This is a genomic window from Photorhabdus sp. RM71S (assembly GCF_042879355.1).
Taxonomy (GTDB): Bacteria; Pseudomonadota; Gammaproteobacteria; order Enterobacterales; family Enterobacteriaceae; genus Photorhabdus; species Photorhabdus kayaii.
The window spans coordinates 114900-172570 of sequence record NZ_JBHFKV010000003.1 but is presented as its reverse complement, the minus strand read 5'-3'; the positions used below and the strand labels follow the sequence as shown (position 1 = coordinate 172570).

The following is a 57671-nucleotide window of genomic DNA, read 5'->3' as shown; positions in this document are numbered from 1 at the left end:
GGCGCTTGCATCAAGCCCAACAGCGCAGTTGCTGAAAGCAAGGAATGTGTTATCCCGACAGCAAGAGCAAACGTCGACAAAAAAACCTGAATCAGCTACGCCTGTTAAGATGAAGTCAGCAACTTCAGCATTGGAACGGTTTGCCGCAGTGTCAGGACAGCGACCTCAGTCATCAATAGATAAAAAACAGGAAAACAAGTCTGAGAAAAAAGAAGCTTACCGTTGGCGTGCCAAGAATATTGAGGAGAAAACAGAAACTCATGTGGCCACACCAAAGGCTTTAAGAACAGCTTTGGAACATGAGAAAACACCAGAACTGGCAGAGAAATTAACGGAAGAATCTAAACAGAGAGATGCATGGGCCGCAGAAGTTGGTAAACTTAAAATTCCTAAACTAGTGCAGCAATTGGCATTAAATGCATTCAAAGAACAGGTTAGTGAAAATAATATCCGTTTACATTTGCGTTCGAGCCAGCGTCACCTTAATTCCGCTTTCACACAAAAGTCATTAGCGGAGGCTTTAAGCGAGTTGTACGGCGTAACAGTTGAATTCAGTATTATTGAAGATGATAATCCTGCGGAGAAAACTCCGCTGGAGTGGCGACAAGCCATTTATGAAGAGAAATTGGCACAAGCTCGCCAATCAATTATTGCGGATAAAACTATTCAAACATTGCGGCAGGTATTTGATGCTGAATTGGATGAAGACAGTATCCGACCGGTTTAACCATGCTGCGATCTGTACCTTGTTGTACGATGTAGCCATAGCGAAGAGAGAAATCTATGTTTGGTAAAGGTGGTTTGGGCAATTTGATGAAACAGGCCCAGCAAATGCAGGACAAAATGCAGAAAATGCAAGAAGAGATCGCCAATCTAGAAGTGACGGGGGAATCGGGAGCAGGTCTGGTTAAAGTGACTATCAATGGTGCTCATAATTGCCGTCGTGTTGAGATCGATCCAAGCCTGATGGAAGATGACAAAGAGATGTTGGAAGACCTGATTGCTGCCGCATTCAATGACGCAGCCCGTCGTATTGAAGAAACTCAGAAAGAGAAAATGGCAGGCATTTCCAGTGGGATGCAATTGCCGCCAGGCTTTAAGATGCCATTCTGATGCAAACCAGTCCTCTCCTTGAATCCTTGATGGAAGCATTACGCTGTTTGCCAGGGGTTGGCCCTAAGTCTGCACAGCGGATGGCTTTTCATCTGCTACAGCGTGATCGCAGTGGTGGAATGCGTTTGGCTCAGGCATTGACCAGAGCAATGTCAGAAATTGGACACTGCAAATATTGCCGGACTTTTACCGAACAGGAACAGTGCGCGATTTGTGCTAATCCACGCCGTCAACAAAATGGTCAAATCTGTGTGGTTGAAAGTCCAGCGGATATTCATGCTATTGAACAAACTGGGCAGTTTGCCGGGAGTTACTTTGTATTGATGGGGCATTTATCCCCATTAGATGGCATTGGTCCAATGGATATTGGTTTAGATCGTTTTGAGGATCGTCTCTCCACTGAGGAGATTTCAGAGGTGATTCTGGCGACTAATCCAACAGTGGAGGGAGAGGCCACTGCCAATTATATCGCAGAGATATGCTTTCAGTATGGTGTAACAGCAAGCCGTATTGCTCATGGTGTGCCGGTGGGTGGTGAACTTGAGATGGTAGATGGTACAACATTGTCCCATTCACTTGCTGGACGGCAGAAGATTACTTATTAATCTTCTGTTAATGCCTTACGGTTTTGTCGAGTTGTGACCGAATAGTGTTGTAGTCTGGTTAGAGCAAGTCGTAAAGGTTTTGAGGCGCTACATTCTATGTGGCGCATGCCTTTTAATCCATTTTGCTATGAGCAAAAGTTACTTCATAATTCTTTTGGATAATCAAACTTGAAATTCAACTTATTTATCCCCATCTGCATATTATCGTCTGATTTTGTCTGTCTGAACTGGATTTAGATTGAGGTAATAAATGAGTATGAAAGGTCAGGAAACCCGTGGATTTCAGTCTGAAGTAAAACAACTTCTGCAATTAATGATCCATTCACTCTATTCCAATAAAGAGATTTTCCTTCGTGAACTAATCTCAAACGCTTCCGATGCTGCTGACAAATTACGTTTCCGCGCATTATCTGTTCCAAAACTTTATGAAAATGATGGTGAACTACGCGTTCGTCTTTCTTTTGATAAAGAAAAGAGAAGCATTACGATTAGTGATAATGGCATTGGTATGACTCGTGATGAAGTTATTGATAATCTTGGAACAATCGCTAAATCAGGAACAAAAGCTTTTCTGGAATCTATTGGTTCAGATCAGGCTAAAGACAGCCAGTTAATTGGTCAGTTTGGTGTTGGGTTTTACTCTGCATTTATTGTGTCTGATAAAGTCACTGTACGTACTCGTGCTGCCGGCGCTTCAATTGATCAGGGCGTATTCTGGGAATCTGCTGGTGAAGGCGATTACACGATTGCCGATATTGAAAAAGAAACCCGTGGTACAGAGATCACCCTTCATTTACGTGAAGGAGAAGATGAATTCCTGAATGACTGGCGTTTGCGTTCTGTTATCAGTAAATACTCTGACCATATTGCCTTGCCGGTTGAAATTGAAACCAAAAATAAGAGCGAAGAAGAGGGTGAAGAGGATACAGTAACTTGGGAGAAGATTAATAAAGCTCAAGCTTTATGGACTCGTGGTAAATCTGAAATTACAGATGATGAGTATAAAGAGTTCTACAAACATATTTCTCATGATTTTACTGATCCGCTGATCTGGAGCCATAACCGCGTAGAAGGTAAACAGGAATATACTAGCATGCTCTATATTCCATCTCAGGCTCCGTGGGATATGTGGAACCGTGAGCATAAGCACGGGCTGAAATTGTATGTCCAGCGTGTGTTTATTATGGATGATGCGGAACAGTTTATGCCGAACTATTTACGCTTTGTCCGTGGTTTGATTGACTCCAACGACTTGCCACTGAACGTTTCCCGTGAAATTTTACAAGATAATTCTATTACCCGTAATTTACGTAATGCATTGACCAAACGTGCATTACAGATGCTGGATAAACTGGCGAAAGATGATGCAGAAAAGTACCAGCAATTCTGGCAACAGTTTGGTCTGGTAATGAAAGAAGGCCCGGCAGAGGATAGTACCAACAAAGAAGCTATCGCTAAATTGCTACGTTTTGCTTCTACTCATAATGACAGCTCGGCACAAACAGTTTCTCTGGAAGAGTATGTTAGTAGGATGACGGAAGGTCAGGATAAGATTTACTACATCACCGCAGACAGTTATGCTGCGGCGAAAAACAGTCCTCATCTGGAGTTGTTCCGTAAGAAAGGTATTGAAGTTCTGTTACTGTCAGATCGCATTGATGAATGGATGATGGGATACCTCACTGATTTTGATGGTAAAAAATTCCAGTCAGTCAGTAAAGCCGATGAATCCCTGGATGAACTGGCAGATGAAAACAAAGCCGAACAGGAAGAAATTGAAAAGCAGCTGGAGCCGTTTGTTGAGCGTGTAAAAACATTGCTTGGCGATCGAGTAAAAGAGGTTAAATTGACTCACCGTCTGACTGATACTCCAGCAATTGTCACAACAAATGTGGATGAAATGAGCACGCAGATGGCGAAATTGTTTGCTGCGGCTGGTCAACAGGTGCCGGACGTTAAGTACAATTTTGAGCTGAATCCTGATCATCAGTTGGTAAAACTGGCTGCTGATATCAGTGATGAAGTTCAATTCGCGGATTGGATTGAACTGTTGCTTGATCAGGCATTGTTTGCTGAGCGTGGCACGTTGGAAGACCCAAATCAGTTTATTCGCCGTATGAATCAGCTATTGTTGTCTGAGAAAGCTTGATTTAATCATTTTTTTGTGACGATTGGAAACCACGCCTCCGATAATGAGATGGGGCGTGGTTTATTTTTACAGAAAAATATCACGAAATCGTTTACCTGTTTCCTTGAGCGAACCCCATGCTAAATGGTATGGTGGCTCGTTTTCTCAAAATATAAAAACTAACTAGCAAGGGGATTTACGCAATGCGTATCATTCTGCTGGGCGCTCCGGGCGCCGGTAAAGGGACTCAGGCGCAATTTATCGTGGAGAAATATGGGATCCCTCAAATTTCTACTGGTGATATGTTGCGTACTGCGGTTAAGGCTGGCACAGAATTGGGTTTAAAAGCAAAAGCGCTGATGGATCATGGTAAGCTGGTTACTGATGAACTGGTTATTGCTTTGGTCAAAGAGCGCATCAAACAAGATGACTGCCGCAATGGTTTCTTGCTGGATGGGTTCCCCCGTACTATCCCCCAGGCTGATGCAATGAAAGAAGCGGGTATTAATGTTGATTATGTCTTGGAATTCGATGTTCCCGATGAACTCATTATTGAACGTATCATTGGGCGCCGTATACATGCGCCATCTGGCCGTGTTTATCACATTAAATTTAATCCGCCAGCAGTGGAAAACAAGGATAATGTTACGGGTGAAGAGCTGACTGTTCGTAAAGACGATCACGAAGATATCGTGCGTAAACGTTTAGTTGAATACCATCAACAGACAGCACCTTTAGTGTCCTACTATCAAAAAGAAGCAGAGGCAGATTATACCAAATATTTTAGAATTGATGGTACTCGTAAGGTATCTGAGATTAGTGAAGAATTATCTAAAATTTTGGATTAATCAACCTGAATGATTCTTAGAGGGCGACTAATAAGTCGCCTTATCCTATATTATTTATTTACTGTATCAGGTAAATTAGTCGATTTTTCCTCATTGTTTTCGTAGATAAACATGATTTTCATCTGTATTTTATTATGCTAGGGTTTTCACTAGCGAAACAATGAAGGATCGACATAATGAACAACGGTAAATTTGGTGTTTTATTAGTTAATCTCGGCACTCCTGATAAACCGACAACTGCGGCTATAAGACGTTATTTAGCTGAGTTTCTTAGCGATAAAAGAGTCATAGATTTATCTCGATTTATCTGGAAGCCAATATTATATGGTTTTGTTTTGCCTTTCCGCTCCTCACGTGTAGCAAAGTTATACCAGAAAATTTGGACTGATGAAGGTTCTCCTCTGTTAGTATATGGCCGTCGGCAACAGAAATTACTGGCAGAAAGACTTGCTGACATACCTGTTGAACTGGGAATGAATTACGGTTCTCCATCTCTTGAACAAGCGATTGACAACTTACTTAAGCAGAATGTTGAGCAGCTGATTGTTTTACCACTTTATCCCCAATATTCTGGTTCCTCATCTGCGGCTGTATTTGATGGTGTTAGTCTGGTATTGCAAAAATACCGAACTATTCCTGGGATTCACTTTATTCGTAGTTATGCTGATCATCCGGCTTATATTTCTGCATTGAAAGAAACTATTGAGCAGAGTTTCGATAAGCATGGTCAACCAGACAGATTATTGCTTTCCTATCATGGCATTCCGCAGCGTTTTGTTGATACGGGCGATATTTATGCTGAGCAGTGTAAGTTAACAACACGATTGCTAAAGCAAGCAATTAATTATCCGGCAGAGCAGGTAATGATGGCTTATCAATCACGTTTTGGTCGTGAGCAATGGTTGACACCATACGTAGATCAAACGATGCAAACTCTACCTAATCAGGGAATAAAACATATTCAGGTACTTTGCCCTGGTTTTTCGTCTGATTGTCTGGAAACGCTGGAAGAGATAAAACAGCTAAATAAAGAGATGTTTCTTAATGCAGGTGGGGAAAAATTTGAATATATTCCGGCGCTTAACGACAACGCTAGTCATATTTTACTACTTGAAGAGTTGGTCAACAGGTTTGTCAGAAACAGGAATGAATAGTGATAGGATTAATCTATCATTAGGGTTCATTGGCTTTTTAAGGTATATTGCTACACAGATACCAGCCTAGTGGAACTGCCATACTTGTTTCAGAGTAAATGGGAATTAACCTATAGGCTTAGTGGGATGATGTTTTGTATATCAATTAGTAACAGCATATTTGGATTTGGATATAAATAATGAGTAATAAACCGATTAAAGACACTAATTTCAGTGAAGAATATTTTAATTATTACAATTCAAAACAAGATGATGAAATTGATTTGTTTGAGTTATTCTCTGTTTTATTTCAATCAAAGTTATTGATTATCACTATTACTATCCTTTTTGCTGTTATTGGCTTTGTAGCAGCATCTTTGATGCCACAAAAGTGGAGCAGTTCGGCTTCTATTGTTAAGCCTCAACTTGAAGAGATACAACCACTTAGAGATCTCCTGACTAAGTTAGAGGTTTTAAGTTTACAACCATCAGTAACTTCATCGTCACTGTATAATAATTTTTTAAATAATTTTAATTCACGGGTTTTGCGTGAAGAATATCTGGTTAATACAGAATATTTTAAAAATCTGATGGCTGAATCAGGTGATCATTCACCATTTGCAAAAAGAAAACTTATTGAAAAGATTGTGAATGATAATATTTCATCTTCTTCAAAAGCGGAAAAAGATGATGAAAATGGTGAAACTAAATTGACTTTCAGTGCCGGAACCGCAGAAGATGCATATAATCTGTTAAATGGCTATATTGACTATGCGTCGTCTGTTGTCCATGAACAGGTGAAGAGTGAATTAAGTGATATAGTAAAACAAAAGCTTAATTACTCTGAAGGTTTATATAACGTTGATTTAAACCGTGTGAATAATATACAGGAAGCTAATATTGAGCGATTGAAACATGCATTATCTATCGCTAATTCGGCAGGAATTAAAAAGCCTATTTCCAGTGAAGGAGCAATGATCAAAGACGATCCAGATTATTCCATTGCTTTGGGGGCTGATGCATTACAACGTAAGTTGCAAATTACAGAGGAGATAAAAGATCCCACCTTGATTGATGCTGACTTACGTAACCGTTTGTTCTATATAGAACAGCTGAAAGCACTTAAAGTAGATAAAGTTAACTTCCAACCATTTAGATATATGCAGGCTCCTTATGAGCCGACAGCGAAAGATTCACCGAAGCGTCTACTTATCTTAATAGGCAGTGCTTTTCTTGGGCTGATCTTGGCTGTGGTGTCTGTTCTAATTCGTCATATGGTACGTAGTCGTCAGCAAGCGGCTTAAGTTTTCCTTGGCAGTAAATGTCGTAGTGACATTTGCTGCCTGTCAGTTTTTATTGTGCTAATATGCTGCACCTTTTGGCGTTATAGCATCAATCAAAAATGAAATTCCCTGGTAAACGTAAATCAAAACACTATTTTCCCGTCAGTCTGCGTGATCCTTTACTCCAGCCAATTAAAGAGATGATGGATGGTGAGAATAACCGAGCTTATATCGTTGGTATCGATCAGACATTAGTGGATATTGAGGCGAAAGTAGATGAAGATTTTATCCAGCGCTATAACCTCAGCCAAGGGCATTCATTAGTTATTGAAGATGATGTAGCTGAAACCCTGTATAAAGAACTTACTGATAATAATCTTATTAGCCACGAATTTGCTGGTGGCACTATTGGTAATACTTTACATAATTACTCAGTTCTTGCCGATGATCGTTCCGTCTTACTGGGTACTATGTGTAGTAATATTCAGATTGGCAGTTATGCTTACCGCTACTTATGTAACACGTCTAGCCGTACTGATCTGAACTATTTACAGGGAGTGAACGGGGCAATTGGTCGCTGTTTTACGTTAGTAACGGAAAATGGTGAGCGGACTTTTGCCATCAGTCCTGGGCAAATGAATCAACTTAAACCGGAAAGTATTCCTGAGAAGATTATTGCTGAAGCTTCTGCTTTGGTATTAACTGCTTACTTGATTCGTTGTAAATCGGGAGAACTAATGCCAGAAGCAACCATGAAAGCTATCGAATATGCGAAAAAGCATAGTGTACCTGTGGTTCTGACGCTAGGGACGAAATATGTTATTGCTGATGATCCACAATGGTGGCGTGATTTTCTGGTTGAGAATATTTCTGTTCTGGCAATGAATGAAGATGAAGCTTATGAGCTTACTGGTTTCAGTGATCCACTATTGGCTTCGGATATGGCACTAGATTGGGTTGATTTAGTTTTGTGTACCGCAGGTCCGGCTGGATTATATATGGCAGGTTATACGGAAAAAGATTATATGCGTCAGACAACCCATCCATTGTTACCGGGTGCTATTGCTGAATTTAACCGTTATGAGTTCAGCCGTGCTATGCGTAAATCTGATTGCCAAATCCCGATGAAAGTTTATTCCCATATTGAACCTTATATGGGGGGGCCAGAAAAAATCATGAATACCAATGGGGCAGGTGATGGTGCTTTATCTGCTTTGCTGCATGATATAACGGCCAACAATCACCACAGAATGAATGTGCCTAATTCCAGTAAACATATCCGTACTTATCTAACATATTCATCACTTGCTCAGGTATGTAAATATGCCAACAGAGTTAGCTATCAGGTATTGAGTCAGCATTCCCCACGATTAAGCCGTGGTTTGCCCGAAAAAGAAGATAGTTTGGAAGAATCTTACTGGGAACGATAATTTTAAAATTTCGGCACCGTGTAAATTAATGAGGTGCCGAAGTTTAGCTATAAAATCATTTATTAAGATTATAAATGGTAGTTAGAGTTTATTTTATTGACAGTAATGATATTTCGTCTAATTTATAAAAGGCAAAGTATTTTATTCTTATTTATATATCTGTTTAAATAAATTCAAATAACATTTAAAAATGTCCTAGAATAGAATATTTATATCACTCAGATAGCAATAATATGAAAATAAAATTTTATATTTGTTTTTTATATTTAACTTATATTGTTGTTTTTTATATAAAAATTGCGTGTGACGGCGCATTTCTAATATAGCTAGATACTGCTAAAATCACCAATCCGGTTCATGCTGATTTGATTATGTACCTAATTTTTCTGTTTATTGTAATAGGGATTAGCTAAAGGAAGAATTTGGACTAAAATCACAATTTTTAAAAATCTTGGAACTGATTTCTCAATTGTTGATTTTACTAATTATAATCAAGATGATTAGCTAGAGAATACTCCTTTATTAGTAATATACTGAAATGATACTAGCTGTGTATTGAAATGATATTCTTTATATATTGAAATGATATCGGCCATATATAGAAATGATATTAGTTATATATGGATTGGAGCTGCTATATTTTAGGAGTATTCCCGAGGTTAATACGGAATTTCATATTTTTTGTATAGTATTGAAATGTAGATTAGTGTTTTATGATGCTAATTTAGATAGCGAAACTTTGGCGATGATTGATAACTCAGAAGGATCATTTAGTGAAATAGTTTTTGTTTTCTGTAATTATTTTATTTTGTTGCCTATATTAGGAAAGGTTTTTTGTATATTTTATTACTGAATTGGAGTTATTGAGATTACTAACATTGAGAGAAAAGACGAACCTAATAGCTATTAAGTGAAAGTAATGGTATTTAATGACCGTAACTTATTATTGTTAATTTAAAGAGATGGGGGGTGTGATGAAATTTTTTACTGAAAATTTCCTATTATATTTCAAATAATTAATTATTATGTATAACAGCCACTGAGGATACTATGAATAGTTACTACGATTATATAAGAATTGCCAGTATGGTGAGTATGGTCTTAATTATGCCGGGACCAACAAATACTCTTTTGGTATCATCTGGATATTCACATGGTTTTATTAGTACACTCAGGCTGATATTAGCTGAGGCATTGGGTTATATAACAGCAATTAGTTTGTGGGGGTTATTTTTATCTACAGTCTCTCATGCTTTCGTATGGTCACTGGTCGTCTTAAAGATGTGTGCTTCGACATACATTGCTTATCTAGCTTTTAAAGTTTGGCATTTCTCATTAGACAAGAATGTAGTAAAAATCCATTTTATCACGGTATTATTTGCCACATTGCTGAATCCTAAGGCTTTTGTGTTTGCTACATATATATTTCCTCTTACTGCATTTACTTTGTGGTCAGAATACATTCCATGCATGACGGTTTTTGTTTGTGCGTTATTACCCGTTTCCCTGATTTGGGTGGGGGTTGGGAAAATGCTATATGTAGGAAAGTTCGGAAAAGGAATTTTAAAACCCGATTTGTTTTATCGTCTTGCTTCTTTAGTGTTATGTGTTTTCTCTGTTTCAATGTTTTACACGTCAATGAAAGGTGTTTTATATCTTTGACATAATCGGATGTTTGATATTGCGCCCTCCCGACTGATTGGCTTTTTCATTAATAGTCTCATTAAGCTAATAGTGGTTGAAGGTAGCTTGGATTGTATAGAGTTTCCTTGTTGTAACTAGGTAAATACCATGATCATGTTAAGTAATGCATGGTATTTACCCTCCCTATTAATAAAAAAATATTTACCTCAATGGGTTGCTGAATCTTGTTTTGAATGGGCTAAGGATTAATTGATAATTCGATTGATTTTTGTTGTATATACCCGTCATCTTTCAAGTTGCCTCTTTGTTGGCTGCACTCACTCACCCCGGTCACATCGTTATCTATGCTCCCGGGGATTCGCTCCCTTGCCGTCGCGATGCATCTTGAAATCCATAGGGTATAGAATTGAGTAAAGCAATACTTCAACTGAAAGTTTTGTTCCCTCTGAACCGTTCTTATCACTGATACTTAAGTGATAAGAACGGTTCATGATCCCTACTCGGTAAGGAATAGGGAATGATTCCATCAGCAGTCGCTTTCCTCAAAGTAATGGCGAAAAAGGCGATGCTGGAGGTGGTTCAATCGGATAGCTTTGCTCACTGTTGGCGAATACAGTTGCCATTGTTTTAGCAATTTCATGCTCACCAATAATGACGTGGCTAGCTCCACGCTCTGTGATATAGGTAACTTCATCGTCATAGTCGGCTCGGACGATAATATTAATATCCGGGCGTGCTTCTCTTGCACAGGCGACAATCTCACCCGCTTCATAGCCATTAGGAATAGTTAGTAGGAGGGAGCAGGCGCAATCCAAGCGCGCCAGTGACATAATATCTTTGCTGGCAGCGTTGCCCATGACTGCACTAATACCTTGTTCACCGAGTTCCTCAAATTTGGCTCTGGTGTTTTCAATAACAACCAGAGGGATCTCTTTTTCCTGCAAGCGTTGGCATAACAAGCTGCCGACACGTCCGTAGCCGACAACGATAGTGTGGCCGCAGATATCGACAGGAATTTGCGTCTCTTCTTCCAACGTTTCTTCCAGTAACTGTTCCTCAATAGTTTCTGTTTTTTCTAGATAGCGATCCAACAGACTAAATAGAACTGGGTTTAGCATGATAGAAACAATCGCGCCAGCCAGAACAAGGTTACGGGCATTTCCATCAAGCAGACCGAGTGCAACCCCAAGGCCGGCTAGAATAAAGGCAAATTCACCGATTTGCGCCAGACTGACTGAAATCGTTAACGCGGTCCGGCGTGAGTGGCCGAACATCTTTACAAGTAACATTGCAGCGGCGGACTTACCAATAATAATGATTGCCAACGTTGCCAATATCGATAGGGGCTGTTGAATGAGGACCATTGGGTCGAACAGCATGCCAACAGAAACGAAAAATAATACGGCGAAAGCATCTCTGAGTGGCAGCGTATCTTGGGCTGCACGGTGGCTTAGTTCTGATTCGTTTAATACCATCCCGGCGAAGAACGCCCCCAGTGCGAATGAAGCATCAAACAGAGCAACGGCACCGTAAGCGATACCCAAGGCGATAACCAATACAGCAAGGGTAAATAGTTCCCTGGAGCCGGTACTAGCGGTTTTTGCCAGTACCCAAGGGATTAGACGGCGGCCAACAACAATCATCAGCAAGATAAAAGCGATAACTTTGCCGACTGTCATGGCGAGCTCCATAATTAACTGCCCGATATTGGCTTCCTTATTACCAAGAATACCGGCAGCTGCGGGCAGTAATACCAGAGTCAGCACCATCGCTAGATCTTCGACAATCAGCCAGCCAATAGCTATTTGACCTCGTTGGCTATCGATCAGTTGGCGCTCTTCTAGCGCTCGTAATAGAACAACGGTACTGGCGGTTGATAGACAGAGACCAAAGACGATACCGCTAAATAATTCCCAACCCAGTATTGCTGATAGCCCTACTCCGAGTAGTGTCGCGACCAATATTTGTGCAATAGCACCAGGGATAGCAATAGATTTTACTGCTAACAGATCTTTGAGTGAAAAATGCAGTCCGACACCAAACATCAATAAGATGACACCAATTTCTGCCAGTTCGGGGGCCAGTGATGCATCAGCGACAAAACCAGGAGTGAAAGGACCAGCGAGTACTCCCGCAGTAAGGTAACCAACCAGCGGTGAGATTTTCAGGCGTTGTGCCAGCATACCAAGCAGATAAGCGATAAAGAATCCGCCAACGATAGTGGTGATAAGTGGTGTCGAGTGCTCCATTAAGACTCCTTCTTGCTGAGGCTAGTAAATAGCATAGTGAAGAGGTAGGTGTAACTGTATTTTATAGATAATTCGAGGTAAATTCGCTAAAAAAATGAATAAAACATCAAAAAATATGGATTGAAAGGATTAAATTACCCGTAACAGGTATTTGTGTTGCTCTATTTGAATATTTATGAGGTAAATAAGCACTATTCCCACATAAAAATTAACTTTTATGTGGGATTGTATAGTGATTTTCCTAGTTCTTATCTTCTATATTAGGTAATAAAGCGGTAAATATGCCAAGTAACGGCAGAAAAGCACAAATCTGATAAACCAGTTCAATACTTGTTCTATCCGCAATATCACCAAGTACCGCTGCGCCAATACCTCCCATACCAAAAGCCAGCCCGAAAAACAGGCCGGATACCATCCCGGTTTTACCTGGAATAAGTTCCTGAGCGTATACCAGGATTGCAGAGAACGCAGATGCCAGAATCACACCAATAATCACTGATAGAATACTTGTCCAGTACAGAGAAGTGTAAGGCAGAACTAATGTAAAAGGTGCAACTCCAAGGATAGATATCCAGATAACATACTTTCTGCCGATCCTGTCACCAAGCGGTCCACCAATAATGGTTCCTGCTGCAACTGCGAATAAAAAAATAAACAGATGAAACTGGGCGCTTTGCACGGAAATGCCAAATTTGTGTATTAAGTAAAAAGTATAATAGCTACTGATACTGGTGAGATAAAAATATTTGGAAAAGATTAAGATTAGCAAAATAACCAAGGAACCTATCACGGTTTTTCTTGATAAAACTTTAATGGCAGGGCCAATTTTGGCTTGATTTTTCTTGAAATAATTCTGAGCGTTATACCATTTACTGATCTGTAGCAGCACGATGATACCCAGTAATGCTGCCAAAGAGAACCAGCCAACGTTGCCTCTGCCATAGGGAGCAATAAACAGAGCGGCTAGCAAAGGCCCAAGGGAGCTGCCAAAATTACCGCCGACTTGAAAAAGAGATTGAGCTAGTCCGTGGCGACCACCGGATGCCATACGTGCTACGCGCGACGATTCCGGGTGGAATATCGAAGAGCCTGTTCCAATTAATGCAGATGCTAATAGAATTAACGGGAAATTGTTGGCATAGGCCAGCAATAATAGACCGGATAAGGTGAAACTCATCCCAACAGGTAATGAATAGGGCTGTGGATGTTTATCAGTATAGAGACCTATCAGTGGTTGTAATAAAGAGGCGGTAATCTGATAAGTCAGGGTGATCATACCGATTTGCACAAAACTCAGGTTGAATTCTAATTGTAGTAAAGGATAAATTGCCAGAATCAGCGATTGGATCATATCGTTCAATAAGTGTGAAACACTGATTGCCCCAAGAATAGTAAAAACGGTATTCCTGGTTTTTTTGGGGTGAGATGGAACTATGGTGGTATTGCTTTGTTCGCTCATATTCGCAGCCAACCTGTCTTAATCAATAGTCAGTATATTGGTTATTTGTTGAATTTTAATACATATTAGGTAGAGAGTTGATTTTTTACTATCTTGGATATAGTTTTATAGTATTCTCGCAAAGACGAAACAAAACATGTGTTAATAACTGCATAACATAACCTGTCTCAAGAAATGATCAACTTATCCCGCCTTGTTAGCTTTAAAAGCTGTTTTTGCATGGCAATTCACTAAAAAAACATGGAGATATACCATGAAATTCTCGTTCAAGACCTCAGCTTGTGCTTTGGTTGTATCTATAGCACTACTTCCAGCAATCGCAAATGCATGGGAGAAGGATAAAACCTATAACATTACCATTTTGCACACCAATGACCATCATGGTCATTTTTGGCATAACGATTATGGTGAGTATGGTTTAGCTGCTCAAAAAACGGTAGTTGATGAAATCCGTCAGGAGGTCGTGAAAAAAGGTGGTAGTGTGTTACTACTTTCCGGCGGGGATATTAATACCGGTGTACCAGAATCTGATCTGCAAAATGCCGAACCTGATTTTAAAGGCATGAACTTGGTGGGCTATGATGCAATGGCGTTGGGTAACCATGAGTTTGATAATCCTCTGTCAATACTGCGTCAACAGGAAAAATGGGCAACTTTTCCATTTCTGGCTGCCAATATTTACCAAACAAGCACCGGCAAACGTTTGTTTAAACCTTATACTATTTTCGATAAACAGGGTGTGAAAATTGCGGTTATTGGCCTGACGACTGATGATACGGCGAAAATCGGTAACCCAGCTAATTTTCCTGATGTTGAATTTCGTGTTCCTGCGACAGAAGCCAAAATGGTTGTTGAAGAACTAAAAAGAGATGAAAAGCCAGATGTGATTATTGCAGCAACCCATATGGGGCACTATGACAACGGTAATCATGGTTCTAATGCGCCGGGTGATGTTGAAATGGCTCGCAGCTTGCCTGCGGGCTATCTGGATATGATTGTCGGTGGTCACTCACAAGATCCGGTCTGTATGTCTGCGGAAAATAAAAATTATAAGCAGATCGATTATGTGCCAGGAACCCCATGTTCGCCGGATCGTCAGAACGGTACCTGGATTGTTCAGGCTCATGAGTGGGGTAAATATGTTGGTCGTGCTGACTTCCAGTTCCGTAATGGTGAATTAAAGCTGACTCACTATCAGTTGATCCCTATTAACCTCAAAAAGAAAGTGCAGAAGGAAGATGGTTCTACTGAACGTGCTTACTACACTCATGAAATTGCACAAAACCCGGATATGTTAAAGTTGCTGATGCCTTATCAAGATAAAGGTGATAAACAACTTGGTGTAAAAGTGGGTTCTATTGAGGGTAAATTGGAAGGGGATCGAAGCAAAGTTCGTTTTGTTCAGACTAATATGGCCCATGTTGCGCTTTCTGCCATGATGGAACGCGCGGGTGCTGATTTTGCGATTATGAGTGGTGGTGGTATTCGCGATTCGATTGAATCAGGTGATATCACTTATAAAGATGTGTTGAAAGTGCATCCATTTGCCAACACATTGGTTTACGTTGATATGAAAGGCGATGAAGTCAAACAATATCTGGCGGCGATTGCTAATATGAAAGTTGACTCTGGTGCTTATGCACAGTTTGTGAATGTTAGCCTGATTGCTGATGGTAAAGGTATTAAAGAGGTAAAAATCGGTGGAAAGCCACTAGAGCCGAATAAAATTTACCGCATGGCAATGCTTGACTTTAATGCTATTGGTGGTGATGGCTATCCACGTGTTGATAATTATCCAACCTATGTCAACACCGGTTTTGTTGATGCAGAAGTTTTGAAAGACTATATCGAGAAGCATTCACCACTGAAAGCGGCTGATTATGAGCCAAAGGGTGAGATTATTTATCAATAATCCCTGACAGAATGGTAAATCGAAAGGGCGGCAATTTTGGCCGCTCTTTTGGGGTAATAATTTAAGTTTTTGCAATATCAGCGAAATTACCTCTCAGTAATCTACAGAGATCAGACGACGCCAATTCAATATCTAACCCTCGTTTACCACCCGAGACAAATATAGTTGGGAACTGTTGCGCTTGGTTATCAATAACTGTTGGCAAGTATTTTTTCTGTCCTAGCGGACTGATCCCGCCGACGAGATACCCTGTCACTTTCTGGGCGATTTGGGGATCAGCCATTTCTGCTTTTTTGACTTTAAAAACTTTGGCGACCTTTTTTAAATCCAGTTCACTTGAAACGGGGGTGACGGCTACCACCAAATTTTTAGCTTCACCATTAAGTGCAACCAGCAAAGTTTTAAATACCTGTCTGGCATTGAGTCTTAATTTCCTCACTGCTTCATCACCAAAGTTATGCTCATTTGTATCGTGTTCATAGGTATGAAAAGTAAAGCTAACTTTCTGTTTTTCTAATAGAATGATCGCAGGTGTCATAATTTCATTACATAGAATAATTTTGTAATTAAGGATAATGGATGAAATATAAGGATGGAATTGATATTCTAACTATGGCTCTGTTGCTTGTGTACAAACAGGTAATATCCCGAACAATAAGAATAACGAGAGTGACAGGTTATTCCTCTTTGATTGGCCAATACTACTGTATTATTGGCCTTTTTTTAATCCTGTTCTTCTGCCAGCATCTGAGGCAAATTCCCTTCACCGTACAGATGCAAAGCACCAACAGCGACAAGATATCGACCGGTAGGTAATTTCCGTAAACGCTTATTCCATCGTTTATTACGTTCAGTCATCAATAGTTGGTATATCTCTTTACTGAAAGTTGTTGGTAAAACATGTTTTTGCTGTTCAGGTTGATAGTCCATCCACCAACTGATCATTGTTTGTAAAGCGCGGGCATTTGCGTGCCAATGGGTTAATGTATCTTCCAGTAGTGGCAGGCCGTTATTGGGAATTTGATTAAGTAAATTAATTTGTGATTCAGTACCTTCTAGTTCAATAACCGTTTTCCCTTGCGCTTTGGCTGCATTCAGTAGCTGATAATCGATACCGTAGTGGGGATGCAATCCAAGGTTTTGTGCTTGTCCTGCTTGTAAAATTAAAGCGATTTGCCATGAGGGTAATAAATTGAGGAATTCTTCCTGCTGTTGGATTTCATTGCAGCAGTCTTGAAAATTCTGGTACATCTCAGAAGATAAACGTTGTTCGATGCGGTGATATGATTGAAATTCATCATGAAATGGGGAGTCTGCCTGAATAATATCTGCTTCCACGATTAATGTATCGGATAGATTAAGTTGTTCTATCAATATTTCCGAAAGTGGGAACATATTTTTCGTACCCATGTGAATACTGCCTACCAGGTGCAAATGTCTATCACCTGCCAGTATAATATCGTGAGCGGGATAGGGATAACGGTGGGAAGACTTTATTCCCAATATATTGGTAAGGTGTTTAATCAGTCGTCCCATTTGTGTTCCGGTTTAGCATTTATATTTTTAAGGTGACTATCAATATTATAGCTGTACTTCCGCTGTATCTTTATTTATTTCCATTGAATGTTTCTTTACTACTATCAGTATACAAGGAGATTTTTTTGCTCCTTCCATTTACCTTGCTAGCCTTTTAGCAACTATCACAGTCTTTTGGTATAGAGAGTCAGTAGATTGGTGTTCACCGTTAAAGTGAAATAAACCTAAACTAGATTATCTTGACGATGTAAGGATTATTCCTTACATTTTGATGAAAGTGATAATTGGAGATTTGTTATGACATCTATCTATGAACTTGCAACATTGACTTCCAAAGGTCAGATAACGATACCTAAGTCTATCCGTCAGGCATTAGGTATTGGTACAGGTAGTAAGTTGGCCTTTGAGTTGTGTAATGGTGAGATAGTCGTGACCTGTGTAGGAATTGAGCATGAAGATCCTGTCATTGGGGCATTCCTTGATCTATTGTCTGAGGATATTCAGGTTGGGCATCATGTGAGTGGTTTACCTAAAGAATTGGAAGAGGCTATGCAATACAATGCTGGTCACGCTATCGATCTGAGTGAAAATATTGACGGAGATGTTGTGATTTGATGCAAAGACATGGATGGACACTGCTATATCACTCATGTGTGATACAACAGCTTCAGAAGCTGCATGATGCAGTAAAAAGGGCCGAGAAGAGTGGCCCACACGGGTTCGAGAGCAACTCTAGTGTCAAGCTGTTTCGGGCGTTGAGCAAATTGATTCTGGATGTGGTACCAAGTGATCCTTCTCGGGACGAGTATCGGCAAGGTAACACCTTAGGAGAAGCCTATCGCCACTGGCGACGAGCTAAGATTGGTCGAAGGTTCCGCTTGTTCTTCCGTTATGATTCTAGGGCTAGGATCATTGTGTATGCTTGGGTCAACGATGAGGAGACCTTGCGTTCGGAAGGTAGTAAGTCCGATCCCTATTCGGTCTTCGAGAAGATGCTAGGAAGAGGAAATCCGCCCGATAGTTGGGCTGCGTTGATCGCAGCCAGCCGGCATAAGTGGTTATAACTGAAGTAATTTGTCCACGAATTGGCGATGGATGATGGGGTAAAAGTGTAAAGAGTACAGGGATGACAAATTTTTACAATTTACCCCAATATCGCTAAAGCTAACTCATTTTCGTGGTTTTAGACTTAAACCTCAGTAATCGATTAGCATTACTCACCACCGTAATTGAAGACAGCGCCATTGCCGCACCTGCGACTACCGGATCTAACAGGGTTCCGGTAAAGGGATAGAGCAGACCAGCGGCAATGGGAATACCTAATGTGTTATAGATAAACGCGCCTAGTAAATTTTGTTTCATATTGCGCAGAGTGCCTTTGGATAGCTCAACCGCATCAGCCACACCGTGTAGACTATGACGCATTAGTGTTATTGCGGCGGTTTCAATGGCGATATCACTACCGCCTCCCATTGCAATGCCCACATCAGCCTGCGCTAGGGCAGGGGCATCGTTAATGCCATCCCCCACCATAGCAACTTTGTGACCTGCTGCTTGCAATTTCTGAATCGCCTCAGCTTTGCCATCAGGCAATACACCCGCAATCACTTGATCAATACCCGCTTCTTTTGCAATCGCATTGGCAGTCACCGGATTATCACCGGTCAGCATCACTAAACGGTAGCCTTGGTGATGTAATCGTTGCAATGCAGTCATGGTATCTTCACGCAGTGGGTCACGAATTGACAGCACTGCCGCTACTTTACCTCCTGCTGCCAGAAGAACCGGTGTGATGCCTTGTTCTGCCTGTTGAGCAATCAGCGGTTTTAAGTCTTGCGTATCAATCTGCTTTTGTTCTAGCCATGCTTGATTACCTAGCAACAAGGTTGTGCCATTCACTTCACCGCTGATACCCTGCCCAGCCAGCGTATGGAATTGTCCAACTTGCGGTAATTCCAGCCCTTCGGCTTTAGCAAGAATGGCTTTGGCTAATGGATGGTTAGAGCCTTTTTCCAGTGCACCCGCCCAACGCAATACTTCTTGTTCACTGTACCCATTAAAGGTATGTATATCAGTCAATTGAGGCATACCTTCCGTCAGCGTACCGGTTTTATCGAAAACAATGGTATCCAATGTGCTCGCTTGTTGCAGTGCATCGGCATCCCGAACCAGTACCCCGAATTCTGCTGCTCGGCCGACACCAGAGATAATTGACATCGGGGTCGCCAGCCCAAGGGCACAGGGGCAGGCAATAATCAACACAGTGGTAATAATGACCAATGAATACATAATCTGTGGTGCTGGCCCAACGAAATACCAAATAACACCGGCAATCAGGGCAATGGCGACCACAACGGGAACAAACACGGAGGAAATTTTATCTGCTAACTGACCAATTTCTGGCTTACTACTTTGTGCCTGACGGACCAGTTTAATAATTCGTGCTAATGTTGTCTGACTACCAACCGCGGCGGCAGTAAACAGTACTGTACCGTCTTGCACCGTCGTACCGGCATGAATGTTATCGCCTTTGGTTTTTTGCTGTGGAATCGGCTCACCGGTGAGCATTGCCTCATCTATCCAAACCTCACCTTGAATGATTTCACCATCAACGGGAACACGATCACCGGTTGTCAGACGTAACGTCATGCCGGGTTTGACGTCAGTCAATCGCATCTCTTTTTCGCCATCTCCTGTCACCACATGGGCAGTCGGTGGTGTCAGATCTAGCAAATGCTCCAGTGCTTTTGAAGAACGCTGACGGGCACGTTGTTCCAGAGCATGCCCCAGGTTTATCAGACCGATAATCATCGCGCTGGCTTCATAATAGAGATGACGGGCTTGTGGTGGAAAACTATCTGGCCATAGGTTGACACTGATGGAGTAAAGCCAGGCTGCGCCAGTTCCCAATGCCACTAAGGTGTCCATTGTCGCACTGCCGTTTTTCAGGCTTTGCCACGCATTGCGATAGAAGTGACCACCGGCAAAAATCATCACGGCAAGCGTGATAACGCCGATAGTCAGCCAGATATGATGGTTTTCAGGTGTGAGCATCATATTATCGCCCATCATGCCCCATACCATCACAGGAATACCGACGACTAAGGCTAATGCTGACTGCCAACGAAAACGGCGCATATTAGCGTCAGAAACTTGTTGCTGTCGTTCACGCCGCTCAGCTTCATCCTGAATCAGTTCTGCGCCATACCCGGCTTTTTCTACTGCTTTAATCAGTGCTTCTGGTGAGGCACTACCGGTAATTAAAGCGCTGCGTTCAGCAAGATTCACTCTGGCATTTTCCACGCCATCAACGCTTTGTAATGCTTTCTGAACTTTATTCACACAGCTAGCGCAAGTCATGCCATCCAACAGCAACTGGATGCTCTCATCGCTATCACTCACAACGGATACGTCAGTTTTTTCGACCGGAAGGGAGGAGGTTGCCGCTGCCAAAGGTTCCGGTCTGTTTGAAGCAGGTAATGTCAGCGGCTCAGATTTTGGGGAGTTTTGACCAGAAGCGAGTTTTGCTTGATAACCTGCCTGCTCAACAGCGGCAATCAGGGTAGCGACATCGACTTTACCGTAAACTTTAGCTGTTTCAGTATTCACCTCTGCGGCGATAACGCCATCTACGGCTTCCAACGCTTTACGAGTCGTACCGGCACAATGCATGCAACTCAGGCCAGAGAGAGCCAGTTCAACATCGGGTTGACTGGCGATTATCGCATCGTAACCGGCTGCTTGAATTGTTTCGATTAATGATTCAGCAGAGGCTTTACCGATGATTTTGGCATAATCGATCGTAATATCCGCTTGTTCCACATCTGCATGATTTGCTAGTGCCTTTTTCACACTGTTAACACAGTGCATACAGGAGAGTCCCTGCAAGGTTAAAATGGTTGTGTGTGACATAAAAAAACTCCTAACACATAGTGATGTAATTATTCTTCACACCTGTGTGATAATTGATGATATCTACACAGTTCAAGTGAATTTCTGACTTATTGCGAAGGTTAAACCTTCCCTCAAGGGTAAGGTCAAGGGGAAAAAATGAACATTAGTGAGATTGCCCAAAAAACTGGTCTTACCAGCAAAGCGATCCGGTTTTATGAAGAAAAAGATCTGATTACACCGCCGGAAAGGGGGGATAACGGCTACCGTTATTATCAGCAGAAACATATTGATGAACTCACGCTGTTGCGTCAGGCAAAACAGGTAGGTTTTACGCTTGATGAATGCCGTGAATTTTTAGTGTTATTCCGCAATCCCAATCGACACAGTGCTGATGTAAAAGCAGCAACATTGCATAAAGTGGCTGAAATAGAAAAGGCGATTGAAGAGTTGCAGAAAATAAGAAGTAAATTGTTATCTTTGGCGGAAGAGTGCCCTGGAGATGACGGGGCTGCATGCCCCATCATAGATCATTTATCGGGTTGTTGCTCTCATCACTGAGAACTGACCGGTTTTACTTTCAGGGTAATGCCATCAACAGCGATCACTTCTACTTCGGTATGGGCTGGTAGTTCACTATCACAGTGAACTCGCCAGCTTCCATCCGCCAGTTTGACCCGGCTGTAACCATTTTCAGTATCTGTAGTCAGTTTGGCTCGGATACCGATGAGCTGGTGGTCTTTCTGGTTCAGGGTATCGCCGCCTTTTGATGGGCGGCGACGTAACCAATAGCGCCATAGCATTGCAGAAAGCAGCGTCAGAGTGGCAAACAAAATGCCTTGCCATTCCCAATCTATTCCTGGTAGCAACCAGGTGACAAACGCAACAACGATAGCGGCTATACCCGTCCATAACAGATAGCCGCCAGTTCCCAGAAGCTCTGCAATTAACAGTAAGCCGCCAAAAGAGAACCAGAGCCAAGGGGTTTGCGCCGCAATCTGTGCAATCATGGTTATTTACCTTTTTTGCTTTCGCCAATCAGTTCAGTAATACCGCCAATCGCACCCATTAGATTGCTCGCTTCCAGAGGCATCATAATGACTTTGCTGTTACTGGAAGCGCCAATACTGGTCAGTGCATCCGTATATTTCTGGGCAACAAAGTAGTTAATTGCCTGCATATTACCGTCAGTAATTGCATCGGACACCATTTTAGTTGCGCGAGCTTCCGCTTCGGCGGCACGTTCACGTGCTTCTGCCTGGAGAAATGCCGATTGACGTTCCCCTTCTGCTTTCAGAATTTGAGACTGTTTTTCTCCTTCTGCTTTCAGAATAGCCGCCTGACGGATACCTTCTGCTTCCAGAATATCAGCACGTTTTGTACGTTCTGCTTTCATCTGGGCGTTCATGGCAGAGATCAACTCTTTTGGTGGACGCACATCACGGATTTCAATACGGGTAATTTTCACTCCCCACGGGTTAGTGGCTTCATCAACAATATGTAATAGACGACTGTTGATAGAATCACGCTGCGACAGCATTTCATCCAATTCCATTGAACCCAAAACGGTACGGAAGTTGGTCATCGTCAGATTGATAATGGATAGTTCAAGGTTGCTGACTTCATAAGCAGCCCGAACAGGATCGACAACCTGAATAAAGCAGACTGCATCAATAGTAACATTGGCGTTATCGCGGGAAATCACTTCCTGTGAAGGAATATCCAACACTTGTTCCATCATGTTAATTTTACGGCCAATGCGATCGATAAAAGGGACGATAATATGCAAACCCGGTAATAAAGTTCGGGTATAACGGCCGAAACGTTCTACCGTCCATTGATAGCCTTGTGGCACTGTTTTTACGCAAGTAAAGACAATAACCACCGCAATAAATATCAGAATGGGTACGGCACCAAAAGCGAATAAATCCATAGCAATTCCTTACAATTAAATAAATCAGTAAAGCAGCGAGTAAACCTGGCGACGGTATTTCGAAGCTAAGGTATTACCGGTCCCCATTGCAGACATAATATCCATCATTGTTTTCCGTACCGCGCCGTTGGCAGCAGAAAGGTCCTTTTTCAGGAAGCTGAGTAATAATTCCAGAGCTTCATCATTACGGCAGACTTCGTGCAGTTTCAGCGCGAGCTTAACAGCCAGCTCTGCATTTTCCGGTTGAATGGCGAATTCTTGCTGCAATTGTTGGATCTCTGGTGTATCCGCCGCTTGCTTTTGTAACTCAATTTGAGCCAGTAAACTGTGATAATGAGTGTCTTGATCCTGTAATGGAATAAGACTCAGAATTTCCTGGGCTTCTTCTATATTATTGAGCATAATTTGCACTTTGGTCAACATAAGTGCAATTGCACTGTTTTTGGGCGCTAATTGCCAGGCTTCTTTCAATAACGGTAGTGCTTCCTGATGTTTTCCTTCGGCGATAAGTTCCTCAGCTTGGGCGGCTTTCAACTCTTCCGGTTTCGGTAATATACGAGCAAGCATCTCTCTAATCACGTTTTCAGGTTGTGGCCCTTGAAAACCGTCTACGGGTTGACCTTGTTGCATAATATAAACTGTAGGAATGGCGCGTAAGCCAAACTGTGCGGCGACCATTTGCTCTTTATCACAATCTACTTTTGCCAATATGAATTGATTTGCGTATTCGGCTGCCAGTTTATCCAGTGTTACGCCTAATTCTTGGCAATGTGAGCTACGTTCAGACCAAAAATAAAATAAAACAGGCACAGTCATAGACTGTTCAACGGTTTGATGTAGGTTGCTTTCGTTAACATTAATTCCAGTAGAGGTTGGTAACATATAATTAGTCTCTTAAATTTGATTATTGCAGGGTATGATTAAATAGATTGAGGTTATTTTATTAACTTTCAAGTTGTACCACTCTGTTTACTCAGTATTTTATCCATTACTCTTCCTGGCAAAATCCGGCGCATAATAGTAACTGCGTGGGTTATCCAAGTCACTGGATAACGTAATTTAGGGTTAGGACTTTCCAAAGCATGAATCAGTTTGCGCACAACAGCTTCGGGGGTTAGGGTAAAATGGCGGGCGATCCTGGGGTTTCTGACCGGCTTATCGCTTTGCGTTTGATTCACGTTTTCTGTAAAACGTGTTTTTATCGGGCCAGGGACAATTAGACAAGCTTTAATTCCTGTTCCGGCTAATTCCATTCTTAACGCATCTGACCATGCTTCCAAGGCATATTTACTGGCAGAGTAAGCACCGCGGCCTGGGGTTGAAATCAGTCCCATAACTGAACTGGTTTGGATAATACGGCCCTCACCATGAAGTTGCATTGCTGGAAGTAATAAGCAGGTAAGTTGATGTGTACCAAATAGATTGGTGGAGAATTGCCGTTCCAGTTGTTCACGACTGATAGTATTGAGCGGGCCATAAATACCAAAGCCGCCATTATTAAACAGTCCGTAAAGACGGCCATTGGTTAGCCTGATGACCTCTGCGGCGGCGCGTTCAACACTCATTTTGTCATCAAGATCCAATTCGATAGGTTCCAGTCCTAACTCGCGCATATGCTGTAAATCTGCGGGTTTCCGGCAAGCTGCTAAAACTCGATAGCCCCGCTGGTGTAGTGTTTTGGCCGCCACCAGACCAATTCCACTGGAACAGCCTGTGATAAGAACTGACTTTTGCATAACTTTAACCTGTTTATAGACATCAATTTGTTGAAACTAATAGTTTACTATTCAAGAATAATTAAGATGTGCTGATAGTGTGTCAGACATCCAGTCGGCGATAAATGGTTGAGCTGCCAGATTGGGATGTAATCCGTCTTGTTGCACCCACTCCGGTTTAGTAGCGACTTGTTCCATATAAAACGGGAGCAGAGGGATTTGATTGTGTTCTGCCAGTTTGGGGTAAATCTTGGCAAAAGATTCGGTATAACGGCGCCCATAATTTGGTGGCAGACGGATCTGCATCAATAAAGGCTGAATATTGGCTTGTTTCACTAAAGTAATGATCTGTTGCAGATCTTGTTCTGTTTGTTGTGGGGGAAAACCGCGTAGTCCATCGTTGGCACCCAGTTCTATCAGTACCCAACGAGGTTTATGTTGTTTAAGTAATTCAGGTAGCCGCTCAAGGCCCTGAGCGGCGGTATTACCGCTGATGCTGCCGTTGATGACCGTGATTTTATTGCCAGATTTCTGCCATTTTTTTTCCATTAAAGCAGGCCATGACTGTTCAATAGGCAAATGGTAACCGGCACTAAGGCTATCACCGAGAATCAGAAGGGTATCAGCCGCAGTCGCTCTGGCGCTAAATAGCACCATCAGTAAAAGGAAAAGTAAATGGTAACGGGGAATATTCTTGAAGTTCAGCATCTCAGTAAGCACGTTGGTCAGGGAGAACATAAGATCACTATATTGCAGGGAGTTGAGTTGGTTGTCGAGTCGGCACAGACTATCGCTTTGGTGGGAGAATCGGGTTCGGGTAAATCCACATTGCTTGGCATTATTGCTGGGTTAGATGATGGCAGTGACGGTGAGGTTCGGCTGCTAGGGCATAATTTAAGCCAGATGAATGAGGAGCAGCGGGCGCAACTCCGGGCTGAAAGTGTTGGTTTTGTCTTTCAGTCATTTATGTTAATTCCGACGTTAAACGCATTAGAGAACGTCCAGCTTCCTGCTTTATTACGTGGTGAGTCTGAAAATAGTAGTAGGAAACAGGCGGCTGAATTGCTTGAACAACTGGGATTGGGGAAGCGTTTGAAACATATGCCGGCACAACTTTCTGGCGGTGAACAACAGAGGGTGGCATTAGCACGGGCATTCAGCAGCCAACCCAAAATTCTGTTTGCTGATGAGCCAACAGGTAATCTGGATCGGCAAACCGGTGATCGTATTGCTGATTTACTGTTTTCTCTGAATCGTGATTATGCCACAACATTAATTTTGGTCACTCATGACAGCCAGCTTGCGGCCCGTTGTCAACGTTGCTTGCGGTTGGTTGATGGAAAATTGAGGGAAGAAAGATGATTTGGCGTTGGTTTTGGCGCGAGTGGCGCACACCTTCTTTATTGATTGTCTGGTTATCTCTTACCTTGGCGGTAGCTTGTGTACTGGCTTTGGGCAGGATCGGTGATCGCATTGATCAAAGTGTTCATTACCAGAGTCGGGATTTTCTGGCGGGTGATTTAGTCTTGCGTGCTGCTTATCCGGTAGATGAAGAATGGTTACAGCAGGCGAAAAAACTGGGATTAAAATTAAGTCGCCAGCTCTCTTTCACCACAATGACTTATGCCGGAGACATTCCTCAACTTGCGAATGTAAAAGCCGCAGACAGTCATTACCCGTTATATGGTGAACTGGAAACCCATCCACCGGGTTTGAAAGCGGAAAAAGGCACGGTGCTGGTCGCGCCTCGTTTGCTTGAACTATTGAAAATCAAAGTTGGCGATAATCTCGATGTGGGTGATACCACGCTTAAGGTGAGCGGAGAATTAATTCAGGAACCAGACAGTGGTTTCAATCCCTTTCAGATTGCACCAAGGATTTTGATCAATCTTGATGATGCGCAATCTACCGGGGCGATTCAGCCGGGTAGCCGTCTGACTTATCGTTATATGTTTTCGGGTGATAAAGAAGCGGTTTATCAGTATCAGCAGCTCATTGATCCCCAACTTAAAGCTGATCAGCGCTGGTATACCTTGAAACAAGATAGTGGAGCGCTCGCAAAATCTATTGAAAGGGCACAGCAATTCTTGTTGTTATCGGCTTTGCTAACGTTATTACTCGCTGTCGCCGCGGTAGCAGTATCAATGACTCACTATTGCCGTAGCCGCCATGATTTGATGGCTGTGCTTAAAACACTGGGGGCGGGGCGTTGGGCGTTGCGTAAATGGGTGATTGGTCAATGGCTGGTGATATTGATTGCGGCGGCGCTGGTGGGGACGCTTTTGGGATTGATGTTTGAATATCTGCTCGTACAGATTTTGGCACCCATGTTACCGAAGATGTTGCCGCAAGCCGGATTCTGGCCGTGGATATGGGCGTTAGGCGCGTTATCTGTTATCGCCTTACTGGTAGGAATACGTCCGTACAAGCCGTTAATGGCAACCCAACCATCACGGGTGCTGCGTGATGATATTATTGCGCCTATCTGGCCGTTGCGTTATTACTTGCCGTTGGCGGTATTGGTGGTCATTAGTGGGTTGAGTCTGTTAGTTGGCGCCAAGCCCATGTTATGGGCGTTACTTGCAGGCATGATGATGGTTGCGCTATTACTAGCCGTGTTTGGTTGGGGAGGATTGTGGTTATTACGTCATTTGAAACTCCGCCAACTCAGTTTTCGTCTGGCGGTTAATCGACTACTGCGGCAGCCGTTTCAAACAGTAGCTCAATTGGCGGCTTTCTCTTTATCATTTATGTTATTTGCTTTGTTGCTGGTGGTCCGAGGAGACTTGCTTGACCGTTGGCAGCACCAATTGCCACCGGACAGTCCAAACTATTTTCTGATTAATATGACTGGACAGCAAATTCCACAAGTAGAACATTTGCTGGCTCAGTATCAGGTTAAACCTACGGCATTCTATCCAGTGGTATTGGCTCGCTTGACGGAAATTAATGGTCAGTCAGCCATCGCGTGGGCAGAGGCCAAAGAATCGGATAGCAACACGGTGCAGCGGGAATTGAACCTGACATGGAAAGAGGAGTTACCCCCGTTTAATACCTTGGTTGCAGGTTACTGGCCGCCAAAGGCGGATGAGGTCTCCATTGAGCAGGGGCTTGCTGAGCGTTTGGCAATCAAAATCGGCGATAAGCTAACATTTAGTGGTGATACGCAGCAATTCAGTGCCATAGTTAGCAGTATTCGACTGGTAGATTGGGAAAGTTTGCGGCCAAATTTCTTGTTTATTTTCCCGAAACAAGCATTAGAGAATCAGCAGCAAACCTGGTTGACCAGTTTCCATTATGAGGGAGAGGGTCGCCTTCTGACGGATCTTAATCGTCAGTTTCCAACCTTGAGCCTACTTGATACCGGCGTGATGATTAAGCAAATTCAGGGTATTTTGCAGCAGGTAAGTAAGGCATTAGAGGTCATGGTTGGGTTGGTCATGGTTTGTGGCGCATTATTGCTATTGGCACAGGTTCAGGTAGGGATGCATCAACGGCAACTTGAACTAGTGGTTTACCGCACCTTGGGAGCCAGTAAACAGTTACTGCGTCGTACGCTGTGGAGTGAATTTGCTTTGCTTGGATTAATGGCGGGTTTTACTGCGGCACTTGGCGCTGAAGTTGCGCTTTGGTTATTGCAGACCAAGGTATTTGCTTTTCCGTGGCAACCAGAATGGCAGATGTGGCTGTTATTACCAATAATCAGCAGCTTGTTACTTTCATTGTGTGGGAGTTGGTTAGGGCTTCGGTTGTTACGGGGTACGGGATTATACCGGCGGGTTCAGGGATAAAAGGGCGATATTTGCAGACATTCAGGGAATGGGTAATCGCTCGTCGAGATGTGATGAACCCATTCCCTGGCTTATTGTCCTATTATCGTTGTTTAGGTAAATTCGACTCTAAGTTGTGGCAATATTTTCTCGCCGAAAGTGGTCAACCCCTTAACATAATCAGGGAAGATCAACATAACCCCGTCCAGTTCGCATTCACGGAGTAAATCTGACAATTGTTTACAACATGTTTCCGGGTTGCCGATAGCTGTGTGGGTCATAAAAGCATTTTGGGATCTTTCAACCATCGCATTGCTTTTTCCGCCAATATCGACGCCAAAACTGTGCATCATGTTTTTAACTGCGTCTATATCCAGGCCATCACGATAGAATTCAGCCAGCGTTTCAGCTTCTTCATCTGTTTCAGCGCAAATAATCGTACACATACAAAAGGTTTTGGTAGTTGTACCGTATTCGACTGCAAGACGTTTAGCCATCAGACTAATTTGTCGCGTTTCTTCTTCATCTTTACCACCGATGAAACACACATCGGTGTTACGCACACTAAAACGTAACCCACATTCTGATTGACCGGCACAGACCAAATAAGGGCGCGGAACGGAAACAGGTTTAGGTTCAGAAACACAATTCTTGAAATTAAAGTAATCTCCCTGATGATTAACCTGCTTCTCACTCCAAAGCCGTTTGATCAATTGGGTCCACTCTTCGGTCATTGCGTAACGTTGATCGTGATCTAAATTGTTATCCCATTCCCCCATTTGTTCAAATTCGTCTTTGAAGGAGCCAGAGACAATATTCAGCCCGGCGCGTCCATGACTAATTTGATCCAGTGTCGCAATCATTTTGGCTGCCACGGCGGGATTATGCAGCCCGGCATGCATGGTTGCGATAAGCCGGGCATGATGAGTCACTTCAGCAATACCTGCCATCATGGTAACGGATTCCAGAGAACAGCCCCAATGTTCCGTTTCACCACCAAAGCCATGCCATTTGCTCATTGACATAATGAAATCCAAACCAATTTGATCAGCCAGAATAGCCGCTTCACGGTTTTGCTGATAAGAAGCATCGAGTGGTGGTGTATTTTTGGAAATAATCCATCCACCTTTCGCTATGGGTAGAAATACACCGAATTCTTTCTTTGCCATGATTAATTCCTTGTTTGTCTGTGGTAAGGAATATCTTATATACCCTATGGATTTCAAGATGCATCGCGACGGCAAGGGAGTGAATCCCCGGGAGCATAGGTAACGATGTGACCGGGGTGAGCGAGTGCAGCCAACAAAGAGGCAACTTGAAAGATGACGGGTATAGGTTCATTTTATTGTTAAATTCAGTTAAGTAATGTGTTGTCATCAGAACATTTCTTCACGATTTGTGAAGGTGGTTGCATCATGAATGTGACAATCAAAATAGTTAGTACCGGTATGGCGATAATGAGAAATGCCGGTGTAAAACTACCTGAATAATCCTTAATTGCGCCCACCAGAAAAGGGGCGATACAGGCGATAGTGGAGATCAGATTCATCACCGAGAACAGTTCCAGATAAGGCGTGCGCCCAAAATAATTGAACAGCAATATACTGGATGCCAGAAAAGTCATGCCATAACCGATGCCAATACACAACGTGAACAGGATTAAAAATGTCCATGAGGTGGCGGCACTGAGTGCGATAAGACCACAGATAATTATCGACAGACTGCCGATAAGCATTTTTTTGGGATCGAACCATTCACCAACCGCGCCTCCTGCAAATCGTGAGAATGCGTTGATAAAAGCCAAAATACTGAGTGAGGAAGCAGCAACAGATTCGCTGAATCCGTTTTCAGTAATATGGGCGACCGCAAAACTATTAACGGTTATCCCACACAGTAAAAAAGCAGTATAAGCGGCTGCAATGGCATAAAATTGCCAGGTGTGCAGTGCTTGCCGGACATTCCATATTTCCTTGGTGCGATAGATATTGGAGGGGAGCTGGTCTTGTTGATTTTTGCTAATTCTTTCAGCGTGGGCGTTTTCCTTTTTACCTTCGCGCATAAATAAAATGGTTAATAAGCTGATCAAGGTGAGTGATATCCCGGAAATTGCCCAGTGCATACGCCAGTTTTCCCAAAATACTGTTGCCAGGAAATAGATCCACGGACCGACCACGCCCCCTAATCCACCGATGGTGAAATAGATACCAAAAGCCAACGACTGTTTTTTAAAAAGTCGGCTAATGACATAAGTGCCGGGAACAGTCGCCATAAGACTAAAGCCGATCCCTAATAGTGTTGTACCGGTAAAATAGGCCGCGATACTGTGGGTGTTATAGAGGATGTAAAAACTGGTGATAAAGGTGAGCGTACCAATCATCAAAGTGGCGCGGACGCCTGTACGACGAATAAACATCGCTGGAAGGTAACTGGACAGCCCACATGATAGGCCAAGTAAGGTGAACCCCAGACCGGCATCCGTCCAACTCCAGTGTAATTCCTTGATCATGCTAGGTAATACAACGCCTAGCGAAGTAAATGTGGTTGCGGTGACCAGAAAGTAAATCAAACCCAAAAGTATCAGTAGGAGCCACTGATAAGTACGTCCGAACTGGTCATGTTGAATGGGCATTTTGACTCCATCAGGATAAAGGCCATCAGAAAATTTCTGATATTTTATTCCGATATCAGAAAAAACTATATCGAATAAAGATCCCATAGTTAAATTGATCCGTTCGATAATAAGGGGTATCTCTTATTTTGTATTTATTTTTTATGGGGTTCAGAACAATGCCAGTCCATAAATGACCGGGTTGATGACCAAGGATCTTTCCCAAATCGTAATGTAACTCTGGTTTGAAATCGATAGTTTTGGGTTGTCCATGTAAGCCTAATGTATAATCGAAAGTCCCGACAACCCGGAAATCACCTAAACGGTTATTGAAGGGAATTCCGTAGTCGATATGAATTCGCTGATCATTCCAGCTTCCTTTGGCATTATTCTCAAAATAAAAAATTGTACGTAGCCAGCTAATCCAGCTAGCTTGCCAGTCAATACTGATACCGGGGAAATAGTCGTAATCTATCCCCTTAGTTTTGGCAATCCATTGAGCGAACAGAATATCTTTTACCGGCCCAAAAGAGATGTCATTACCAGTGACTTTACTCAAGCTCACTCTGGGGACAAATTTATAATAGTAGGTGCTTTTATCACCTTGGTAATCGCCTTGCAGTGAATTTTGCCAAATACTATAGACGTATATATCGCCGACACTGTAGTCGCCGAAAGCCTCTAAAATCGGTGAAATGGTTTTTTGGGGATCGACTCGATTTTCAAATTGCATATAAAGGCTGGTATCAATCGATTGAAAATTAACAAAATGACTGGCCTGAGCTTGATTGATTGCCGGTAGCAATAATAGTATTGCAGGTAATCCGCTTTTCTTTAATCTGGTGTTGATCCAATACCAAGCTGTTGTTTGATAAATAGCGCAAGAAGATGGAAACGAGGACCATAAGGCGGAAAAAAACTGTAGGCGGTTTTTAGTATCGTGGGCTTTCCAGGTAAATAACACGAGGGTTTCCCTTTTCGTATGTTGTCAGACTAATTAATGGTAATAACATTGATCTAATGGAGAGGTTTTGTCAAAGGGATATTTGGTTTTGTTGATGAATGTTGAATAGTATAGAAAAATAAGATTATTCTAATCTTAGTCATTTCTCAGTGTTAGTAATATATTGATTATTTAATTAGCGATAGGTTGTTTATTCAACTTGGTGTTGAGAGTTGGGAAAAATATTATTAATTAATGGTTTTGTGAAAATATTTTTGTAATTACATTTTAGTTAACTTAAATCTATAATTTATTTCCATTAATTAATCTGAGTTTTTAATGAGAAATAGCCATGAGAAATAAAAATAATAAATTAGGTCTGTTTTTGTATCATCAAAATAATTTGTGAATTTAAATAATTATTGCTTTGATTTTAAAACATAGATTAAAGTATTTTTCATGGAATAGAAACATAATAAATGTTTAAAATGATAACTGGTTTGATTTGTGTTTAATAAAAAAGAGATTGTAAATGAAATGTTGTAAATTATAGTTCTTTGGCTGATGGTTTTATTATGATATGCTTTTAATCAAATGATAAATATTCAAGGTAAAGTGTTTCCATAAGTTAGAAAAATAATTTTCGACTCTATTTTTACTCATGTTTGATAATTATCAATTTAATAGTAAAAAATCATCCATTCCACAAAAAGCTTGATATAATTAAAAACAATAGGGTAAAGTAGTTTATTGGTTTTTAAATGTGTTATTAAAATTTTGATTTAAATCAAGTATATAAAAGATATTTTGTAAAATATGAGGTAGGAAAATATGGTTAATAGAGCTAATGAATTTTTATTAGACATATTCGTATAAACCATAAATTATCTTAATGTAACAAGGGTGTTTCTACTTAAATATGAATAAAAGAGGGTGATTATGTATACTGGAATTGTGCAAGGAAAAGAAAACGTATTATCTCTTGAGAAAAGAGAGGGATTTAGTACATTGACCGTCAGTAATAATAACCATTTCTTTGATGATGTTCCTGTGGGGGCTAGTGTTGCGATTAATGGTACATGCCTGACTGTCACGCAATTTAAAAATGATATCGTTTATTTTGATATATCAGATTTTACGGCTGATGTGACCACATTAAAGTTTTTAAATGTGGGGGATAAAGTTAATATTGAAAGATCGCATCAAATGAATAAAGAAAATGGCGGTCATAGCTTATATGGGCATATTGAAGGTGTGGCAGAAGTTGTTGATTTTATTAAAACTGGTGAAACTTATCGATTAGTGATTAATATTCCTGGCGATAATATCAGATATTTTTTCCATAAAGGTTTTATTGGTTTACATGGTTGTAGCTTGACAATAAATGGTATAAATGAAGAAGACAAAACCATAGAATTGAATTTAATTCCAGAAACGTTAAGGGCTACCAATCTTAGTAATATTAAAGTTGGTGACTTACTTAATTATGAAATAGATCAAACAACGAGAACAATTGTAGATACTATATCTAGATCGATTAATGCTAATAGATCAATATAATAATTGAAAGAATATAAATAAGTTGGAATGAGTTGAGGTGTGAAGCGGTAAGTTACTTTACTTCCGCTTCCACATTTAATTTCAGGCCATTGGATGACAAACGTCTGATTATTTTGATGTCCATTTATCATATGTTTCATGATAAATAGTTAACTTGAGTTTTGTTCAAGATAGTGAATTCTGAGCATATTTTATTGGAAAATTTTGTCCCAAAGTTCATCTATGGTATCTACACTTGTACCTCCACCACTTTCCAGTTCATGGATAGATGTCTGCGTTGTAGCATTAGTAACATGGTGTTCTTTTGTTGCTCTAGTTAATACCAGACGAACAAAGCTAGACATGTCCAAGCTATTATCCCGAGCGGCTTGTGCTACCGCATTTTTCAGATCTTCAGAAACGCGAACTCTTAACGTGGCTATATTCATATGTGCCTCTCTATATCTTACTATTTGTATCCTTACTGTAGGGCTATTGTGTACACAAATCAGGATGATCAGTTTAATAAACAAATAATGCCAGTGTTAGACGTTAGCTAATTAATTTTTCCTGTGCCCATTCAAGGCCACTCTGATATTCAGGGGGCAGCATGGGAACAAGTTTCTGCAATGTATCTTTTAATTCATTTTTATCAAAGTGAGAAAGATTAAGATGACCGACTTTACGTGCAGGACGGACTTCTTTCTCATACCAATGCAAATGTACCAATGGCAAGTTGAGCCATTGGGTATTGATATCTGTGCCAATCAAATTGATCATAACTGACGGCGCAGTCACTGTTGGCCGAGGCATGGGCAAATCCAGAATAGCGCGAAGATGTAATTCAAACTGGCTGATAGATGCACCGTTCTGAGTCCAGTGACCGCTGTTGTGAACGCGTGGTGCGAGTTCGTTGATCAGTAAATTATCACCGACAATAAAACATTCCATCGCCATCACGCCGATATATTTCAACTCGTGCATAATAGCTGACAACATATTCTCGGCCTGTTGTTGTAAATGGCAATTTTCCTGAGGAAAGACAACACTGGCACGGAGAATGCCATCTTGATGCAAATTGTGCGTTAAGGGATAGAACACACAATCGCCATTTTTATTGCGGGCACCTACCAGTGAAACTTCGCCGGAGAAAGGAATGGCTTGTTCAGCAATACATTCACCATAAATATCGGCGGGTAATGCTGTTTCATCGCCGGGACGAATACGCCATTGCCCGCGGCCATCATAACCACCCATGCGGCGCTTAACGATAACGAAATTACCGAGTTCAGAGAATAATTGCGGCCATTGGTTGGCCTCAGAGAGTAATTGCCACGGAGCAGTTGCCAGACCAAGGCTATCCATTAACTGTTTTTGCGGCAGACGGTCGGCCAGACGGGGAAAGATATCTCGATTAGCGAAAGCCTTATGGCGGGCAAGTTCTTGGGTAAGCGCTGTTTCCGGCCAGCGCTCAATTTCAGCGGTAATAACGCTATTCTGATAAGGAACCGCTTCGGGTTCTGCATCGAGGCCAACAGGATAAACCGTGATACCTAAAGGCTCACCAGCTTGGCGTAACATGCGGCCGAGCTGACCATTGCCTAATACACAAACTGGCTTCATGCTTCCTCCCGCGGATCGGGATTATCGAGTACATCCTGAGTTTGTGTTTCACGCCAATGGCTAAGGCGTTTCAGTAAATCTTTATCATGACGCGCCAGAATCTGTGCGGCCAGTAGGGCTGCGTTTGCCGCGCCGGCTTTTCCAATCGCAAGCGTGCCGACAGGAATCCCTTTTGGCATCTGTACGATAGAGTAGAGGCTGTCTACGCCATTAAGAGCGGCGCTTTGTACGGGGACGCCGAGAACCGGGACCAGCGTTTTAGCTGCCAGCATGCCGGGTAAATGGGCGGCGCCACCGGCGCCAGCGATAATGACATCAAAACCGTTTTGTTCCGCTTGTTGGGCAAAACTAAAGAGTTTATCGGGCGTACGATGGGCAGAAACAATTTCAACGTGGAAAGGTACATTAAGAGAAGTCAGGATATCCGCTGCATGTTGCATGGTAGCCCAGTCGCTTTTAGAACCCATAACGATGGCGATTTTGGCGTTGTGTTGAGTTGTTCCTGCTGAATCAGGCCGGGCAGTCATAAATCAAATGCTCCTGTGTTTTAACGTCCACCAGAACGAAAATAGCGCTTTAAAGCCGCGAATCATATCATGCTCGCAGGCTAAGGAAAACGATTGCGTTACTTTATACTTTATACTTTATATTGTGACACCTGAATGTAGGTTGTAGGTGTTCTTGGTTGATTAGAATGGGAAAGAGATAAGATCGATTGATTTATCCGTTACTTTGAACATCGATCCCTGATGATGCCATGCGCCAAGTACACCACGGTAGACGGTTTTATCATGCAGAGAAACTTCATGTACAAAAGGGCGGTGGGTGTGTCCGTGAATCATCCAGTCAGCTTGATACCGCTCAAAAGTGTCAATAACAGCTTGCTGGTTTACATCCATAATAGCTTCGGATTTTCTGCTGTTGACCGATTGGCTGTTTGCTCGCATTTTTACGGCAATTTTTTGACGGATAGACAGAGGTAGCAGTAGAAACAGACGTTGGACCCACGGGGTATGAACCCGCTTACGATATCGTTGATAACTTTCGTCATCAGTACACAAGGTATCGCCGTGCAGAATAAGCACTCGTTTACCGTACAGTTCCAGTACTTTTTCCTGTGGGAGCAAGATAATGCCACTCTCTTTAGCAAAGCGCGAACCGAGTAGAAAGTCACGGTTGCCATGAATAAAGTAACAGGTAATACCTTGTTGTTGCACAGTTTTTAGTGCGCTAGCGATTTCACGGTGGAGAGGGTTGTTATCATCATCGCCGATCCAGTAATCGAACAGATCGCCGAGAATATAGAGGCTATCTGCCTGAATGGCATCCTCACGCAAGAAACGCAGAAAACCGGCAGTGATTGCCGGTTCATGTTCGCTGAGATGTAAATCCGCAATAAAAAGTGTGCACATATTCAGTGAGTTATTCGCTGATAGTCACTTTTTCGATGATAACATCTTCGAGTGGTACATCTTGGTGCATACCGCTGCGACCGGTAGAAACGCTTTTGATTTTATCAACAACATCCATACCTTCGACCACTTCGGCAAAGACGCAGTAACCCCAGCCATCAGGGCGCTCAGATCGGAAGTTCAGGAAATCATTATCAACAACGTTAATGAAGAACTGCGCAGTTGCTGAGTGTGGATCGTTAGTACGGGCCATTGCCAAAGTACCACGGTTATTTTTCAGACCGTTATTGGCTTCGTTTTTGATAGCTGCATCAGTCGGCTTTTGTTTCATACCAGGTTCAAATCCACCACCCTGAATCATGAAACCGTTAATAACACGGTGGAAAATAGTATTATCGTAGAAGCTATTGCGGCAGTAGTTCAAGAAATTCTCAACAGTTACAGGAGCTTTATCAGCGAAAGTATTAATTACAATATCGCCAAAATTGGTATGGAAAGTCACCATAATTGAAATCCTAATAATAGTTTTGATTAACCCGGTTAGGGCATTTGGACCAGGCGGCTTTTATATCACATCTACCATAATGAGTCAGTACCTATTAGTTTCAGTAGACTATATTGATCGCTAACCTTGCAAAGCGCTTAATATCAGGTTTCAATATCCTATTGGATTATGCCATATCGAGCATTTATTGATGAGATAAGGGCATAAATCCAGAATTATCAATTCGTTATTTTTAACACACGTACAGTGAATTTACGGAAAATCTCGATGCTAAAAATTTTCAATACCCTCAGCCGTCAGAAAGAAGAATTTAAACCAATTCATCCAGGGAAAGTAGGGATGTACGTGTGTGGTATCACGATTTATGACCTGTGCCATATTGGTCATGGCAGAACCTTTGTTTCTTTTGATGTGGTTGCTCGTTATCTGCGCTATCTGGGATACGATTTAACTTATGTCCGCAATGTGACTGATGTTGATGACAAAATCATCAAACGGGCGGCAGAAAACAGTGAAAGTTGTGATGATCTGACTGGCCGGATGTTGGCAGAAATGTATAAAGATTTTGATGCGCTGAATATCTTACGTCCTGAGCTGGAACCTCGTGCGACCCGGCATATCCAGGAGATTATTGCGCTGACTGAATCGTTGATAAAACGTGATCATGCTTATGTCGCAGATAATGGCGATGTTATGTTTTCCGTCGAGAGTGATCAGGATTACGGATTGCTTTCCCGCCAAGATCTCAGCCAGTTACAAGCAGGGGCGCGAGTGGAAGTGGCTGATGTTAAGCGTAACCCGATGGATTTCGTATTGTGGAAAATGTCCAAGCCTGGGGAACCAAGTTGGGAATCGCCGTGGGGAGCGGGCCGTCCGGGTTGGCATATTGAATGTTCTGCCATGAACAGTAAACAGCTAGGTAATCATTTTGATATTCATGGTGGTGGCGCTGATCTGATGTTTCCGCATCATGAAAACGAAATTGCGCAATCTACTTGTGCCCATGATGGTCCGTATGTGAATTACTGGATGCATTCAGGGATGGTGATGGTAGATAAAGAGAAGATGTCCAAATCGCTGAACAACTTCTTTACTATCCGTGACGTATTGGCATATTACGATGCAGAGACAGTGCGTTATTTCTTGTTGTCAGGCCATTACCGCAGTCAACTTAACTATACAGAAGATAACTTAAAGCAAGCTCGTACCGCACTTGAACGATTTTATACAGCTCTGCGAGGTACAGATGCTTCTGTACAGCCGGCCGGTGGCGAAGTATTTGAGGCGCGTTTCATTGACGCAATGAATGATGATTTCAATACGCCAGAGGCTTATTCGGTACTGTTTGATATGGCACGTGAAATCAACCGCCTGAAATCAGAAGATATGGGTGCAGCGAATGGCTTAGCGGCTGAATTACGCAAGTTGGCGGGTATCTTAGGTTTGTTGCAACAACAGCCGGAACAATTCCTGCACCGTGGTGTTCAGGCTGACGATGAAGAGATTGATAAAATTGAAGCACTGATTAAGCAGCGTAATGATGCCCGTAAAAATAAAGATTGGGCGCTGGCAGATTCTGCTCGTAATCAGTTAAATGAGATGGGTATTGAACTGGAAGATGGTCCGCAGGGGACAAGCTGGCGTCGTAAGTAAGCCTGATAGAGTACAACTGCCTTGATAATTAAGGCTTCCTTCTTGGGGAATCTCAGATTGATAACAAAGGTCTAGCCATCGGATATCAACAGAATCCCACTTTTTAAGTGGGATTCATCAGCAATCTGAAGGGCACTAACGCCCCTTTTTGTTGCACAAGGAACTTGACTTATTTGATATTTGTAACTACCGTTAGTTACATTCTTGTGAAGAAGGACAAGTACATGAGCAAAGCGGAGAAACTGATAGAAAAGTTTCTTAATAGCCAAAAAACTTTTGAATGGTCTGAACTTGTTGTGTTATTAAGCCTATTAGGCTATGAGAAACAAGAAAAGCAAGGTTCAAGGGTACGATTCTTCAATGAATCATTGAATCACATAATTTTAATGCACCGCCCTCATCCTGAAAATTACATTAAAGGTGGTACACTAAAAGCTGTGAAACAGACTTTAAAAGAAGTGGGGTTGATATGAAATATTTAAAATATAAAGGTTATTTAGGTACAATTGAATTTGACCTGGAAAACAATACCCTTTTTGGTAAATTGGAATATATCCGCGATTTAGTGACTTATGAAGCAAAAACAATTGCAGAATTGGAAAATGAATTTAAAATCTCAATTGATTTGTATTTGCAAGACTGCAAGGAATTAAATAAAAATCCTGATGTGCCATATAAAGGGGTTTTTAATGTTAGAGTTAATCCAGAATTGCATAGAAAAATTGCAGAACTAGCACTTGAAGAAGATGTGACGATTAATGCTTTCGTGAATCAAGCGCTAGAAAATGAAGTCAGTAAACATCATGTAGGGTCTTAATAGCCTCATCGGATTAATGACAAAAGTCTAACCATCGGGCCAGGTCTTTGAATAGAGGCACTGGAAAATGGATACCTCGATATACTAAAAGACCCCACACTACAACAATACGATTGACATCAACAGAACCCCATTTTTTGAATGGGGTTCGTCAGCAATCTGGGGCTTCCTTTTAGGGAGACTGATCCTAATTACATTTCAGGTAGTTGCACACGAATATTAATGACTCTTCCGTCTGGAATATCGCAGGGTTCAGCATCATTGTAATAAACGACTTCTCCTGTTGCAGTTACACTTTTTACGCGCTTATTTTGAGCAAATTCTGGAGCGTCTTTATTCTGACGATGGTAACATTCAATTGTTATATCGCCGCTGGCTGTGTCTACCGATTCACGAATCCAAATCAGATTTAACCCGTTGCTGTCCGCCGGGATGATAGTTCCACCGTGAATTCCCCACGCACCATCTTTGGCAAAACCGTTGCAACCGCTGATGCGATATTTCCCTGTATTTATACGCTTAACAGTTACTCCCTCAGCTTCGCTGGTTAACTCGTAAGTTCCGTCTGGATGAATATCGACAACTGGGCTGGATACTCTAAGAATGCCGTTAGCGTCGGAGCGGGCGTTTTTGTCTGTCCAAAGTCGGCTAACTTTTGTATTTCCGCCCCCATCATTTCCGTGGATAAAGCTAATACCTGCATGGTCATAATGCGCGACAAATCCCGCCCATGTATCATATATTCTTGTTACATAGCCGCATGACCACGGATATCCAATGCCACCATGATTTTCTCCAAATCTAAGTGCATGACCGCCCAGCGGCAATGATCTTATCCATGCGGTAAAATCACTTATATTCGCTGGATTAATATGTTTTGCTTGGATAAATTCAGATCCCTCGGATTTTGCATATGCCCCGATATCCGCCGGCGTCGGTTTATTTTTTGTTGTATAAATATCAGTCCAATCTTCCTCAAAACCATAATTATCACGGGCAGAGCGATAAGCAATTCCCCGGTTTTTGTACAGCACTTTCAATTGAAAAGCTGGGCAGCTTCCAATGCCATTATTGAAATGAGCAATATGCGAAGAATCTATTCCAGGATTCAGCAAATCATATAACCCTGTGTTTGCGTTCCAGGGGATTGGATTATTAACAGTGTATCTTTCTGTTAATCCGAGCTTAAATGCCCCAACATCCGCTGCCGTTGGTTTATTTTTTGTTGTATAAATATCAGTCCAATCTTCCTCAAAGCCAAAATTATCACGGGCAGAGCGATAAGCAATTCCCCGGTTTTTGTACAGCACTTTCAATTGAAAAGCTGGGCAGCTTCCAACGCCATTATTGAAATGAGCGACATGCGAAGAATCTATTCCAGGGTTCAGTAAATCATATAATCCTGTGTTTGCATTCCAGGGGACTTGATTATTAACAGTGTTGTTTCCTGTTAATCCAAGCTTAAATGCCCCCACATCTCCAGCGTTCAGACTGATATCCCCGGTTAACGCTTTTCCATTAATTTTTCTACTATTCGGTACCGCATTTTTAGCTAAATTGCCGGTTTCTGCTAAGCCGAGATTTTTCACAAACGCGTTTTTATCAAGAATGTCTGCGCCATTTTGGTTTTTTGCTAATCTGTTGTTAGCATTATCATTTACATCAGAAACAAGTTTCTGAGTGACTGCAAGTGAATTGCTGTTGCCTGTTTTATCTGTGAGTTGAACAATTCCTTTCTGAGTTAGTGAAGCACTTGGAATTTCTGCCGCAATCTTTTTTTCTAAGGCTTTATTTAACTGAGTAGTGAGTTTGACTATATCCCCATCGTCCAGAACATCATCGCCATATTGTGTCGCGATAAAATTAGCTATTGTAGACGATATTGTTGAAGATTGACGCAATACCTTGTTGAGTAAATGAGTGGTAATATTCTCTGGTGGAAATCCAGTTTTTAAAGCCGAGCTTGTTTCATACCCTTCCTGGCTTACTACGTTAGCATTATTACTAATAGAAAAAGCTTTAAAATCGTTCTTGGGACTCATATACTTTCCTCAAATTAAATAATACTATTTTATAATTAACATATTGAATTATTGTAAAAATGATTCCTACCAACTCATGCCGATCATAGTCTAGTAAGGAATGAGAATAATGGAATATTCTTATATCTTATGAGGTTAACTATTTTTGTATGGTTGATGGCAGTAAATAATCGGAAATTTCGTAACCAGATATATATTGAATAATGTCGAGCGTGGAGGTGGGTTTATTTTTTGAGTGTAAGGTTAAATGCATAAATAAAAAATTGATTTATCTTTAGTTATATAGTTGGAAAGAAACGATATAAGTTATGAAACTGCATGAAAATATTTATACCCGTTATCCTTCAAGTTGCCTCTTTGTTGGCTGCACTCGCTCACCCCGGTCACATCGTTACCTATGCTCCCGGGGATTCGCTCCCTTGCCGTCGCGATCCATCTTGAAATCCATTGGGTATATATCAAACTGGTCGATGTGAAGGAGAATTTGGTTTATTTACTCACTGTTATTCGGCTCTTTGCTATTTATAATCCGACCAGTGAACATTCATGGTCGGTGAACATTCATGAATAGTCGCATAGTACCGCAGCGATTGGTGAGGTGGTGGAATAGCGCTGATAAAACCAGCTAATGATTCTGCTAATTATGCTCATTTTCTCCTATACCGGTACAGGCATGACTTTGAGGTCATGTGCGATGCTAAATTCTGCTTCAGTTTTTTCTCGTAGAGTCTCTAATGTGACATTTGGCGCATGTTCTTTCAGGATTAACTGACCCTGTTCAAAGCAGAAGACACCTAATTCAGTGACAATCATGCTGACTTTATTGATGGCGGTAAGTGGCAGAGTACACTGCTTGAGGATTTTTGCTGAACCGTCTTTGGTGCAATGTTTCATTGCAATGATGACTTTGCGAGCACCGGTGACAAGATCCATTGCCCCTCCCATACCAAGGACCATTTTCCCCGGTATCATCCAACTGGCTAGGTTAGCATGCTGGTCAACTTGCAGACCCCCCAGAATACAGGTATTGACGTGACCGCCTCGAATAAGGGCAAAAGAGAGGGCACTGTCAAATATGGCGGCGCCGGGCAAGATGCCACAGGGGTTTCCGCCAGCATTGACCAGATTGGGATCTACTTCTGTAATAGGTCCAAGGCCCAGTATGCCGTTTTCTGATTGGAGAGTAATATGAATGTGATCAGGCAGATAGTTCGGGACTTGCGTGGGAATACCGATGCCAAGATTAACAACATCGCCGTCTTGTAGTTCGAGAGCAGCACGGTGGGCAATAATTTGTTGAGCATTCATTATTAATTTTCTCCTGGATAAACGATGTAGTCGATCAATGCGCCAGGTGTTATCACGCAGTCCGGTGCGATTTCACCTACTTTAACCAGTTCATTCGGTTCGGCAAGTGTAATATCTGCCGCTAGGGCGATTACTGGGTTAAAATTTCGGGCACTGAGTTGGTAGGTGAGGTTGCCATGATGATCGGCAAGATGAGCTTGAATCAACGCGAGATCGGCACGTAGCGGGAGTTCCAATAAATAGTCTGTTCCATTGAGGGTGATTTTTTGTTTTCCCTCTTCTACAACAGTACCTACCCCGGTTGGGGTTAGGAATCCGCCCAGACCGGCTCCTCCGCAGCGAATACGTTCGATCAACGTTCCCAAAGGAACCAGTTCTACTTCTATTTCTCCAGCAAGCATTTTGCGTCCGGTTTCCGGATTAGTGCCAATATGTGAGGTAATGACTTTTTTCACTCTGTCATTAACCACAAGGGGGCCTATGCCGGCGTCGATACGGCCAGTATCGTTAACAATCAGAGTCAGATTTTTTACACCGGAATGCAGTAATGTGGTGATTAAGCGGGGAGGTGTGCCTATGCCCATGAAACCGCCAACCATAATGGTCATACCGTCATAAAAATGTGCCATAACTTGTTGTATGCTAATGAGTTTATTTTTCATATTAATTCCCTATATATGATATATGGATATAAGCGCTTATCTTTAAGTTTAGCAATAGGTATGTCAACCACAGGATTTAAATAAGAATATTTTATAATTAACTGAAATTTAATTAATTCTACTTATCGGGTTGAGGAAAGTGTGTTCAGGTTTATACGAACAATAAATAAGCGGCGTGCAAAATCTTGCACAGGTGTGCACGTTTTGTTTCGCTATTTCTTGAATGACAAACAGGTGATTACCCGATAATGAGAATTTCGTCAGTAATGAATGTCGGATGAGGCACGGTGTCGTTGATTGACTTCCTGCTTCATCAATTAGCCTCCGAGAAACCTCGCCGTTCAGGATAAGGGGAAAGGCGGTGATTGGGAGTATAGAAAGCGTTATTGAGTAGGAGCAAGGGCGAAAATAGGTAAGTGTGAGGGGCTTCTAATGGGATTGGTTCACTTTAGCCTTATAGGTGTATGGTGTAGGGATGATCTGTTAATACCGGGAGGCACAGCATTGTATTCTATGCCGTGCCTTGAATCTATTTACTAAGATAATCTTAGGTTAGGGTCTATGAGAGAGATAGTAATAGTACCGACCTGATTACCGTTGCGGGTATCTTTTCCATAATTAAAATCAAAATATTTCATCTGATCTCCGGTTTCTACTACCGTTCCATTAATTAGCGGTGAAATTTTTACGGAGCATTGTATTTTTATAATTCAGTTAGTTATGGCTATGGTAAAGCCATGCAATATGGATAAAGTCGAAATTTAGGATAAAGGAGAACACCAATAGAAAAAAATAAATGAAATTAAAATTTGCTAATGACCAATCAATGTGATTTAATAACGTCACTGGTTTGGAAGTACAGACCTATTTATGAAAAGAAAGTTAAAGCAGTTCACCATTTAGCGTTATCCCCGATACCACTTCATTGCGAATTCCTTATAATTAGTATCCATAAGTAAAACTGAAAAACAGACCTCATAACGCCTTATGGCAACTTAATAAAATTAAAGGAAAATTCTATGTCTAATGCAATGACTGGCTCAGTAAAATGGTTTAACAACGATAAAGGTTTTGGCTTTATTTCCCCAAAAGATGGAAGTAAAGATGTTTTTGTCCATTATTCTGCAATTCAGAGTAATAATTTCAAAACACTGGAAGAAGGTCAGGAAGTTTCATTCTCTGTTGAGAGTGGTGCTAAAGGCCCATCCGCAGCAAATGTTATCGTATTATCTTGATTTAATTTGACTGCTTAAATCTATTAGCGACTTTACGATAGCGATGAAGGTAATATCCTGAGTAGTTAAAGTTGTTAATCAGTAAAAAACCGCTTAATTGCGGTTTTTTTGCATGGCGGTAACAGTATTTTTTTTAACTCTTTGTTTGATTATTTCGCCTTGGCAGTTTAAAGGGGAGCAAATATTGAAGCTCCCATTAAACTTATATTCCGGTAGTGGTTTCAAACCCGCATCAAGGAAGGCGGCAGATTTTTAGGCTGTTGGGTTGTGTTAGGTGTCAGGCGTTGCTCAATATCATCAATAAAGCGTTCTAACCAAGCTTGTAGTTCAGTTACGTCTACTTCGACTAAGGGGCGTTGTGACCACAAAATTGCTTGTCCATCCAAATCACCTTGGACATGAGCCGGCCAATGTTGCCCAAAAAGATTGTTGGCATGACTGACTTCGGACCCTAATTCGCAGAACAACTGTAGCCAGTTGTCGTGATAACAGCCAATCAATACCTGAAAACGTCCATCAACTTCTAAAGTGTAGATACCATCGTCGGTAGGGGACGCGGGCACTCCGAGTTTAGAGAACAGCGCTTCTATAAGCTGGTGATAATCGTGTGTCATCGTGTTTTAGGCTCGAAGTTGGAAACGTAGAAATTTTGTCCCAGTCCGATTTCCTTGTTGTACATGGATTTGGACCAGAAATCTTGAGAGAACCAGTTGGAGAATGAGGTTTTATCCGGGAAGTTGAACTCGCCGAAGTTAGGATCGAAGAAGGTAACACCTTTCTGGTCATCGACATAGGCGGCTACAGTGTGTCCAGCCATCTGCCCTTCAAAGCTGATCTTCTTGTAGCCTGATCCCTTATTACCTGTATCCAGGATAGCGTTTAATAGATCTTTTGTGCCTTTGCTGCCAGTTTCGCCGTTTGTATCAAGCTGGCTTCGTGGTTGGACGCCGTTCTCACTAAGCCAGGATTCCGTTATTTGACTTTGTTCGGCATAGGGGTCCATGCCATCCATCTGTAACTGCTTAATGGAAACCAGAGAATCGATATGGAATTGTCCTTTCTGGCCGCCTACATAGAGCTGATCGAAAACACTTTCACCCTTGGCGTGAGCGCTTATCCAGTGAGCGGATATGGATTCACAAACCCCGCCGGAGGTGTCACTATGTTTCATGATTTGGTCCAGAAAGGTACCTTTGGTCTGGGCGAACTTGAAAGTCACTTCTCCACCGTGTTTATTTGCAGAATCTCTAACACTCCCTAATGTGGTGCTCACCGCAAAGTGAACAATTCTGTCCTTGATCATGCTGAACGAGAAGCGGCTCTCTTGATTCTTCTTGCCATCGGTGGTTAGTTGACGATCGAGCATAGAATGGCCCGGTAGATTGCGTTGAATCGCCGCTGAGAGGCGCTCTAATAACCCTGGTCTGGGTGAAGAGACTTTCAGGGATTTACCCGACAGTTCACCCTGTGGTTGATTAACGGCTGTGGTATCGAGCTGTTGGGTAGGAAATATTCTTTGGTGATTAATACCTGAAATGGGAGACAATGGTCACTCCTTAAGTGGTTTTTTTTGAGATATACGCTTGGATATTAGGTAGAGTGAATCATAATGTTTTGTCGAAATAGAGAATATTAATAACGGCAGAAGAAATTTTCACTTTCCGTCGAAAACCGGTTATCTCTTTGAAGTGTGATGGTGTCGTCAACTTTGCCATTGGTTATTGATGGCTGACATCAGTGCTTCTAATTGGCTATCCAAACTGGCATCAATGATCCCGACTTCTGTTTCTAAAATACAGCCCCCTTGATCGAGGCGCTCATCAGCAGTGATCTCTAAGTAGCCGATTTCAGGGAAATCTTTGTGTACCCGTGATATTTGTTCGCGAACTGTTGCGGCCTGTTCAGGATTAACGCGCAGGATAACCTGTTTTTGGTTACTGACTAATGACAGGGCCTCATGAACTACCTGTAAGGTGAGGGAAACTTGGTCATAATTCTTTAGGATTTTACGTACAGCCTGCAATACTACATTGCTCATCTGTTGCTCCACCTGTCGGTAATATTGTTGGCATTGCAACTGGGTTTGATGAATCAGGTTAGCTTGTTCTGCGCGGGCAGCATCAATGCCTGCTTGCCAACCTAACTCTTTTTGTTGCTCATACACCGCCTGCGCGTCATGTTCAATTTCTTGTGCCTGAAGCCGGGCAGCCTCAAGCAGAGATTTGGCACTGAGGCAGGTTTGATAGTCCGCTTTACGCAGTATCTGGAGTTCAGGAGACAGTTGGAGATGCTCTGTTGTTATTTTAATAAATGGTAACATTCTGTGTTCACTTGCTTAGCCAATTTGAGACACAATGCTTGTGCCAACGGTCGTTCTGCCTGGCTGACAGGCCAGGCCGCGAGGTTTTCATAAGAGGGAAGCCGTAGGCTCAGGCGCTTAGCGAAATCAATAGGAGGAGGCTCCATCGCCGTTAGCCAGAACTGTAAGGCACTGGTACGAAAATAGTTTGCATTAATTTCTGGTGGTAATGAGCGCTGCCAGCCAGTTGGCCAGTTGCCGATAATGATGTCGAGATAATTTAAGCAGAAGCGATGTCCCTCTTTTCCTAGTGAGTCATGTAAGTGGCGAAGTTCTGTCGCCATCAGACAATGGCGGATAGCTTGCCCATGAAGTAAAGCTCCTAGCCAGGTAAGAAGTTGTTCTAAGCACGATTGCTCTAACAAGGCAATATTTCCCAATCCAGTTGGTAATTCATAATCCACATGTAGATCAAATTGGGTCAGCAGTCGCCCATTTAGCCTGGGAGAGTTTCGCCACTCAGGTAGGGAAGATAAGACTGCAAGCCATTCCGATAATAGATGGTCAGAATGAATATAGCTGGCAGGGCAAAACCGAAATTGATAAGGCGTTAATGCGGTTACCATTTATTGCATCCTGCTTCGGTGCCACAGGAATTGCGCCAGATTACTGACAAATAATAAGGCTAACAATAGTACCAACACCCCAAGCAGACGTCCCTGTGACTCTTCAGTCACTTGGATAGAGAACAGCGTGGAGTAGCGTGGTGCCAGTGGTACCTGACGCACGCCCGCTGCGGGCACTAATACGACACTGATCCGATCATAACTCAACCCTTCAATGCTGTTATTAACCAGTTGCTTGATCTGAGGAATGTAAGTGTCGAGTTGCACATCCGCTGCGTGCTTGATAAACACCGAGGAAGAGGCTGGCGACAGTTTTTTACCTAGTCTGTCTTGCTCCTCGGGTAAAACAACATGTACCCGTGCTACCAGCACACCATCGATCTCAGAAAGTGTTCGAGCAATCTCCTGTGCTTTGGCGAAATTAAGCCGTGCTCGCTCCTCTATTGGTGAAGAGATAAGGCCGTCTTTAGGGAAGACATCTTGTAACGAGGAAAAGCTCTCCCGTGGATATCCTTTACGCTTGAGCACCTCAACAGCTTGGGCGATATCAGACTCTTCGACTAACAGCTTGATATTGCCATCTTTGTCTGGCTGCTTATCAGAGGAAATGCCCGCTTCTCTGAGCAAGGCTAACATTTCGTTGCCTTCTTTTTGGCTAACTCCGGTGTAGAGTTCGATTTTACAGCCAGTTAGCATCAGGACAGCGAGCATGACGCAGATTATATAGTGTTTCTTCACAGCTCCTCACTGGGCTTTCATTAGGGTTTCAATGTTTTGATTGAGTCGTCCTACCGTTTTGGCAATCAGCTCTTCTTGCAGGGTGATCCGCATTAGAGACCACTGCATTTGCATCAGGCTGTTAGGATCACTGCTAGGGACCGCTAGCTGTGTTTCCAGATCTTGTTTCGCCTGAGTAAGTTGTTGCCTGATCTGACCTAATTCATTGATCAGATTGTTTTCAATCCCCTGATCTTGATTGGACATAGCAAGTTCAAAACTCGCAATATTTTCTGCACTGGCCTGAGATGTGTTGAGTTCATCCAGGCTGGTGATCAGTGTCTCGCTTATATGTGGTAGATCCATTGTTCCTCCAAATTTGAGGTGTGTTGAGTTTATCTAGGTTGTCTATCCTTGTTTTACTGAGTTGCGGTAGATCCATTATTCTTCCAAATCAGGTTTGTGTGAGTTTCGAATCAGGTTATCCACCATACCGTTACGGGGGATCAATGTTTTCAACTCCTGCCGGATAAGGTCACTCAGGTACTCATTGCCAGGAATAGGTTCAATCTTGCCGAGTATCTTGAGGAGCACTGTCTCCTGTTGTCGACCTGTGGGGGCGAATTCACGAACAATCTTTCTAAGTTCTGGCATATCCAGTGATGGCTTGATATTGCCTGTCAAGCCACCAAACTGCGACCATAGCTGCTCTTGTACCGGAGCGATCAGCTTGTCTTCTAACTGAGCACGTTGGGAGGGCTGTTTGTCAGACGATAAAGCCTGATACCACTGCCATGTCACTTTGCGCTGTGTCGCTGGCTCGAAGTCGGCTAAAACGTTTTCCAGCGGTTCTCCCTGAAGCCAGCGTTGCTGGCGCTCTTTCAGCATTTGCTGATCAGGCGTGGTTTCCAGTGCTTGCTCAAAGCTGTGCTGGTGCTTGGAACTGACCGAAGGCTGTACCGTTGGTTGCGACACAGTGTTATAGGATGGTCCTTCAATCCTATTCATGAGCCAGTTGTTCCCGCATGCCGTCAACGAAGGAGAGCAATTGTGGATCGTCGCTGCCCGCCATTCGCGTCAGTCTCTGCTCCAGAGCTGATGCCAGACCCAAACGCCACTCACACAAAGCTAACCAAGGTTCTAAAATAGGCCAAGGGAGATCCCGACCAAAATCCAGAGCCTGTTGATATTTGCCTTGGTTCGTTAGAGAAGAGAGCCGAATCAGGTTTGCTGCTTCTTGTCCTTCCTCGCTTGACATCAGCCAGTCGGCAATAATATTGGCTTCGTCATGACAGTGATGGCCGCTTCCAACCAGAGCAATATCTGCCAGTAGCCCTTTGAGTGAACGTGTCATGATTAGATCTTCTGTAATATGCCCTGCATCAGGTCTTTCATGGACCGGGTGACAGTAGAGTTAATGTTGTAGATTACCGACCACTTGTTGATTTTGTGTTGTAAATCAGCTAGCAAAGCAGGGTTATCAGGCCCGCCGCTGAGGGCGGCGATTGCGTCATTAACGTCTGTGTTAGCTGTGTTGGCTTGGGTCTTAAGCTGCTCAGCAACCTTATCGAGAGTATTAACTGTCTTTGCGGAAGTAAAAATTTCAGCCATGATGGTTTCCTTCTGTTGTGTTAAGTTCTGTTGTGTTAAGTATTGTGATTGCAGCTTGGATGGCATCAGCCTCCAGTTGCCATTGTTGGTATTCTTGTACTGAACCGCCGCGTCTCAGGCGTTGTTTGATATCGTTCAGCGCCTGAGCGAGACGGTGTTGCATTTCGTTGACATAAGTGGGATCAGCACCAAACAGTCGTGCTTCCAGGGATGTCATCATGAAGCTGGGCTCCTGTTAAGTTTGACGATAAATTGTTGTCCACCCTTGATAATAACAATCGCATCTTGACGGATGGCTTCGATTCTTAAACCATTTTCTGTGGTTGCTCCAACCGGATAACGCAGGTTGTTTTTGAGTACCACATAGGGTACACGCCCGAAGGAAACGGCCCGGACGTCGAAATTGAGCTCATCATTGCGAGTGAGACGCTTATTATTCAGTAATACCAGTGTTGGCCGGCTGCCGAACTCTTGTTTAAATACCTGCTGTAAGCGGTAGAAGTTATGCGTCTGGTGCTCATCCAATTGACCAGTGAACTCGATACGATCATTTTTATCTTTGTAGATCAGCGAGTCGGGTAAATCATGTTTAGCCAATAACATATCCAGTCGCTTGAGGTGATTACCGGTGAACTTCGTCTGGTTTTCTATACCAAGTAATCCCGGAACATCACGTTTGAGTAGTGACTCGATATCGTTCCATTGCTGGCTGGTATCAGTGACTTCTCCCGTAAGGCGGACCCAACCGGGTTGTTTGCCATTGCGGCTTTGCACCTGGGCATAGCCTAATTTTTGTAAAATGAAATCCACCCCCTGACGTAATTCTTCCATAGTACGCAACTCCAGCCGATAACTGAGAGAGTGAGTATCGAGATACTGTTGCAGCGCCAGCCGTTGTTGATTGAGGTCCACATAACCTTTGAGCAGTAGTGGCCCATGATCGGGCATCATTTGTACACTTATCTGGCGATAGGCTGAATCGCCATTGAGAAAACGGCGTAGTTCTTGCTCGGCGAGGCCATTGGACATGTTGCTCCTTTGCCATCCTTCATGCCCAAGCAGTGCCAGAAGACCGAGTGCCAAGACCAGACAAAGTATCAACATCCCGCCTGCTACCCGGCTACGATTTTGGCGGGCAGGGCGCTGGCGTGGTATGACCGCCAGTTCAGCGAGTTGGTTCGGGAATGCATGTTGTTGGTCACAAAAAGCCCACAATAACGGGCCAGCCTCTTGACGGGCCAGCGCTTGCAATGTCGCACCCGATGATAGCGGTTCGCCATTCTGACTTGGTGCGACTTCACCGGCCCATTCCAACAGGCGAATTGAGTCTGGTTCGACTTCTAAAATCAGGTGCACAGGCGCAACATCTTCATCCACCAGAACGATATCTGCCTGTAGGGGGTCTGAGCCGATGGCTAAACGCCCCTTAGCTAAATTAACCTCAATACTTTTATTCAGTCCGCGGTAAAAGCGAATTTTCCAACTCATCTGTTCGCCTTATTTTGCGCACGAACACACCAGGTTTCCTTCAATGAACATTGTTGTTCAATGACTCGCCATCCGTAAGTTTTACCCATTCGGCATGAGGATAGAAATGAGCTTTTACCTGCTTGCCGTAGGGTTTCTTGTACTTGATGGGCTGAGGATAATGGTTGGCATTGTGCACTTCCCAGAACTTTACTCAGCGATAGGCTCTGGTTAGAGATATCCTGTGTTGCCAGTAATCCAGGGCGTAGATCTTGTCCGTTACCAAGAGCCAGATAATGGGCTATCCCACTATCAATCAGACGTGGCTCAATAATGAATAGCCGTACTGATCGCCGAACTTGCTCACTGGTATTGCGAAACAAGACACCCAGGTAGGGGATATCGCCTAAAAATGGCACCTTGCGTGTTATTTGACTCATTTCGTCGCGGTAGATGCCACCAATCAGCAGACTTTGCCCATGTCCAACTCTGGCAACGGTATCGACAACGGTTCGGCTGATAGTCGGGATGCCATCCTGTCCTGAGCTATTAGGTTTCTGGTTACCATCCTCAATATGCAGGTCTAAACTGATTTCAGGAGAATCTCCTACTTGGATGACTCTAGGGATCATGCGCAGCATAGTGCCATAGGTAAGGCTTTTAAGCTCGGCAACCCGTTCGCCATTAACTTTTACGTAGTAGGTTTCATTGTTGTCAATGACTGCTTGTGTATTCTCCTGCGTTAAAAGCGTTGGGCGGGAAATCACCTGAGCGCTTCCTTTACTCTCTAGTAAGGTTATTTTGGCGAGCAGGTAATCCAGGCCACGGCGATCGACCAGGCTACCTAATGCGGCTGAACCGAGGTTTTCACCTTTTTCTTTGCTCTCTCTTTTTTCCCTGGCAGAAGTTGTGATATCAATGATATGGCGAGGCCCGGTGTTGATTCCGACTTGCCAGTCAACTCCCAGTTCTGAAAGGTTGTTTGCGTCGATGTCAACGATGGAAAGGGCAACTTCAATCCGGGCGGATGGTTTATCCAGTGCGTTGATCAAATGGGCGTACATGGACATCCTTTCCGGGTTATCCCGTACAATGATGGCATTTAGGGAGGGTTCTGCTTGTACGACCGCACGGTTTGAGTAGCTTTCTCCCATAGAAGAAGATGCTTCACCAGTAACAGCGCTCACATTGGTATCACTGAGCAGGCGGGAGAGGATGGTGGCTATGCCCGGCGCCTCAATACTGGTATCACGATACTGGATCTTGCGATCGACCACTGAGGCGTATTTGAGCGGGAAAATTTCCACTGTCAAGGCGCCCGTTTTTTCGCTACGCAGCAATGACTGCTGTTCCAGTGCGGATGTAGTCTGATCAAGCAGTTCAAGATAACGAGGAGGGCCTGATACGTAAACCAGTTGGTTGCCTGGATCAGGACGCCAGCCAAAGCGTGGCTCCCAAATACCGGAACGTTTTAGGGCTTGCTGTAACTCCGTTGCGTTGGTCCGTTCAAGTTTAAGCAAGCGCGATTGTATTTCACTGTTTTTGAATACATAAAGCACACTCCCGTCGTAGTACCAGACCAGATTATAGAGAGAGGATAAATGTTGCAGGAATTCCTGAGGAGTGTCCTGCTCAAAATGGCCGTTAACTTGATCGGTCACCTTGTCGCTGACAACCACTGATGCTTCATAGTTGGCGCCGAAATTAACCAGTACATCCCGCAAGCTTTCTCCTTTTGCCAGATAGTTATAAGGCGCAGGAAACCAATCCAGATCTTGGCTATAAGCAGAAGGGAGCATCACACTGCTGATACTCAACGATAACAGTAGGGAACGGCATAGCCTTTGGAATGGTTTCATGGTTGCCATATTGCCTGTTTCCATTGAGGGGCGGATTGGGTTTCCGACAATAAAGCCATGATTTGTTCCAGTAGATCGATGTGCAGAGTTAGCATCTGTTCCAGTATTTGAATATCCAAACTATCAAGGTCAAGGCGTGCTTCCAGAATAAGATTCTCTGATTCATCTAAGGTCAGTGCATGGGGAGCATGGCGTCCCCAGCGCGTAACTTGTTGCAATAGTGTTTTCAGTAATTCATCGCCTGACGGATCTTTTGGGTTGTGGCGCCAGCTTAGCGGGCTGGATAACACAAGTTCAGTTCCCTGTTGGCGAAAAAACAGGTTGTAGTTATCAATGTGCAAATGGTAATGCCCTTGTCTATCGGAAATAAAAGGCTTCTGGCCTAAGCGACTGGCCAAATGATTGAGTAGAATTTGCATGTTTCCTCTAATAATTAGGTCGTCGATTGCCAGTAAAAATTGTCCTGTGGCAGGCACAGAAAATGGGCACAAAGCCATTTTTTCAAGTGAGTAGCTTCCTCGGTGTCATGCTCTAAAGTAGTCAACCACGCCCAACAGGATGACAGTGCTTCGGGAACTGGCATAAAAGCGGTTAGGTCGCCGCCAGTCTGGAGTGCATCTAGCCCAGTAAACCAGTTGGGCCATGCTTCGCGAGCTTGGGTTTCCGTTGTCAACAGCCGTTTTTCTAATAGTTGCTTGCGTTGATTAAGCGCTGCTTGCAAAGATGTAACCTCTTTATGATATTGTTCCCGGCATTGAGACGAGACGCTTTCGGCTTGCTGCCAAAAATGCGCTTTAGCACGCAGTTGCCGTTCTTGGATCTGTAACTGATCAAATTCAGTGAACCAGAAGTCTATCTCTGGCTCCAACAAACGGAGCCACCAGTCAAATAGCGGCTGTAATACCCAGTGCTGTAAAAGATGTCTGTCAGCTAGGTTTATGCGGTCACCCAGCACCTTATTCCAGTCACATTCCGGTTCTGCCGCCGCTCTAATGAGCTGTTGTAGGTCATCACGCCGCAAAGCTTGCCCGCAATTTAACCGTCTACGAAACCAGACGGACTTGATCAAGCTTTCCAGCAGATGTCTGGGTAGCAAACGTTGTAATAAAATAAACTGTTGGCTATTGATAATGTCTCTATTCTGATACTGAATAGCCGATGATTTTCCGAGTAATTGATCCCGGCGTGGAATTCCCGACTGCGTGACAGAGATCTTGCGGCCGAGAAACATGCTGGTTCGAGTCTGATTATGGTCTTGCTGGCTCATGCTATGCTCATCTTGCTGCTAGTCACTCTTGTCGATTAAATTAGGGATGGCCTTATTTTATCTGTCAGGCCAACGGTTAACTTGTAAAAAACGTCAGATTATTTTAGCCAATCGTTACTCTTTGCCATACCTGGCTCGACTGGGCGTGCAATTAAAGCGTCTCCGATAGCTTTGAGTGAAGTAGGATTGGCTGGAAAATCCTGCTTCCATCGAGATATTAACAATACTCATCTCGCTATTGAGTAGTAGTTGATGTGCATAAAGAATACGGCGTTCACTGATCCAAGCGCGTGGTGATATTCCGTACACCGAACGGAACAGCTCCTTGAAGGTGGTTAATCCCATACCAAATTCTTTAGCGAATTCACTGAGTTTCCACTCCTTAAGGTAGTGATTTTCCATAAAACTCTGTAAACGTTCCACTTGGCGATTGCTCAATTGTCGTAATACTGACATGAGCAAAGTACCTTGTTCTCCAAATGCTAATAACAATAGCAGTTCTTCTGTTCTGAGTTGACCCAGCGCTGTAGGATAATCATGAGCCAATAGATCGACCAGCCCATTTATACTTTGAGATAACAGAGGGGATGAGGTAAATGCAATTAATTCGGGTGTTGACATGTTGTGCCGCTCGACTTCACTGAGCAGAGTACCAAAGCGTTGCAGAAACCCGTGGAGGAAAGTCGTACTCAGAGGCAACCAGAGTAGTTTGCAAGTATCGCTACGCGTTTTTGCTGCATAACTGCCACGACGAACAAAAAGCAACTCGTTGTGGGAGATATCGTAGGTATTGGTACTGTCCTGCCATGTCATTTCACCTTCGAGCAGGATATATATCCCTTCTTGGGGGTGCTCTATAACGTTAAAGGCAGGCATGCTACGCTGGAGTAGTGAGATATCCATTCCCTTCCCTGATGTTGTGATGCCGTTCATTCTATTGTCCTGGATCTGTTGGTGTTATGTCTTAAAAATACAAATTACATTATTATTAGTAGATATTTTCTTTGGTTTCGCTGCCTGGAATAGACAGTGAAAAATAATTTTACGTATTTAACCTGATGGTTAACTATAGCATCTTTTAATTAAAATGATTTTTGCTAGTGGGCCTATAATGTTCTTTGGTCCGAATACTGTATTATTCTCACGTTTTATAAACGTTTTATAAACGTTTTATAAACGAAGAGTGAAAAGGGATCAGTTTTTTGCACGATAACGATTGCCTATAAATTTTGCACCCTTAGTTATAAAGTTATACCCTATGGATTTCAAGATGCATCGCGACGGCAAGGGAGTGAATCCTTGGGAGCATAGATAACTATGTGACCGGGGTGAGCGAGTGCAGCCAACAAAGAGGCAACTTGAAAGATGACGGGTATATAAACCGAGTCTTTTGTCTTGACTGATATTGATAGTTATCTCCTTTTATTCAGGAAATCTATTAGTGATTCATAATACGTTAGTAATTGTAATGAATGATAGCTAGAGTAATATTAACGAATTAGCAGGTGTAGAAATCAGCGCAAAGTGAAATCAAAATAGCTACGTGTAATATAAATCACTTAATAATAAATTCAATCTGATTTCAGCTATTTGATCCATCGATAAAAACAAAAAATCCACCCAACTGAATTGGATTGTTTATTATAATATTGTTTAAGCAATGTTAGGTTATTAGCAGTAATTTTTATTTATATTAAATTTGTTGTTATTATGTGATTAAATCGTAACGCTTAAGAAACAAATATATACCCTATGGATTTCAAGATGCATCGCGACGGCAAGGGAGCGAATCCCCGGGAGCATAGGTAACTAATGTGACCGGAGTGAGTGCAGCCAACAAAGAGGCAACTTGAAAGATAACGGGTATAAATTGTATTTCGTTTGCAATTGAGCATTGGCAAGGTATGTTAAATGCCAATGCTCAGTTCATATATGCAGTTTGACTGTCAAAAAACGCTGTTTGAGGACAGGTTACGGCTCCGGCGGGCGATCTTGCCACTGTTCTAGCCAGCGCAAAACTTCTGCGGTAGCTTGGATAAGATCAGCAGGAATATATTGGTCTATCAGGCCATCTTGATAAAGTGCTCGGGCCAGCGGAATGCGTTGTAACACCGGAATGCCTTCCTCTTCAGCAATACGTCGAACTTGCAGGGCCTGCGCATCGGTGAACTTGAGTGTAATAAGGGGTAACGGTGTCTCTCCTTTCTTATAACGGATACCTACCGCAATGTGGGTTGGGTTGGCGACGATAACTGATGAATTCTTAACGCTAGCGCGCATATTGCTTGATTGTAATTCTTGATGAAATTGACGTCGTTTGCTTTTGATCTCTGGGCTGCCTTCACTCTCTTTATATTCCCGTTTGATCTCGTCTTTACTCATTCTAAGCTGCTTAATATGTTGGTAGTGTTCGAAGGCATAATCGGCAATAGAAATCACAATAAGCCCCATGCCGCATACGGTCATGAGCTGGGTTAACATTATGCCGAGTACAGGAACAATACATCTTGTTCCACACTCCGGCAGGCGCAGTAGTGCTTGTAGATTGCCTGCCAGAGTAATCCAAACCAAGGTGCAGAGCAGTCCTACTTTAAGTATTGATTTGATGAATTCCACCAGACTCTTGATAGAGAAGATTCTCTTAGCGCCTTCAACAGGGTTGATCTTTTTAATATCAGGTTTGATGGCGTGTCCACTAAGTAGAAAACCGTATTGAGCGAAGTGTGATGCCAGCGATAGCAAAACGGAAACACTTAGAATTGGCAGGCAGAGGTAGACCAGCTCTTGCATCAAGTTTTCAACCACATGGTTGAAGGCTTGGGGAAAGGG

Annotated in this window: 58 protein-coding genes (2 of these 58 cut by a window edge); 21 read left to right on the top strand and 37 right to left on the bottom strand. The window is 42.7% G+C overall.

The features are described from left to right. The 9 genes from dnaX to ACGF5R_RS02850 form a co-directional block, all read left to right on the top strand. Positions 1-727, top strand: the end of a protein-coding gene (gene dnaX, locus ACGF5R_RS02890) for a DNA polymerase III subunit gamma/tau (RefSeq protein ID WP_112877955.1). Its footprint begins 1250 nt before the window's first position; only the last 727 of its 1977 coding nucleotides appear in the window; its start codon lies off the left edge, out of view; its stop codon occupies positions 725-727. A gap of 56 nt (positions 728-783) precedes the next feature. Continuing rightward, the gene (locus tag ACGF5R_RS02885) at positions 784-1113 is read left to right on the top strand and encodes a YbaB/EbfC family nucleoid-associated protein (RefSeq protein WP_049582543.1); all 330 of its coding nucleotides are present in this window, start codon (positions 784-786) and stop codon (positions 1111-1113) included. Further along, complete coding sequence (gene recR, locus ACGF5R_RS02880; RefSeq protein WP_112877956.1) at positions 1113-1718, top strand: recombination mediator RecR; 606 nt, start codon at positions 1113-1115, stop codon at positions 1716-1718. Before ACGF5R_RS02885 ends, recR begins: the two co-directional genes overlap by 1 nt. Before the next feature lie 256 nt (positions 1719-1974). After that, positions 1975-3867, top strand: coding sequence for a molecular chaperone HtpG (gene htpG, locus ACGF5R_RS02875; protein WP_192881019.1), 1893 nt, complete (start codon positions 1975-1977; stop codon positions 3865-3867). 182 nt (positions 3868-4049) lie between these two features. Beyond that, positions 4050-4694 carry an adenylate kinase gene (adk, locus tag ACGF5R_RS02870; RefSeq protein WP_262981013.1) on the top strand — a complete coding sequence of 215 codons (645 nt, stop codon included), beginning with the start codon at positions 4050-4052 and terminating at the stop codon, positions 4692-4694. Positions 4695-4870: 176 nt separating this feature from the next. Then, complete coding sequence (gene hemH / locus ACGF5R_RS02865) at positions 4871-5848, top strand: ferrochelatase (protein ID WP_262981012.1); 978 nt, start codon at positions 4871-4873, stop codon at positions 5846-5848. 179 nt (positions 5849-6027) lie between these two features. Then, positions 6028-7131, top strand: coding sequence for an LPS O-antigen length regulator Wzz(fepE) (gene wzz(fepE) / locus ACGF5R_RS02860; RefSeq protein WP_387689665.1), 1104 nt, complete (start codon positions 6028-6030; stop codon positions 7129-7131). Positions 7132-7229: 98 nt separating this feature from the next. Further along, complete coding sequence (locus tag ACGF5R_RS02855) at positions 7230-8540, top strand: inosine/guanosine kinase (protein ID WP_112877961.1); 1311 nt, start codon at positions 7230-7232, stop codon at positions 8538-8540. 1050 nt (positions 8541-9590) lie between these two features. Beyond that, positions 9591-10202, top strand: coding sequence for a LysE family translocator (locus tag ACGF5R_RS02850; protein ID WP_112877962.1), 612 nt, complete (start codon positions 9591-9593; stop codon positions 10200-10202). A gap of 524 nt (positions 10203-10726) precedes the next feature. On the opposite strand, the gene ybaL is transcribed toward ACGF5R_RS02850, so the two are convergent. Next, positions 10727-12433 carry a YbaL family putative K(+) efflux transporter gene (ybaL, locus tag ACGF5R_RS02845; protein WP_112877963.1) on the bottom strand — a complete coding sequence of 569 codons (1707 nt, stop codon included), beginning with the start codon at positions 12431-12433 and terminating at the stop codon, positions 10727-10729. A gap of 241 nt (positions 12434-12674) precedes the next feature. Next, a complete protein-coding gene (locus tag ACGF5R_RS02840) occupies positions 12675-13892 on the bottom strand; it encodes an MFS transporter (protein WP_112877964.1) in 1218 nt (405 codons plus the stop codon). 253 nt (positions 13893-14145) lie between these two features. On the opposite strand from ACGF5R_RS02840, the gene ushA reads away from it, so the two are divergent. Beyond that, positions 14146-15804, top strand: coding sequence for a bifunctional UDP-sugar hydrolase/5'-nucleotidase UshA (gene ushA, locus ACGF5R_RS02835; RefSeq protein ID WP_387689663.1), 1659 nt, complete (start codon positions 14146-14148; stop codon positions 15802-15804). 61 nt (positions 15805-15865) lie between these two features. Here ushA and ybaK read toward each other — a convergent pair whose 3' ends face one another. Both ybaK and ACGF5R_RS02825 read right to left on the bottom strand, forming a co-directional pair. Then, the gene (gene ybaK / locus ACGF5R_RS02830) at positions 15866-16342 is read right to left on the bottom strand and encodes a Cys-tRNA(Pro)/Cys-tRNA(Cys) deacylase YbaK (protein ID WP_112877966.1); all 477 of its coding nucleotides are present in this window, start codon (positions 16340-16342) and stop codon (positions 15866-15868) included. A 185-nt stretch (positions 16343-16527) separates the two neighbouring features. Next, positions 16528-17340: a TraB/GumN family protein gene (locus tag ACGF5R_RS02825; protein WP_112877967.1), complete on the bottom strand. Its 813-nt coding sequence runs from the start codon at positions 17338-17340 to the stop codon at positions 16528-16530. A gap of 297 nt (positions 17341-17637) precedes the next feature. Here ACGF5R_RS02825 and ACGF5R_RS02820 point away from each other — a divergent pair, with 297 nt between their 5' ends. Together ACGF5R_RS02820 and ACGF5R_RS02815 are read left to right on the top strand one after the other, a co-directional pair. Then, the gene (locus ACGF5R_RS02820; RefSeq protein WP_262980682.1) at positions 17638-17955 is read left to right on the top strand and encodes a type II toxin-antitoxin system PrlF family antitoxin; all 318 of its coding nucleotides are present in this window, start codon (positions 17638-17640) and stop codon (positions 17953-17955) included. Then, positions 17955-18404: a type II toxin-antitoxin system YhaV family toxin gene (locus ACGF5R_RS02815; RefSeq protein ID WP_112877969.1), complete on the top strand. Its 450-nt coding sequence runs from the start codon at positions 17955-17957 to the stop codon at positions 18402-18404. The genes ACGF5R_RS02820 and ACGF5R_RS02815 overlap by 1 nt, the downstream gene beginning before the upstream one ends. A gap of 100 nt (positions 18405-18504) precedes the next feature. Here the strand turns inward: ACGF5R_RS02815 and copA are convergent, their stop codons facing one another. Continuing rightward, complete coding sequence (copA, locus tag ACGF5R_RS02810; protein ID WP_387689660.1) at positions 18505-21252, bottom strand: copper-exporting P-type ATPase CopA; 2748 nt, start codon at positions 21250-21252, stop codon at positions 18505-18507. Positions 21253-21390: 138 nt separating this feature from the next. Here copA and cueR point away from each other — a divergent pair, with 138 nt between their 5' ends. Continuing rightward, positions 21391-21792 carry a Cu(I)-responsive transcriptional regulator gene (gene cueR / locus ACGF5R_RS02805; RefSeq protein ID WP_112877971.1) on the top strand — a complete coding sequence of 134 codons (402 nt, stop codon included), beginning with the start codon at positions 21391-21393 and terminating at the stop codon, positions 21790-21792. Here cueR and ACGF5R_RS02800 read toward each other — a convergent pair. From ACGF5R_RS02800 to tesA, 5 genes are all read right to left on the bottom strand, one after another. Continuing rightward, positions 21786-22241, bottom strand: a complete 456-nt coding sequence (locus tag ACGF5R_RS02800; RefSeq protein WP_112877972.1) for an NfeD family protein — start codon at positions 22239-22241, stop codon at positions 21786-21788. The two genes, cueR and ACGF5R_RS02800, sit on opposite strands and share 7 nt — an antisense overlap. Positions 22242-22243: 2 nt before the next feature. Beyond that, entirely contained in the window at positions 22244-23164 is a 921-nt protein-coding gene (locus ACGF5R_RS02795) for an SPFH domain-containing protein (RefSeq protein ID WP_387689658.1), read from the bottom strand. A 24-nt stretch (positions 23165-23188) separates the two neighbouring features. Continuing rightward, positions 23189-24046 carry a co-chaperone YbbN gene (locus ACGF5R_RS02790; protein ID WP_387689657.1) on the bottom strand — a complete coding sequence of 286 codons (858 nt, stop codon included), beginning with the start codon at positions 24044-24046 and terminating at the stop codon, positions 23189-23191. 68 nt (positions 24047-24114) lie between these two features. After that, positions 24115-24900, bottom strand: coding sequence for an SDR family oxidoreductase (locus ACGF5R_RS02785; protein WP_049582524.1), 786 nt, complete (start codon positions 24898-24900; stop codon positions 24115-24117). A 51-nt stretch (positions 24901-24951) separates the two neighbouring features. Then, positions 24952-25584: a multifunctional acyl-CoA thioesterase I/protease I/lysophospholipase L1 gene (gene tesA, locus ACGF5R_RS02780; protein WP_387689724.1), complete on the bottom strand. Its 633-nt coding sequence runs from the start codon at positions 25582-25584 to the stop codon at positions 24952-24954. On the opposite strand from tesA, the gene ybbA reads away from it, so the two are divergent. Next, positions 25555-26241: a putative ABC transporter ATP-binding protein YbbA gene (gene ybbA, locus ACGF5R_RS02775; RefSeq protein WP_262980685.1), complete on the top strand. Its 687-nt coding sequence runs from the start codon at positions 25555-25557 to the stop codon at positions 26239-26241. The genes tesA and ybbA overlap by 30 nt on opposite strands. Beyond that, on the top strand, positions 26238-28670 hold the full coding sequence (gene ybbP / locus ACGF5R_RS02770) for a putative ABC transporter permease subunit YbbP (protein WP_387689654.1): 2433 nt from the start codon (positions 26238-26240) through the stop codon (positions 28668-28670). Before ybbA ends, ybbP begins: the two co-directional genes overlap by 4 nt. Positions 28671-28762: 92 nt before the next feature. Here ybbP and ACGF5R_RS02765 read toward each other — a convergent pair whose 3' ends face one another. From ACGF5R_RS02765 to ACGF5R_RS02755, 3 genes are all read right to left on the bottom strand, one after another. Continuing rightward, positions 28763-29818 carry an LLM class flavin-dependent oxidoreductase gene (locus ACGF5R_RS02765; RefSeq protein ID WP_112877979.1) on the bottom strand — a complete coding sequence of 352 codons (1056 nt, stop codon included), beginning with the start codon at positions 29816-29818 and terminating at the stop codon, positions 28763-28765. A 185-nt stretch (positions 29819-30003) separates the two neighbouring features. Beyond that, the gene (locus tag ACGF5R_RS02760; RefSeq protein ID WP_112877995.1) at positions 30004-31278 is read right to left on the bottom strand and encodes a CynX/NimT family MFS transporter; all 1275 of its coding nucleotides are present in this window, start codon (positions 31276-31278) and stop codon (positions 30004-30006) included. Positions 31279-31333: 55 nt separating this feature from the next. Further along, entirely contained in the window at positions 31334-32221 is an 888-nt protein-coding gene (locus tag ACGF5R_RS02755) for an outer membrane protein OmpK (protein ID WP_387689652.1), read from the bottom strand. A gap of 918 nt (positions 32222-33139) precedes the next feature. Here ACGF5R_RS02755 and ACGF5R_RS02750 point away from each other — a divergent pair. Further along, positions 33140-33760 (top strand): riboflavin synthase subunit alpha, encoded by a 621-nt coding sequence (locus ACGF5R_RS02750; protein ID WP_387689650.1) that lies wholly within the window; start codon positions 33140-33142, stop codon positions 33758-33760. 191 nt (positions 33761-33951) lie between these two features. Here ACGF5R_RS02750 and ACGF5R_RS02745 read toward each other — a convergent pair whose 3' ends face one another. The 5 genes from ACGF5R_RS02745 to ppiB all read right to left on the bottom strand — a co-directional run bounded on the left by ACGF5R_RS02745 (position 33952) and on the right by ppiB (position 37279). Then, entirely contained in the window at positions 33952-34188 is a 237-nt protein-coding gene (locus ACGF5R_RS02745; RefSeq protein ID WP_262980689.1) for a hypothetical protein, read from the bottom strand. Positions 34189-34291: 103 nt separating this feature from the next. Then, positions 34292-35362: a 5-(carboxyamino)imidazole ribonucleotide synthase gene (purK, locus tag ACGF5R_RS02740; RefSeq protein ID WP_387689648.1), complete on the bottom strand. Its 1071-nt coding sequence runs from the start codon at positions 35360-35362 to the stop codon at positions 34292-34294. Continuing rightward, entirely contained in the window at positions 35359-35889 is a 531-nt protein-coding gene (gene purE / locus ACGF5R_RS02735) for a 5-(carboxyamino)imidazole ribonucleotide mutase (RefSeq protein WP_265378776.1), read from the bottom strand. Before purE ends, purK begins: the two co-directional genes overlap by 4 nt. 162 nt (positions 35890-36051) lie before the next feature. Beyond that, positions 36052-36774: a UDP-2,3-diacylglucosamine diphosphatase gene (gene lpxH / locus ACGF5R_RS02730; RefSeq protein ID WP_387689646.1), complete on the bottom strand. Its 723-nt coding sequence runs from the start codon at positions 36772-36774 to the stop codon at positions 36052-36054. A 10-nt stretch (positions 36775-36784) separates the two neighbouring features. Next, positions 36785-37279: a peptidylprolyl isomerase B gene (gene ppiB, locus ACGF5R_RS02725; protein WP_112877985.1), complete on the bottom strand. Its 495-nt coding sequence runs from the start codon at positions 37277-37279 to the stop codon at positions 36785-36787. 267 nt (positions 37280-37546) lie between these two features. On the opposite strand from ppiB, the gene cysS reads away from it, so the two are divergent. The 3 genes from cysS (at position 37547) to ACGF5R_RS02710 (ending at position 39749) form a co-directional block, all read left to right on the top strand. Then, entirely contained in the window at positions 37547-38932 is a 1386-nt protein-coding gene (gene cysS / locus ACGF5R_RS02720) for a cysteine--tRNA ligase (RefSeq protein WP_112877986.1), read from the top strand. 224 nt (positions 38933-39156) lie between these two features. Further along, the gene (locus tag ACGF5R_RS02715) at positions 39157-39405 is read left to right on the top strand and encodes a type II toxin-antitoxin system HicA family toxin (protein WP_112877997.1); all 249 of its coding nucleotides are present in this window, start codon (positions 39157-39159) and stop codon (positions 39403-39405) included. Beyond that, positions 39402-39749, top strand: a complete 348-nt coding sequence (locus ACGF5R_RS02710; protein WP_112877987.1) for a type II toxin-antitoxin system HicB family antitoxin — start codon at positions 39402-39404, stop codon at positions 39747-39749. Before ACGF5R_RS02715 ends, ACGF5R_RS02710 begins: the two co-directional genes overlap by 4 nt. 191 nt (positions 39750-39940) lie before the next feature. Here ACGF5R_RS02710 and ACGF5R_RS02705 read toward each other — a convergent pair whose 3' ends face one another. Next, a complete protein-coding gene (locus tag ACGF5R_RS02705; protein ID WP_112877988.1) occupies positions 39941-41791 on the bottom strand; it encodes a phage tail protein in 1851 nt (616 codons plus the stop codon). 318 nt (positions 41792-42109) lie between these two features. Between ACGF5R_RS02705 and ACGF5R_RS02700 the strand changes: the two genes are divergently transcribed. Beyond that, positions 42110-42232 carry a hypothetical protein gene (locus ACGF5R_RS02700; RefSeq protein ID WP_262980690.1) on the top strand — a complete coding sequence of 41 codons (123 nt, stop codon included), beginning with the start codon at positions 42110-42112 and terminating at the stop codon, positions 42230-42232. A 216-nt stretch (positions 42233-42448) separates the two neighbouring features. On the opposite strand, the gene ACGF5R_RS02695 is transcribed toward ACGF5R_RS02700, so the two are convergent. Together ACGF5R_RS02695 and atoD are read right to left on the bottom strand one after the other, a co-directional pair. Continuing rightward, a complete protein-coding gene (locus ACGF5R_RS02695; protein ID WP_262980691.1) occupies positions 42449-43099 on the bottom strand; it encodes a CoA transferase subunit B in 651 nt (216 codons plus the stop codon). Positions 43100-43101: 2 nt separating this feature from the next. Next, complete coding sequence (gene atoD / locus ACGF5R_RS02690) at positions 43102-43761, bottom strand: acetate CoA-transferase subunit alpha (RefSeq protein ID WP_262980692.1); 660 nt, start codon at positions 43759-43761, stop codon at positions 43102-43104. A 1019-nt stretch (positions 43762-44780) separates the two neighbouring features. Between atoD and ACGF5R_RS02685 the strand changes: the two genes are divergently transcribed. Beyond that, on the top strand, positions 44781-44996 hold the full coding sequence (locus tag ACGF5R_RS02685) for a cold shock domain-containing protein (protein WP_112879015.1): 216 nt from the start codon (positions 44781-44783) through the stop codon (positions 44994-44996). A gap of 221 nt (positions 44997-45217) precedes the next feature. Here ACGF5R_RS02685 and ACGF5R_RS02680 read toward each other — a convergent pair whose 3' ends face one another. The 16 genes from ACGF5R_RS02680 to sctU form a co-directional block, all read right to left on the bottom strand. Beyond that, positions 45218-45610, bottom strand: coding sequence for a CesT family type III secretion system chaperone (locus tag ACGF5R_RS02680; RefSeq protein ID WP_112879016.1), 393 nt, complete (start codon positions 45608-45610; stop codon positions 45218-45220). After that, positions 45607-46542 (bottom strand): YopT-type cysteine protease domain-containing protein, encoded by a 936-nt coding sequence (locus tag ACGF5R_RS02675; RefSeq protein ID WP_112879017.1) that lies wholly within the window; start codon positions 46540-46542, stop codon positions 45607-45609. Before ACGF5R_RS02675 ends, ACGF5R_RS02680 begins: the two co-directional genes overlap by 4 nt. 156 nt (positions 46543-46698) lie before the next feature. After that, positions 46699-47316, bottom strand: a complete 618-nt coding sequence (locus ACGF5R_RS02670; protein ID WP_112879018.1) for an HrpE/YscL family type III secretion apparatus protein — start codon at positions 47314-47316, stop codon at positions 46699-46701. Further along, a complete protein-coding gene (locus ACGF5R_RS02665; protein ID WP_387689643.1) occupies positions 47295-47921 on the bottom strand; it encodes a Yop proteins translocation protein K in 627 nt (208 codons plus the stop codon). The genes ACGF5R_RS02670 and ACGF5R_RS02665 overlap by 22 nt, the downstream gene beginning before the upstream one ends. Next, positions 47922-48659, bottom strand: a complete 738-nt coding sequence (gene sctJ, locus ACGF5R_RS02660) for a type III secretion system inner membrane ring lipoprotein SctJ (RefSeq protein WP_275658147.1) — start codon at positions 48657-48659, stop codon at positions 47922-47924. It lies immediately after the preceding gene. A 6-nt stretch (positions 48660-48665) separates the two neighbouring features. Beyond that, positions 48666-49004, bottom strand: a complete 339-nt coding sequence (gene sctI, locus ACGF5R_RS02655) for a type III secretion system inner rod subunit SctI (protein WP_118985034.1) — start codon at positions 49002-49004, stop codon at positions 48666-48668. A 75-nt stretch (positions 49005-49079) separates the two neighbouring features. After that, complete coding sequence (locus ACGF5R_RS02650) at positions 49080-49646, bottom strand: YopR family T3SS polymerization control protein (RefSeq protein WP_262980694.1); 567 nt, start codon at positions 49644-49646, stop codon at positions 49080-49082. Next, positions 49639-49992, bottom strand: a complete 354-nt coding sequence (locus ACGF5R_RS02645; protein WP_262980695.1) for a YscG family type III secretion system chaperone — start codon at positions 49990-49992, stop codon at positions 49639-49641. Before ACGF5R_RS02645 ends, ACGF5R_RS02650 begins: the two co-directional genes overlap by 8 nt. 2 nt (positions 49993-49994) lie before the next feature. After that, positions 49995-50249, bottom strand: a complete 255-nt coding sequence (gene sctF, locus ACGF5R_RS02640; RefSeq protein WP_112879024.1) for a type III secretion system needle filament subunit SctF — start codon at positions 50247-50249, stop codon at positions 49995-49997. Beyond that, positions 50242-50469 (bottom strand): EscE/YscE/SsaE family type III secretion system needle protein co-chaperone, encoded by a 228-nt coding sequence (locus tag ACGF5R_RS02635; RefSeq protein WP_387689640.1) that lies wholly within the window; start codon positions 50467-50469, stop codon positions 50242-50244. The genes sctF and ACGF5R_RS02635 overlap by 8 nt, the downstream gene beginning before the upstream one ends. Beyond that, positions 50466-51737: a type III secretion system inner membrane ring subunit SctD gene (sctD, locus tag ACGF5R_RS02630; RefSeq protein ID WP_387689639.1), complete on the bottom strand. Its 1272-nt coding sequence runs from the start codon at positions 51735-51737 to the stop codon at positions 50466-50468. The genes ACGF5R_RS02635 and sctD overlap by 4 nt, the downstream gene beginning before the upstream one ends. After that, a complete protein-coding gene (gene sctC, locus ACGF5R_RS02625) occupies positions 51734-53584 on the bottom strand; it encodes a type III secretion system outer membrane ring subunit SctC (protein ID WP_387689637.1) in 1851 nt (616 codons plus the stop codon). The genes sctD and sctC overlap by 4 nt, the downstream gene beginning before the upstream one ends. After that, positions 53572-53994, bottom strand: coding sequence for a YscB family type III secretion system chaperone (locus ACGF5R_RS02620; protein ID WP_112879026.1), 423 nt, complete (start codon positions 53992-53994; stop codon positions 53572-53574). Before ACGF5R_RS02620 ends, sctC begins: the two co-directional genes overlap by 13 nt. Before the next feature lie 14 nt (positions 53995-54008). Further along, positions 54009-54842: a T3SS regulon anti-activator ExsD domain-containing protein gene (locus ACGF5R_RS02615; RefSeq protein ID WP_112879027.1), complete on the bottom strand. Its 834-nt coding sequence runs from the start codon at positions 54840-54842 to the stop codon at positions 54009-54011. A gap of 114 nt (positions 54843-54956) precedes the next feature. Next, positions 54957-55775 (bottom strand): AraC family transcriptional regulator, encoded by an 819-nt coding sequence (locus ACGF5R_RS02610; RefSeq protein ID WP_112879028.1) that lies wholly within the window; start codon positions 55773-55775, stop codon positions 54957-54959. Between the two features lie 1038 nt (positions 55776-56813). Beyond that, positions 56814-57671, bottom strand: partial view of a type III secretion system export apparatus subunit SctU gene (gene sctU, locus ACGF5R_RS02605; RefSeq protein WP_262980697.1) — the 3' portion only. It continues 198 nt past the right edge of the window; the window shows 858 of its 1056 coding nt (coding positions 199-1056); its start codon lies off the right edge, out of view; the stop codon is at positions 56814-56816.

Coding starts and splice junctions, on each gene's coding strand:
- ACGF5R_RS02645 (WP_262980695.1), bottom strand. CDS start 49,992: ATGACACGTTCACTCAAAGGGCTACTGGCAGATATTGCTCTGGTTGGA.
- adk (WP_262981013.1), top strand. CDS start 4,050: ATGCGTATCATTCTGCTGGGCGCTCCGGGCGCCGGTAAAGGGACTCAG.
- ACGF5R_RS02745 (WP_262980689.1), bottom strand. CDS start 34,188: ATGAATATAGCCACGTTAAGAGTTCGCGTTTCTGAAGATCTGAAAAAT.
- ACGF5R_RS02760 (WP_112877995.1), bottom strand. CDS start 31,278: ATGCCCATTCAACATGACCAGTTCGGACGTACTTATCAGTGGCTCCTA.
- ACGF5R_RS02750 (WP_387689650.1), top strand. CDS start 33,140: ATGTATACTGGAATTGTGCAAGGAAAAGAAAACGTATTATCTCTTGAG.
- ACGF5R_RS02700 (WP_262980690.1), top strand. CDS start 42,110: ATGAAAATATTTATACCCGTTATCCTTCAAGTTGCCTCTTTGTTGGCT.
- ACGF5R_RS02785 (WP_049582524.1), bottom strand. CDS start 24,900: ATGCAAAAGTCAGTTCTTATCACAGGCTGTTCCAGTGGAATTGGTCTG.
- ACGF5R_RS02665 (WP_387689643.1), bottom strand. CDS start 47,921: ATGGTAACCGCATTAACGCCTTATCAATTTCGGTTTTGCCCTGCCAGC.
- sctI (WP_118985034.1), bottom strand. CDS start 49,004: ATGGATCTACCACATATAAGCGAGACACTGATCACCAGCCTGGATGAA.
- ybbA (WP_262980685.1), top strand. CDS start 25,555: ATGGTAACGGGGAATATTCTTGAAGTTCAGCATCTCAGTAAGCACGTT.
- htpG (WP_192881019.1), top strand. CDS start 1,975: ATGAAAGGTCAGGAAACCCGTGGATTTCAGTCTGAAGTAAAACAACTT.
- ACGF5R_RS02885 (WP_049582543.1), top strand. CDS start 784: ATGTTTGGTAAAGGTGGTTTGGGCAATTTGATGAAACAGGCCCAGCAA.
- ACGF5R_RS02635 (WP_387689640.1), bottom strand. CDS start 50,469: ATGATGACATCCCTGGAAGCACGACTGTTTGGTGCTGATCCCACTTAT.
- sctC (WP_387689637.1), bottom strand. CDS start 53,584: ATGGCAACCATGAAACCATTCCAAAGGCTATGCCGTTCCCTACTGTTA.
- ACGF5R_RS02695 (WP_262980691.1), bottom strand. CDS start 43,099: ATGAATGCTCAACAAATTATTGCCCACCGTGCTGCTCTCGAACTACAA.
- ACGF5R_RS02820 (WP_262980682.1), top strand. CDS start 17,638: ATGACATCTATCTATGAACTTGCAACATTGACTTCCAAAGGTCAGATA.
- ybaK (WP_112877966.1), bottom strand. CDS start 16,342: ATGACACCTGCGATCATTCTATTAGAAAAACAGAAAGTTAGCTTTACT.
- ybaL (WP_112877963.1), bottom strand. CDS start 12,433: ATGGAGCACTCGACACCACTTATCACCACTATCGTTGGCGGATTCTTT.
- cysS (WP_112877986.1), top strand. CDS start 37,547: ATGCTAAAAATTTTCAATACCCTCAGCCGTCAGAAAGAAGAATTTAAA.
- ACGF5R_RS02710 (WP_112877987.1), top strand. CDS start 39,402: ATGAAATATTTAAAATATAAAGGTTATTTAGGTACAATTGAATTTGAC.
- ACGF5R_RS02795 (WP_387689658.1), bottom strand. CDS start 23,164: ATGGATTTATTCGCTTTTGGTGCCGTACCCATTCTGATATTTATTGCG.
- purE (WP_265378776.1), bottom strand. CDS start 35,889: ATGACTGCCCGGCCTGATTCAGCAGGAACAACTCAACACAACGCCAAA.
- cueR (WP_112877971.1), top strand. CDS start 21,391: ATGAACATTAGTGAGATTGCCCAAAAAACTGGTCTTACCAGCAAAGCG.
- sctF (WP_112879024.1), bottom strand. CDS start 50,249: ATGGCTGAAATTTTTACTTCCGCAAAGACAGTTAATACTCTCGATAAG.
- ACGF5R_RS02620 (WP_112879026.1), bottom strand. CDS start 53,994: ATGCAAATTCTACTCAATCATTTGGCCAGTCGCTTAGGCCAGAAGCCT.
- ACGF5R_RS02840 (WP_112877964.1), bottom strand. CDS start 13,892: ATGAGCGAACAAAGCAATACCACCATAGTTCCATCTCACCCCAAAAAA.
- atoD (WP_262980692.1), bottom strand. CDS start 43,761: ATGAAAAATAAACTCATTAGCATACAACAAGTTATGGCACATTTTTAT.
- ACGF5R_RS02825 (WP_112877967.1), bottom strand. CDS start 17,340: ATGGGACGACTGATTAAACACCTTACCAATATATTGGGAATAAAGTCT.
- ACGF5R_RS02815 (WP_112877969.1), top strand. CDS start 17,955: ATGCAAAGACATGGATGGACACTGCTATATCACTCATGTGTGATACAA.
- hemH (WP_262981012.1), top strand. CDS start 4,871: ATGAACAACGGTAAATTTGGTGTTTTATTAGTTAATCTCGGCACTCCT.
- ushA (WP_387689663.1), top strand. CDS start 14,146: ATGAAATTCTCGTTCAAGACCTCAGCTTGTGCTTTGGTTGTATCTATA.
- lpxH (WP_387689646.1), bottom strand. CDS start 36,774: ATGTGCACACTTTTTATTGCGGATTTACATCTCAGCGAACATGAACCG.
- purK (WP_387689648.1), bottom strand. CDS start 35,362: ATGAAGCCAGTTTGTGTATTAGGCAATGGTCAGCTCGGCCGCATGTTA.
- ACGF5R_RS02685 (WP_112879015.1), top strand. CDS start 44,781: ATGTCTAATGCAATGACTGGCTCAGTAAAATGGTTTAACAACGATAAA.
- ACGF5R_RS02670 (WP_112879018.1), bottom strand. CDS start 47,316: ATGTTACCATTTATTAAAATAACAACAGAGCATCTCCAACTGTCTCCT.
- sctD (WP_387689639.1), bottom strand. CDS start 51,737: ATGAGTTGGAAAATTCGCTTTTACCGCGGACTGAATAAAAGTATTGAG.
- ACGF5R_RS02705 (WP_112877988.1), bottom strand. CDS start 41,791: ATGAGTCCCAAGAACGATTTTAAAGCTTTTTCTATTAGTAATAATGCT.
- ACGF5R_RS02765 (WP_112877979.1), bottom strand. CDS start 29,818: ATGGCAAAGAAAGAATTCGGTGTATTTCTACCCATAGCGAAAGGTGGA.
- copA (WP_387689660.1), bottom strand. CDS start 21,252: ATGTCACACACAACCATTTTAACCTTGCAGGGACTCTCCTGTATGCAC.
- ACGF5R_RS02855 (WP_112877961.1), top strand. CDS start 7,230: ATGAAATTCCCTGGTAAACGTAAATCAAAACACTATTTTCCCGTCAGT.
- ppiB (WP_112877985.1), bottom strand. CDS start 37,279: ATGGTGACTTTCCATACCAATTTTGGCGATATTGTAATTAATACTTTC.
- ACGF5R_RS02610 (WP_112879028.1), bottom strand. CDS start 55,775: ATGAACGGCATCACAACATCAGGGAAGGGAATGGATATCTCACTACTC.
- ACGF5R_RS02850 (WP_112877962.1), top strand. CDS start 9,591: ATGAATAGTTACTACGATTATATAAGAATTGCCAGTATGGTGAGTATG.
- ACGF5R_RS02680 (WP_112879016.1), bottom strand. CDS start 45,610: ATGACACACGATTATCACCAGCTTATAGAAGCGCTGTTCTCTAAACTC.
- ACGF5R_RS02615 (WP_112879027.1), bottom strand. CDS start 54,842: ATGAGCCAGCAAGACCATAATCAGACTCGAACCAGCATGTTTCTCGGC.
- ACGF5R_RS02715 (WP_112877997.1), top strand. CDS start 39,157: ATGAGCAAAGCGGAGAAACTGATAGAAAAGTTTCTTAATAGCCAAAAA.
- ACGF5R_RS02650 (WP_262980694.1), bottom strand. CDS start 49,646: ATGAATAGGATTGAAGGACCATCCTATAACACTGTGTCGCAACCAACG.
- ACGF5R_RS02790 (WP_387689657.1), bottom strand. CDS start 24,046: ATGTTACCAACCTCTACTGGAATTAATGTTAACGAAAGCAACCTACAT.
- ybbP (WP_387689654.1), top strand. CDS start 26,238: ATGATTTGGCGTTGGTTTTGGCGCGAGTGGCGCACACCTTCTTTATTG.
- recR (WP_112877956.1), top strand. CDS start 1,113: ATGCAAACCAGTCCTCTCCTTGAATCCTTGATGGAAGCATTACGCTGT.
- ACGF5R_RS02800 (WP_112877972.1), bottom strand. CDS start 22,241: ATGATTGCACAGATTGCGGCGCAAACCCCTTGGCTCTGGTTCTCTTTT.